Here is a 57,671-nt window from a genome sequence, read left to right as displayed (position 1 = left end):
GACTCAGAGACCGGTATGTGTGATTGTCCTTCAACAAGATAAGCTGCAAACCACAGGGTATCTCCCGAAAAATAAAATTCCCGGTCGGTGTGGAGATAGAGTTTTTGAAATCTCATGGTGTTTGGCTCTTTTATAAATGCTTCCACATTTTGGGAATGAATTGCAAAAACATTTTCCAACAAAATAAGCAGTAATATAATACGGTGTGTTGGCATAGTGGATTAGTTTAGTTGGCTGATTGTCAGCAAAAATTGTTCCAAAACATATGCCTTTGCAATCACTTTTGTTCTGAAATATGGTTTGGAGAAATCATTTCACTTCATTTTGTTTTCCATCAGAAATTCAAAAAAACGGTTCACACGTGTAACTTTCCCGTCTTTTGATTTTGGTTCGTCAATAAATCCGACCCAGAATTTTTTAGCAGAATAGCTCAGTTTATTAAATGCTCTCATCATTTTCGGGTCATCATCGAGGAGCCATTGCAAATATTCCGGAACCTTAATTTCCGGGGGAGCTTCATCTTTTTCAACAACAATATGAACGCTGTCTCCTTCGGTTTTTCCAATCGCATCGCGGATGTCTTTTTTCAGGTGCAGCCAATGGGTGCCGTTTCCGTGAGGAAGTAAACTCATCCGGTACATTTTTCCGTCGAATGCAGCTTTTACACGAATGGCTTTTCGTGTGCCAAATTCCTTTGCACTTTCATAAGGGAATTCGGCAAAAACACCCAGTTGCGGCCCTTTAAGCAGAACGGTTTCGTATTCGTATTTTTTAGTCATCGTTTTCCTGCTGAAGAAATTTGAGGTTGCGTTTCAAGCCTTTAAATCCGGTTCGTTTTACCGCCGAATTTTTAAATAGTTCGTTAAACAATGGTTTTTCGATATTAAGCCAATCTTTTTTTGACAATTCCATTAATTCAGGGCGAGGTTCAAAATTGGGCTCGTTGTGTGCCGTCGATTTTAAATTCCAGGGACAAACATCCTGGCAAATGTCGCAACCAAACACGCGGTTCTCAAATAGTCCTTTTAGATTTTTATCCAAATCTCCTTTTAATTCAATGGTTTGATAGGAAATACATTTTCGGGCATCAACTACATGGTTGGTAACAATTGCTTTTGTTGGGCAGGCATCAATGCAGCGTGTACAATTTCCACAGTGGTCGCGAACCAGTTTGGCTTCGTCGTAGGGAAGTTCAATATCAAGAATTAGTTCCCCGATAAAAAAGAAACTTCCGTGTGTTACCGAGATAAGATTGCTGTTTTTACCAATCCAGCCCAATCCGGCACATTTTGCCCAGGCACGTTCCAAGACAGGTGCCGAATCAACAAAGGGTCGTCCGTTGCAAGGTTCAATCTCATTCTGAATAAAAGAAAGCAGCTTTTTTAACTTGTCTTTCATTACAAAATGATAGTCGGTCCCGTAAGCATATTTTGAAAGTATCGGGGCATCGGAATTTTTTTGTTTTGTTTGAGGATAGTAATTCTGAAGAACTATAATTATTGTTTTGGCATTCTCTACTAACAACTCAGGATTCAGTCGTTTGTCGATATTTCTTGCCATGTAGCCCATTTCACCATGCATCTCTTTGTTAAGCCATTTATGAAAATACTCTTTCTCACCGACCAGCTCTTGGACCTGAAGTACAGCACATTCCAGAAAGCCTAAATCTTTCGCTTTGGATTTTAGTATATTTGATAAGTGTTTTTTTTCCTGCATGTTTTATAAAAATAGTAAACTAAACAAAATGAACCTAAATCGCCGTAACTTTTTAAAAAGCTCTTCGCTCGCAGTTGTCGGAACTGCTGTGTCAAATCCTTCATCTGCATTTCAGAGTAATGATAAAATGGATTATTCAGTGCTCGATAAGATGCTGACAAAGCAGGTTCTAAAAAAGGAACTATTCCCTGATCCCGTAATTATTGAAACATTGGAATTATTAAGATACGAAGATAATTTTATTTGCAGGGTAAGGTCAACCGGGGGTGCGGAAGGAATATCCGTTGGAAACAACATGCAGATGATTTCTTTGTATCCCATTTTTACTAAGCGGCTTCAGCCATTTTTCCCGGGGAAAGATGCCCGCGATTTGGAAAAAATTCTGGATGAGGTGTATGTTTATCAAAGCAACTATAAATTGCAAAGTCTGGCGCTTTGGGTTCCGCTGGCTACCATCGAATTTGCTATTTTGGATATGTTAGGGAGAATTGCCGGAAAACCGATGGGGGAACTAATCGGAGAAATTCATCAAATTGAAATTGCGGTATATCAGGCAAATAATTTCAGAGGAAAAACAGCAAAGGAGTCTATTGAGGGAATAAAAAGACAGGTGGGAGAAACACAGTCAAAAGCCGTGAAATTTAAAATTGGCGGAAGAATGAGTAATAATGCCGATTATCCCCCGGGAAGAACGGAAGAGTTGATTCCGCTTGTTCGTAAAACATTTGGAGAGAATATGACAATTTATGCAGATTCCAACGGATCTTATACGATTGAGGAAGCCATCAGGATAGGGAGAATTTTGCAAGAGTATAAAATTGATTTTTATGAAGAACCCGTTCCGTTTGATTGGTATGAAGAAACGCTTGAAGTAGCAAAAGCACTGACAGTACCTATTGCCGGTGGCGAACAGGAACCCAGCATGTATAATTTTAGGTGGCTGATTGCCCATGATGCGTTGCAGATTGTACAGCCCGATATTTTTTATTTTGGCGGAATGCTTCGTTCCATGAAAGTGGCGCGTATGGCTGACGCTTCAGGGAAAATTTGTGTTCCCCATATTTCAGGGTCCGGTTTGGGGTATTTGTACATGATGCATTTTGTTTCGGCGATTCCAAATGCCGGGCCGTTTCATGAATTTAAAGGATTTAACAGAGAAATTCCACTGGAGTGTAAAACTTCAGATTTAAAAAGCAATGAGGGTGTTGTAAAAGTTCCGTCAGGTCCGGGGCTGGGAGTTGAAGTTGATCCGGAATTTATTGGAAAGCACAAGTTGGTTAAAGGGTAAACCTCCTCCAAAACGACGTTTGTAACCGTCGTCAGAATTTGGTCTTTAAAAGAAACCCAACTCCAGCCTGGCTTCTTCACTCATCATCGATTTATCCCAGGGCGGATCAAAGGTAAGGTCAATGTTTACATTTTCAATTCCTTCCACTGCACGCGTTGCTGCCGTTACATCATCCATTAAAATATCAACAACAGGGCAGCCCGGTGCTGTAAGCGTCATTACAATATTCGCATTGTTTTTTTCGTCAACATCAACATTATATATCAATCCAAGGTCGTATATGTTTACCGGAATCTCCGGGTCGTATACTTCTTTCAGGTTGTTTATAATTAAGTCTATTCTTTTGTCCATTTTAATTCCTCCTTCCTCAATCTGCAATCTTGCTATAAGCAACACCATATAAACGAATTTGTTTTACCATGGCCAGCAATCCATTTGAGCGTGTTGGCGAGAGATGTTGTTTGAGCCCCAAATCATCGATGAAATGAAGATCATTTTCAATCAATTCTTTGGGAGTTCTTCCTGAAACAACACGTAAAAGCAATGCAACCAGCCCTTTTACAATAACTGCATCACTTTCTCCCCTGAAATAAATTTTTCCATCCTTCATCTCGGCAACCAACCAAACCCGTGATTGACATCCCTTTATTAAATTCTGGTCGTTTTTATCTTTTTGGTCCAAATTTTTCAAATCATTTCCCAATTCAATCAAATACGAGTATTTGTCCATCCAATCTTCGTAGATGGAGAATTCATCAATAATTTCCTGTTGTATTTCTTCTATCGACATGAATCTTAGCTTTTAACAAAAACTCAAAGTTCGCAAAATTTTACTTTTTAACAATGGCTATTCTTAGTCATATTAAGAATCTTTAAAATGAGGTGGATACTCTTAATATTGACTTAAAGTCTGTTATTAATTTTTTATAGTTTTATGTTCAAAACCAAAAGTTAAAATCTTTAGATATGAATAGTTTAAAAGGAACACAAACCGAAGAAAATTTATTGAAAGCATTTGCAGGTGAATCACAAGCACGGATGAGGTATGATTATTTTGCTAAAAAAGCGCGAAAAGAAGGCTTGGAACAAATTGCTGCAATTTTTGAAGAAACTGCAATAAACGAGCGCCAGCACGCTAAACGGTTTTTCGATTTTCTGGAAGGTGGAATGGTGGAAATCACAGCCTCGTATCCGGCCGGAAAAGTTGGGACTACCCTTGAAAATTTGAAGGCTGCTGCCGATGGTGAAAACGAAGAGTGGACCGATTTGTATCCTGAATTTGCCCGGATAGCCGAGGAGGAAGGTTTTAAAGAAATTGCCAATGCTTTTAAATTAATTTCCCGGGTGGAAAAAGAACACGAAGAACGGTATCGCACATTATATACAAATCTGGAAGAGGGGAAGGTATTTAAACGTGGTGAGAAGGTAATCTGGAAATGTCGCAAGTGTGGTTTTATACACGAAGGGACTGTCGCACCCAAAAAATGTCCGGCCTGTTTGCATGACCAGGCTTATTTTGAAATTGCAGCAAGTAATTACTAATTCAAAAATACTGTTTTTATAATCCGCAGAGAAGCGCTTTTCAATGTGACTCAAATCACTTTCAATTTTTTCTATTCTGCGTTTCTTTGTGGAAATTTTTTGTTATGAAACAGTTTCTATTGAGGTATAAGTGGAAAGTAGTGGGCCTTTTCCTGGGCGCATTGGCCGGATTTCTTTACTGGTATTATATTGGCTGTACTTCCGGAACCTGCCCGATTCAGTCGAACTGGCATACCAGTACACTTTATGGCGCATTGATCGGGTATGTTTTTCCAAACAGTTCTAAAAAAGGAAAAAAGGAATCTTCACCAAAACCAGAGAATTTATAACATCACAAGCACTTTTTTCAATGCCTCGATAAAAAGATCAACTTCTTCTTTTGTGTTGTACATTCCAAAGGAAATACGAATCGTTCCGGGAACTTTGTAGTGTTGCATAACCGGATCGGCACAATGATGACCCGTTCGAACGGCAATTCCCATTTTATCAAGTAACATTCCGATATCGTAGGGATGGGTATTGCCAACATTAAATGAAATGACACCCGATTTTTCCGGTGCCTCACCATAGATTTTTATTCCGGAGATCTCCTTTAATTTTGAAGCAGCATAAGTTAGGATATTCTTTTCCCATTTTCCAATATTTTGCAGCCCAATCTCAGTAATCAAATCGATTGCGGAACCAAACGCAACTACACTGGTAATATTTGGTGTTCCTGCCTCGAACTTGTAAGGTATTTCATTAAAGGTTGTTTTTTCAAATGAAACTTCCGAAATCATTTCGCCACCGCCTTGGTAGGGAGGCATTTCATCCAGCCATTTTCGTTTACCGTACAAAACACCAACGCCGTTTGGACCGTACATTTTATGTGCAGAAAAGGCATAAAAGTCAGCATCCAGTTTTTGAACGTCAACGGGAATATGTTGAACAGCTTGTGCCCCGTCGATAAAAACAGGAACATTTTTTTGATGAGCTATCTGAACTATCTTTTCTACAGGATTGATTGTTCCCAAAACATTGGAAACATGTGCCAATGCAATAATTTTTGTTTTGTGATTGATCAACTTTTCCAAAACATCCAACTGAAGTTCACCCGAATCGGTAAAAGGGAGTTTTATAACCGTTGCATTTTTTCTGCCTGCTACCAGTTGCCAGGGAACAATGTTTGAATGATGTTCCATTTCGGAAACGATAATTTCATCGCCTTCCTGAATATATTTCTCACCAAAAGAATGGGCAACCAGGTTTACGCTTTCAGTAGTTCCTTTGGTAAGAATAATTTCTTCCCGAACTCCTGCTTTAATAAATTTCTGGAGTTTAATACGAACTGCTTCAAATTCGACGGTTGCCTGGTCGGCCATGTAATGCGCTGCCCGGTGGATATTCCCGTAAAAATCGTTGTGAAGCCGCTCTTCCGTCATTAAGACCTGCACTGGTTTTTGAGCCGATGCGGCGTTGTCGAAATATACAAACGGTTTGTTGTAAACTTTTTGGTTCAGAACGGGAAAATAGCTTCTTATTTTTTGAATGTTGTAATCCATTTTAATCCTGTAAAGAAAACTAAAGGTAGATAATTTTGCGGCAAAAAAATATTCCCGCAAGTTCAAACAACTGAATCCTACGGGAATATCTGAAGAATTTTTATTTGGCTAACATTCGCAGTTGTACGCACATTCGTGGCAACGTGCTACTTCGCCTTTTAAACGTTTGTCAACCAGATCATCAATCCGCTCGCGAAGAGCTTCAATTTTTATCTCTTGCACTACTTCGTGTGCAAACGCATTCATCATCATTAACCGTGCTTTATCTTCGCCAATTCCCCGGGCTCTCAAATAAAACAAGGCCTCTTCGTCGATTTGACCAACTGTAGCACCATGGCTGCATTTTACATCATCAGCATCAATAATCAGCTGAGGTTTGGTTTGCATAGTAGCTGCATCGGTGAGTAACAAATTGTTGTTTCGTTGAAATGCGTTGGTTTTTTGTGCGTCGCGCATTACATGTATTCTTCCTGCAAATGCTCCGGTAGATTGGTCGTTGAGCACATTTTTATACAACTGGTTGCTCTGGCAATGAGGTTGGGCATGAATAACCTGAGTGAAATTATCAACATGCTGTTTTTTATCGATAAACGACATCCCATACATATTGGATTCAGCATTTTCGCCGTTGAGTATAAATTTCAGGTTATTTCTAATCAGTCCGCCATGTAATGACGAAGTATGTGTGGTGGCAGTAGAATCTCTTTCCTGTTGAATAAAAACAGAATTCAGTGATGTAGCTTTGTTGTGTTCATTTTGAAGTGTATAATAATCAAAATGAGCATTTTCTCCTACAAAAATCTCAGTAACAGAGTTACTTAGATAGGTATTCAAATCCAGTGTGTGGTTACACAACAAAAGTTGCAAACTTGCTCCTGATTCTACTACAATTAAATTACGCTGAGTGGCAAAAGTATCTTTATTCGATTGCAATAAATTAATAAGTTGCAACGGTTTTTCAATCGTTACATTTTTTGGGACGTACAAAAAATATCCGTCTTTTGCAAAGGCTGTATTTAAGGCTACCAAAGGATCTTCTTCTGTTTTGGCAATTTGTGCGTAGTACTTTTCAATCAGTTCCGGATTGGTATTGGCAATCTCTTCCAGGCTTCCAAGTATAACGCCTTCCGGTAATTCTGCCTCTTTATTTTTTTGGTAATACCACCCGTTGATTAACAACGTGAGGTGGGTATTCAGCTGAGGAACATCGCAACGAAACACTTCGTTTAAATCTGCTTCAACCTCTTCTCTTTGGTGAATAAATTTATATTCAGGCAAAAATTGCGGCTGCAGATTGGTGTATTTATAATTTTCATTTTTTCGTGTAGGAATGCCCTGCATTACAAAATCCTGAAAAGCTTTATTTCTTTGAGCATTTAAAACATGGGAAGAGCCTTCAAACAAAAGGTCTTTCACTTCGTTGTAATGCCCCGTATATTTGAGCGATAAATCCGCTTTTTCTACTAAAACACTCATATTAAACCGCCATTTCTTTTTTTATCCAGTCGTATCCTTTTTCTTCAAGCTCAAGTGCCAACTCTTTACCGGCTGATTTTACAATTTTACCCTGATAAAGAACGTGAACATAATCGGGAATAATATAATCGAGCAAACGCTGATAGTGTGTAACTACAATGGTTGCATTTTCAGGACTGCGTAAAGTATTTACGCCACGGGCAACGGTTTTTAGCGCATCAATATCAAGGCCTGAATCGGTTTCATCCAAAATGGCCAATTTGGGCTCCAGCAGTGCCATCTGAAAGATTTCATTTTTTTTCTTCTCCCCACCTGAGAATCCTTCATTTACCGAACGGTTGGTCAGTTTTGTATGCATATCCACCAACTCCATTTTTTCGCGCATATATTTCAGGAATTCACCGGCAGTAAGTTCTTCCTGTCCCCGGTATTTTCGTTGTTCGTTTATTGATGTTTTCAAAAAATTTACCATGGGTACTCCGGGAATTTCAACCGGGTACTGGAAACTCAAAAACAAACCTTCTCTGGCACGATCTTCAGGAGACATTTCAAGAAGGTCTTCTCCGGTATATGTTACTTCCCCGGAAGTAACTTCATATTCTTCTTTTCCTGCCAGCACATTTGCAAGCGTACTTTTGCCTGAGCCATTTGGCCCCATTATGGCGTGGATTTCACCCGGTTTTACTTTCAGATTGATCCCTTTAAGGATTTCCATTCCTTCAACGGAAACATATAAGTCTTTTATTATTAACATTTTATTATTGAGATTTTTAGGATGAACTTTTTCATCACCTATTTGACATCGATTATTTTTTTCTGAACTTTTTATCCAACACTTCCCTCTAAACTGATTTGCAGAAGCTTTTGTGCTTCAACTGCAAATTCCATTGGGAGTTTGTTTAACACTTCCTTGGCATAACCGTTTACAATCATGCCGATGGCTTTTTCTGTATCTATTCCACGCTGGTTGCAATAGAAAATCTGGTCTTCCCCAATTTTTGAGGTGGTTGCCTCGTGTTCAACAATTGAAGATTTGTTGCCAACCTCGATATAAGGAAATGTGTGTGCACCACAGGTATCGTTTAACAACAGCGAGTCACATTGAGAAAAGTTTCTTGAATTAATTGCTCCCGGCAAAACTTTTACGAGACCCCGGTAGGAGTTATCGCTTTTACCGGCCGATATACCTTTAGAAATAATGGTACTTTTTGTGTTTTTGCCAATGTGAATCATTTTGGAACCTGTATCGGCTTGTTGATGATTGTTGGTTACAGCCACTGAATTAAACTCACCAACAGAGTTATCACCCATTAAAATACAACTTGGGTATTTCCAGGTAATTGCAGAACCTGTTTCAACCTGAGTCCAGCTAATTTTAGAGGAAACACCTCGGCAAACACCACGTTTTGTTACAAAATTGTAAATTCCGCCTTTTCCGTTTTTATCTCCGGGATACCAATTCTGAACGGTAGAATATTTTACTTCAGCCCGATCAAGCGCGATAATTTCTACAACTGCAGCATGTAACTGGTTTTCATCCCGCATAGGTGCGGTACAACCTTCCAGGTAACTTACGTAGCTATCATCGTCAGCAACAATTAATGTACGTTCAAACTGACCTGTATTTGCCGCGTTTATTCTGAAATAAGTCGATAATTCCATCGGGCATTTTACGCCTTTTGGGATGTAGCAAAATGATCCATCGCTAAAAACGGCTGAGTTTAAGGCTGCGAAATAATTGTCGGCAACTGGCACCGCCTGTCCCAAATATTTCTGAACTAAATCCGGATGTTCCTGAACAGCTTCACTAAAAGAACAGAAAATAATTCCCTGTTCCGCCAATGTTTCTTTAAACGTTGTTTTGACCGACACGCTATCAATTACTGCGTCGACAGCGACACCGGCTAAATGTTTTTGTTCTTCCAACGGGATTCCCAGTTTGTTAAATGTTTCGATTAATTCCGGGTCCACTTCATCAAGGCTCTCATACTGAGGTTTTTTCTTTGGTGCAGCGTAATAACTGATCTCCTGAAAATCAATTGGCGGGACTTTCAGGTAAGCCCAGTTTGGCATTTTCATTTTTTGCCATTTGCGAAAAGCTTCCAGCCGAAATCCCAACATAAATTCAGGTTCATTTTTCTTTTTCCAAATGGTTCGGACAACGTCTTCATTCAGACCTTTGTCAATGATGTCTGTATCTATTTCAGTTATAAAGCCGTATTTGTATTCGCTTTGCGTAACCTCGTTTAATATTTTATCTTGTTCTACCATCCTTTTAAGTTTTCTTTTCTATATAACAACAGCTTAATTGGACTGTTTAAAAATTAATTGCAAAGATATAAAACTATAGGTAATTTTGTCCGAAGAAGTAAAATAAATAATACCTTTTTGTCTTTAATTCATGGAGCAGTAGGAATATTGAAGACAGTAGCTTATACAGGTATTTGTATTAATTATTTAGTATTGTTACATCAGATGAAAAACGAAAAGCAGACCCAGATTTCCGAAGTTGGAGAGTTCGGATTGATTGAAAGGCTAACAAAAAATATTCAGATTAAGAATGAAAGTACTTTAAAAGGTGTTGGCGATGACGCCGCGGTACTGAATTTTAATAAAAAACAGGTGGTTGTTTCGTCCGATTTACTTACTGAGGGGATTCATTTTAATTTGATGTATGTTCCGTTGAAGCATCTGGGATACAAGTCTGTAGTTATAAATCTTTCCGATATTTTTGCCATGAATGCTATTCCTTGTCAAATTGTGGTAAATATTGCTTTGTCGAACAAATTCTCGGTAGAAGCAGTGGAAGAGATTTATTCAGGAATTCATTTGGCCTGCGAAAAGTACGGGGTTGATTTAATTGGCGGGGATACAACAAGCTCGTTAACCGGATTAACGATTAGTGTAACTGCTATTGGAGAGGCAGAGAAAGAGGATTTGGTTTACCGTAGTGGGGCAGGTCCAAACGATTTACTTTGTGTTTCGGGCGATTTAGGAGGCGCTTATATGGGGTTGCAGCTGCTGGAAAGGGAAAATGAGGTTTTTAAAGTGAATGAAAATATGCAGCCTCAGTTGCAGGGTTACGATTATATTTTAGAAAGGCAGTTAAAACCGGAAGCTCGTGGCGATATTATTGCCGCATTCAAAAAAATTGGTATTCAACCTACCTCCATGATTGATATTTCGGATGGCCTCTCATCGGAAATAATGCATTTATGTAAAAATTCTAATACCGGTTGTAATCTGTATGAAGACAAAATTCCTATGGATTTTCAAACAAAAAAAATGGCTGAGGAATTAAGTATTAATCCTTTGGTTGCTGCGTTAAATGGGGGGGAGGATTATGAGTTGTTATTTACAATTTCGCTTGAAGATTATGAAAAGATTAAAAATGATCCGGATTTTACAGTAATTGGTCACATGACGAATGTTTCAGAGGGTACCAATTTAATAACAAATGCAGGTTCGGCTGTTCCGTTAGAGGCACAGGGATGGAATCATGGAAAATAAAAATGCCACTCCGGAGGAGCAGCATTCTTCAGAATATTTTGTTGAATTTAATCCGGATAATATCCCCGGATAATTCCGCGTTTTGAATCTTTTACAAACAGTAATATTTCATCACGTTCTGTAGACGCCGGCATTTCTGCTTCAATAATTTCAGCAGCTTGCGAAGTATTTAATCCTTTTTGGTAGATATACCGGTAAATGTCCTGTATTTCACGAATTTTTTCATTGTTATATTGACGCCGACGCAAGCCGATGGAGTTTATACCGACGTAAGACAGAGGTTCCCTGCCAGCTTTAATAAAAGGAGGAACATCTTTTCGAACCAACGAGCCTCCACCAATCATTACATGGGAGCCAATTCTGCAAAATTGATGAATACCAGTCATCCCGGAGATGATAGCCCAGTCGTCCACAATAACTTCTCCGGCCATGTTGGTATTGTTACCAAGGATAATATTATTTCCTAAAAAACAATCGTGTGCGATGTGTACATAAGCCATAATCAGGTTATTGTTTCCGAGTACTGTTTTACCTTTTGAGGCAGTTCCCCGGTTAATGGTAACCATTTCACGAATGGTATTATTGTCGCCGATTTCTACGGTTGTATATTCTCCTCTGAATTTCAAATCCTGAGGGATGGCACCGATTACAGCTCCCGGAAAAATGTTGCAGTTTTTTCCAATTCTTGTACCGGGGAGTATTGTAACGCTGGAGCCAATCCTGGTTCCTTCACCAATTTCCACATCATGGTCGATGGAAACAAATGGTTCAATTACAACATTATCTGCAACTTTTGCATCAGGGTGTACGTATGCTAACGGTTGTTTCATAATTTATTTTCTAAAAGTATTAGTTTTCTTTTTCTGTCTGTTTTATTAATTGGGCCATAAATTCACCTTCAGCCACAACTTTATTTCCTACGTAGGTTATTCCTTTCATATTTGCTATACCTCTTCGGATCGGCGAATTTAAAGTTAATTTAAAAATCAAAGTATCTCCGGGTACAACTTTTTTACGGAATTTAACATTGTCGATACGGATGAAATAGGTTGAGTGTTTTCCTTCTAACCTGCTTAAAACCAGTAGTCCTCCGGTTTGTGCCATTGCTTCAACCAGCAAAACTCCCGGCATAACCGGCTCATCAGGGAAGTGGCCTTGGAAAAAAGGTTCATTTACGGTAACACTTTTAACCCCTATCACTTCATCCTCGGTCACCGAAATTATTTTGTCTACCATCAAAAAGGGATAACGATGTGGCAGAAATTCTTTAATCTGGCTTACATCCATTAAAGGTGGCAGGTTGGGATCATAATCCGGAGCATTCTCAAGTGTTTGCTTGTATGCCTGTTTTAATTTCTTTGCAAAAATTGTGTTTGGCCTGTGTCCGGGTTTTGTAGCAATAATTCTACCTTTAATGTGTTTCCCGCATAGGGCCAGATCTCCAATTACGTCCAGCAATTTGTGTCTGGCGCATTCATTATCAAAATGTAAATCAAGGTTGTTCAAAATTCCCTGTGGTTTTACTTCTACTCTTTCGTGGCTGAAAAGATCAGCCAGACGGTCAAGTTCTTTCTGGCTTACTTCTTTATCGATGATAACAATTGCATTGTCCAGCTCTCCTCCTTTTATCAGGTTTTGGCTCATCAATATTTCAAGCTCGTGCAAAAAGACAAAAGTGCGACAAATGGCAATTTCTGTTTTAAAATCTGCAATGTTTTCCAGTGTTGCAAACTGGTTGTTTAAAACATTCGATTTAAAAGAAATCAGAATATTTAAGCGGTAACTGTCATCGGGCAATGCAACGATTGTTGAATCTGATTTTTCATCATAGATTTCAATTTTGTCTTTTATCTCAAAGTATTCCCTTTCTGCGTTTTGCTCAATAATTCCGGCTTTTTCAATTGCTTGGATAAAATATTTTGAACTTCCGTCAATTATTGGTGCCTCTTCGTTATCAACTTCAATAAGTACATTGTCAAGATCCATTCCTATTAAAGCAGCCAAAGCGTGTTCTATTGTGCCAATTCTTGCTCCGTCTTTTTCAAGCAGGGTCCCTCTGGATGTATCGATAACCAAATCTACATCCGCATCAATTACCGGTTGATTTTCAAGGTCGATTCTTTTAAATTTGAATCCGTGATTTTCAGGGGCAGGGAGGAAATTCATGGTGACATTTACACCGGTGTGTAAACCTACACCCTTTATTTCAAATGAATTTAATAGCGTTTTTTGTTTTACTGTCATGCCAAGTTCTCTTAATAGAAACTATTTATTTTCCTTCAGTGATTTCACCTCTCTTTTTAGTTGAATAACATCCTCCCTCAATTCAGGAAGCTTTTTAAATATTATGGCTGATTTAACGGCATCTTTTATGTTAAAAGCCGGTGTCATAAGTAAAGTTTCGTTGTCTTTTACATTTGAGGATAGGCCAGATTGGGCTCCAATCTGTACATTATTGCCGATGGTTAAATGACCGGCAAGTCCAACTTGTCCACCAAGTCTGCAGTTTTTTCCAATTTTTGTCGTTCCGGCCATTCCTGCCTGAGCGGCAATAACTGTATTTTCTCCGATTTCGCAATTGTGCGCAACCTGAACCAGATTATCCAGTTTTACACCTTTGCGGATAATCGTCGATTCCATGGTTCCGCAGTCTATTGTAGTGTTTGCACCTATTTCAACATTGTCCTCGAGGATAACATTACCCAGTTGAGGAATTTTATTGTACGTTCCATCGGGTTGAGGAGCAAATCCAAATCCATCAGAACCAATAACGCATCCGGCGTGCAGAATACATTGGTTTCCTATTTTACAATCGTCGTATATTTTTACACCGGCGTAGATAATACAATTGTCGCCAATGGTTACATTGTCGCCTATAAATGCCTGGGGATAAATTTTTACATTGTTACCTACTTTTGAATTCTTCCCTATGTAGGCAAAAGCACCAAGATAAATGTCATCTCCTACAGAAGAGGTTTCGTGAATAAAACTTGGATTCTCTATGCCTGTTTTTTGAGTGGATTTTGCTTGTTGAACTAATTCAAGCAGCGAAGCAAAAGCCTGATAAGCATCATCAACTTTAATAAGTGTTGCAGAAATCTCTTTTCGGGGTTCAAACGTTTTATTTACCAAAACAATCGAGGCTTTGGTTTCATATATATAATGTTCGTATTTCAGATTGGCAAGAAATGCAAGTGTCCCCGGCTTACCTTCCTCTATCTTTGATACATAGGAAACTTTGACATCTTCATTTCCAACAACTTCTCCGTTGAGAAATGCTGCAATGTCTGTAGCTTTAAATTCCATTCATTTTTTATTTTGGCGTTGCAAATATAGGTTTTAACTAATAAAAGTCCAATTCTTTGGGGTAACAGGCAAAATATTTCCTCACGGTTTTAGTAAGTGCAGTTAAATTAATATCGGAAGCTTTTCGTATATCTTTCACTTTTCCGTTCTTAAACAGGATAAGAATGTTTTCGCTGTCGCGGTTAAGTGCGTTATTGGTTATTTCTCCGGTGATCAAAAAATAGGGTGCTAAGTTTTTATCACCTGTTATGTTTTCCGAAATCCCTTCCAGCATTTTTTCTTTCCAGGATTTTGAAACAGGTTTTGTCTTCATTTTTGTTTTAAACAGTTTCCGGTTGGTAATACTTTGGGCCAGTGTTGAGAGTACTAAATCGGGGTGATATTGCCATTCTTTTACCGATGTTAAAATATCGTTATCATCAAGTAAAGTATACCATTGTAATATGTTTTTTCCTAAAACAGACTTGTTTTTAATAAAATCATCGCTTGAAAAGCTATTGTTCAAAAAGACATTGAGTGTTGGCGTAGCAAAGATTGATTCACCGGAAGTGGTCAGTTCTTTCGCTCTTTTCAGAACGTTTATTAAAAGAAATTCCGCAGAGACAACCGTTTTATGTAAATAAACCTGCCAGTACATTAAGCGGCGTGCAATCAGGAATTTTTCAATCGAATAGATGGCTTTTACATCTACTGCGAGTTGATCATCAACAACATTCAGCATCTTTATGATACGTTCTATTCCAACCTGGCCTTCTGTTACACCGGTAAAGAAACTGTCGCGGCTCAGGTAATCCAACCTGTCCATATCAAGCTGACTGGCCACCAATTGATGTAGAAATTTCTTTCTGTATTGATTTTTAAAAATTTCAATGGTCAAATCAAGTTTTCCGTTAAACTCCAGGTTTAGCTGTTCCATTAATAAAAGAGATATCTCTTCATGTGGAATTTCAACCAGTGTGTTTTCTAGAACATGCGAGAAAGGCGCATGTCCTATGTCGTGAAGCAAAATAGCAACAGTAACAGCCTCGGCTTCCTCAGGCGTTATTTTATGTCCTTTAAGTTGAAGTGCCGAAATGGCCTGTCTCATTAAGTGTACCGCACCTAAAGCATGTTCAAAACGGGTATGATTTGCTCCCGGGAAAACCAGAAATGAAAGCCCAAGTTGTTTTATCCTTCGCAAACGTTGAAAAAAAGGATGTTCTATCAGGTCGAAAACCAGCTCCGATTGAATGTTTATAAAACCAAAAACGGGGTCGTTGATGATTTTTTTCTTATTTATTTGAAAAGAGTTCACAAATCGTTTCTTCTTGAGTGATAAAAGTACAAAACTTTCGTAAATCAGGAAATGTATCTTTTTAATACACAAAAGTCTGGAAAATCAACTGATAATGAATTGGTCTGCTTCTGGGAAACGGCTTTTTATGGAATTATTATTTCTTTAAAATCAGTAATTTATATGTGTTGCTATTTTTTTATTAATCAATTATTTTACTATTTTTGCGATGATTTTGGAAAAACCTGCTTTAGGGGACCTCTGGTTCCCTATTTTGTTACTAATAATGAATGATTGATAAGGAAAAAGTAATAAAACTGGTTGAAGAAAAATTAGACGAGAAGATGTTTCTTGTTGATGTTTCGGTAAATAAGAGTAACGTTATTAACGTGTATGTTGACAGCTTTGATGGGGTGACCATTGAGAAATGTATTGAAATTAGCCGAAACGTGGAACACAATCTCGATCGCGATATTGAAGATTTTGAGCTGCAGGTTTCGTCCCCGGGCTTAACAGAGGGGTTTAAAGTGAGGCAGCAGTATGTTAAATATAAAAATCGCGAAATCGAGGTAGATTTAAAAACAGGTGAACATTTTGAAGGAGTGCTGAAAGAAGTTGATGATGATGAAATTATTCTGGAAACATCAAAACGCGAAAAAGTGGAAGGACATAAAAAGAAACAGTTAATTGTTCGGGAACATAATATTAAATATAACGAAATAAAAAGTGCGAAAGCAGTTATTACTTTTAAATAAACTGATGAAAGATGGAAAATATTAACCTGATTGATACTTTTGCCGAATTCAAAGAGTTGAAAAACATTGACCGGGTTACAATGATGAGTGTACTTGAAGATGTTTTTCGCAGTGTGCTGATCAGACAGTTTGGCACTGATGAAAACTTCGATGTAATTATTAACATTGACAAGGGTGATTTTGAAATTTGGCGAAACAGGGAAGTTGTTGCAGACGACGAACTAGAAGAACCGAATTTGCAGATAACATTAACTGAAGCACTAAAAATAGATGACGACTACGAAGTTGGCGAAGAAGTTACTGATGAGGTAAAACTTGCGGATTTTGGGCGTCGGGCCATCTTGAACTTACGTCAGAACCTGGCAAGTAAGATTCTCGAACTTGAAAAGGATCATATTTACGGTAAATACAAAAATAAAATTGGTGACATTGTTACCGGAGAAGTTTATCAGATTTGGAAAAAAGAAATCCTCATTCTTGACGATGAGGGAAATGAACTGATTCTTCCTAAAGGAGAACAAATTCCGTCTGACTATTTTAGAAAAGGAGACACCGTTCGCGCTATCGTATACAAAGTAGAGTTGCGAAACAATAATCCGTTGATTATATTGTCGCGAACAGCGCCGGTATTCCTTGAGCGTTTATTTGAACTGGAAATACCTGAAATCTTTGATGGTTTGATTACCATTAAGAAAATTGTAAGGGTTCCGGGAGAAAGAGCGAAAGTTGCCGTTGAGTCGTACGATGAAAGAATTGATCCCGTTGGCGCGTGTGTGGGAATGAAAGGTTCCCGTATTCATGGAATTGTCCGGGAATTGAGAAATGAAAATATTGACGTAATTAACTATTCTTCAAATGTTCAGCTTTTTATAAAAAGAGCACTGAACCCGGCAAAAATTAATTCAATCAAAATAATTGAAGATAATAAAAAAGCCGAGGTTTATTTAAGACCAGAAGAGGTTTCTCTGGCAATTGGGAAAGGTGGTTTGAACATCAGGCTCGCCAGCCAGTTAACTGGTTACGAAATAGATGTTTACCGCGAGATGGAAGAAGACGAGGAAGATGTAAACCTCGACGAATTTGCTGACGAAATTGAAGACTGGGTAATAGACGGATTAAAAGCCATTGGTTGTGATACCGCAAAGAATGTGCTGAGTATTCCGCGTAACGAACTGATTAAAAGAACCGATTTTGAAGAGGAAACTATAGATAATGTGCTGAGTATCCTGAAGTCGGAATTTGAATAAAATGCTAAAATTGAAGTATGGTTTAATCATTTTTGTTAAAATTGTACCGTTAAACTTTAGCATTTGGATTAAGAAAAATTAAATTTTTTTATGGTAGCTGGTAAGACAATAAGGCTTAGTAAACTTGCAAGAGAATTTAACGTTGGTATTCATACCATTGTAGAATTTTTGCATAAAAAAGGTTTTGATATTGATTCAAATCCGAATACTAAAGTTAATGAGGAGGCGGTTCAACTTCTTGAAAAAGAGTACAAAATTGATATTTCTTTGAAAAAAGAATCAGAGAAAATTAGTTTAAAGAGCCAACGCCCGAAAAAAGAAGTTATCACGATTGATGAAGAAGAGGAAGCTGAGGTTGGTGAATCATCATCACCTGAAAAAGCAGAAGAAAAGCCTAAAGAAAAAGAGATAAAGCCTGAAGTGACAAAAAAGGTGGAGGAAGAAAAGCCGGTTGAATCGGAAAAAACAAAACCAAAAGAAGAGGGCTTAAAAGTATTGGGGAAAATCGATTTGGATCAGGTTGGAAAGCCGAAAAAGGAGGAAAAGCCGGTTCCGGAAAAAGAAGTGCCAAAAACAGAAAAAGAAGAAGAAAAAATTATTGAGGAAAAGCCTGCCGCTGAGAAACCAGTTGCTGAGGAACCAGTCGCTGAGAAAGCTGCTCCTGAAAAACCGAAAGAAGAACCGGTGAAAAAAGAAGAATTTAGCCAGAAGGAAGAAGTTGTTGAAACTGAGGTTCCTAGAGTCGATGAGATTAAAGTAGTTGGGAAGATCGACCTGAAAAATATTAATCAGAAAACCCGACCCGCAAAAAAAACAAAAGAAGAAAAGGAAAAAGAGCGGAGAGAACGTCAGAAGCAAAAAGCTGCGAGAAAGGCAGAATATCAGGGTAAAGTTGAAAGAGAAGATAAGGGCACCAAAACCGGAAGTAGCGAAAATGTAGTAAAAGCTCAGGCAAACAAGCTGAACGGGCCTACTGTGGTCGGGAAAATTGATCTGCCGGATAGAAGAGATAAAAAACAACAAGGTTCATCAGATCAGGGAGGGAATAAAAAGCGTAGAAAAAGAATCCCAAAAGATGGTGGTCGGATCAATTTTGAAGATAAAAAAGGAGACAACAAGTCAAAACCTAATTTCCAGGTTAATAAACAACATGGGAAAAAGAGAAGACCTCTAAAAAAAGAGGTGAACGAAGAAGATGTTCAGAAGCAGATTAAAGATACTCTTGCACGTTTAACAGCAAAAGGAAAATCAAAAGGCTCAAAACACCGGAGAGATAAACGTGCTGCAGCAAGTGAAAAGATACAAGCTGACATTGAAAAACAAAACGAACAGAAAAAGGTATTAAAAGTTACTGAGTTTGTTTCAGTAAACGAGCTCGCCAACATGATGAGTGTTAGTGTTAACGAAGTTATTTCATCATGTATGAGTCTCGGACTTTTTGTTTCAATCAACCAGCGACTGGATGCAGAAACATTGTCGGTTGTAGCTGATGAATTTGGTTATACAGTCGAGTTTGTAAGTGTGGATATTCAGGAGGCAATTGATGACAAAAATGAAGAAAGTGACGAGAATCGGGTTTTTCGTTCGCCGATTGTAACAGTCATGGGACATGTTGACCACGGTAAAACTTCTTTGTTGGATTACATTCGAAGTACAAACGTTATTGCTGGTGAAGCCGGGGGAATTACGCAGCATATCGGAGCTTATCATGTGACTCTTGATGACGGAAAAGATATCACTTTCCTGGACACTCCGGGGCATGAGGCATTTACTGCGATGCGTGCCCGTGGTGCTCAGATTACCGATATTGCAATTATTATTGTTGCTGCCGACGACAATGTGATGCCGCAGACTATTGAAGCAATTAACCATGCTTCTGCGGCCGGTGTTCCGATTGTTTTTGCAATAAACAAAATTGATAAACCCGGTGCAAATCCCGAAAAAATAAAAGAAGAGCTGGCCAATATGAATTATTTGGTTGAAGAGTGGGGAGGAAAATACCAGTCACACGATATTTCAGCCAAACAAGGTATTGGAGTTGAGGAACTGTTGGAGAAGGTGTTGTTGGAAGCTGAAATGCTGGAGCTAAAAGCAAATCCGGATAAAAATGCAACGGGTACTATCATTGAATCATCGTTAGATCGTGGTAGAGGTTATGTTGCAACGCTGCTGGTGCAGTCAGGAACTTTAAATATTGGCGACATCGTTTTGGCAGGTCAGTATTTTGGACACGTTAAGGCGATGTTTAATGAACGTAACCAGAGGATTGACGAAGTTGGACCCGCACAACCGGCAATTATACTTGGCTTAAATGGTGCTCCGCAGGCAGGCGATAAATTTAATGTGATGGATTCTGAGCGCGAAGCCCGAAATATTGCCAATAAACGTGAACAGTTGGCACGGGAACAAGGACTTCGTACACAAAAGCATATTACACTCGACGAAATTGGCCGACGAATTGCAATTGGTAATTTCCAGGAATTGAACCTGATTGTAAAAGGTGATGTCGACGGTTCTATTGAAGCGTTATCCGACGCATTGATTAAGTTATCAACAGAAGAAATTCAGGTGAACATTAAGCACAAGGCCGTAGGGCAGATTTCCGAATCTGATATTTTGCTTGCTGCAGCTTCTGAAGCCATTGTAATCGGCTTCCAGGTTCGCCCTTCGTTAAATGCCCGGAAACTTGCAGAAAAAGAGCAGATTGACATTCGGTTGTACTCTATTATATACGATGCAATTAATGAAATTAAAGCTGCAATGGAAGGTATGCTTTCTCCTGACATCAAGGAAGAAGTTACCGGAACTGTTGAGGTTCTTGAAACCTTTAAAATTACAAAAGTTGGTACTGTTGCCGGTTGCATCGTTCGAGACGGGAAAGTGGCGAGAAACTCAAAAGTTCGGATCATTCGTGACGGTATTGTAATTTATACCGGCTTGCTTGGTTCTCTTAAGCGTTTCAAAGACGATGTAAAAGAAGTGAAAAACGGTTATGAATGTGGATTGAACATCGAAAACTTCAATGATATTAAAGTTGGAGATCACATCGAAGCCTATCACGAAGTGGAAGTAGCAAAGCATTTGTAGAATTTAATAAAATATAGTTAAGGCCGGATTTTCCGGCCTTTTTTGTTTTTACCCGCGAAAATGGTGTATTTACCGGGTTATTAACAATTCATGTTTTATTTTATAAACGAAAATTAGGATCGAACGCGTTTTGTATTTTGTACTTTTGAGTAAAACTTGATTGAATGAAACGAAATCTGATTTTATTTCTGATTTTTGTAGTGGCATTGGTCGCCGGTTTTATATACTTTACAAAGGACGAAGTGACTTTTATAAAAGAAACATCGGTATATAAAGCTGTACCCGTAACTACTCCCGGTTTTTTTGAATTTCGTTCATTGAAATCAATTCCTGTTGATAATCCGATAATTAAGGAAATGAAGGATTCAAATATTGGAAATTCGTTTCTGGGATTAATTACTCAAATGGATTCATTGGTGAAAGACAACAACGATGTTCAAAGTGGATTGCGAAATGAATCCTTTATTCTGGCGTTTAATTTTTCAGGCAAAACTGATTTGATTCCACTTTTTATAAAAAATGCAAATACAAATAACAAAAAAACAAGTGTAAAAAACTTAATCGAGTTACTTTATCCCGTCTCTCAATACAGATATGAAGAGAGTAACTACAGCGGTAATAAAATCACTGCCGTATCAAAAGAAAATTCATCTGTTCTGTTTTTTTGTTTTAGCGAAGGTATATTTCTGGCAAGTCCAAAAGCAACAATGGTTGAGCAGGCTATCCGGCAAATGAATACTTACACCATATTAAATGACCGTTTCTTTACTGAAGTTAACAAGACTGTAACCCTGCAATCCGATGTCTCATTATACATAAACCATGTTAATTTTCCGGAGTTGGTTGGTAACTGGATGAATAGAAAATCGACCCAAAGCGTTAATGAATTTGGTGAGACCGTTAGGTTGAATTATAAGAATCGCACCGAAAGTTTTGGAGATTTTGCTTCATGGACTGAACTGGATGTTGAGTTTGATGATGACAAAATTTTGTTCAATGGTGTTTCTGTTGCTGATGATTCCTTAAACCATTTTTTGTCTGTTTTCGACGGGCAGGATGCTGTGAATTCCAAAGCTGACGAAGTACTCCCGAAAAATACATCTTTTTTTGTAAGTTATTCATTTTCTGATAAAAACATTTTTTTCGAAAATCTCGAACGATACTTTTCTCATACTGACTCGTATTATAAACGCGAAGAACAAATAAAAAAGATTGAAACAGGACTGCGTACTGATTTTAAAGAGTCGCTGAAGGGAATTGTAAATGATGAAGTTATTGTTGCGGCAACAACGATTCCCGTTGATCCTTCCCATATGACAACTTTTTTTATCCTTCATACGGAAGGTCGAACGCTTGCTGTGGAACAGCTCACAAGTTGGCTGTCATCATATGCAGCAAGAAAAGGAGCAGAACTGAGTTCATTAAGCAAAATTTATTCGGTGGACAGAGAAACTAAATTTACCATTTATGAGTTTCCGTATCCTTCATTTCCGGGAATTTGGCTGGGGAAACCATTTGCTGCAGCAAAAGCAAATTTTGTTGCTTTTCATGATAACTACATGGTTTTTTCGAATTCAGAAAAAGGACTGGAGGAATACCTTCACAATATGGTTTTGGATGCAAGTTTAGACCACGAGGTACGGTATTTGAAATTCAAACAAAACATCGCAAATCGTTCCAATGTAAATACGTATATCGACGTCAACCGTGCTTATAGTTTCAGTAAGCAACTTTTTAACCCGGAGATAACCCGGGAGGTGGAGGAAAAGGAAGAGGCTTTGCGAAAAATACAGGCAGTTAACTGGCAAATCATCCACGACAAAGAGTTATTTTTTAATTCGATGGTTTTGGCTTTCAATCCTAAAGCACAGGAAGAAGCCCAAACGACCTGGCAAAGTAACATTGGAAACTCAATTCAATTTAAACCACAGATAGTTGTTAATCACGATAATCCTGCGAATCGAGAAGTGATTTTGCAGGACGAACAAAATAATCTTTACCAGATTACCAATGAAGGCCGCGTGCGGTGGACAATATCTGTTGCAGAGCCTGTTATTGGCGAGATTTTCCAGGTGGATTATTACAAAAACGGAAAACTTCAGTACCTGTTTAATACAAAAAATAGACTGTATTTAATTGACAGAAATGGAAATAACGTAGCGCATTTTCCTGTGGTGTTTAGCTCACCTGCCACTGCAGGTGTAAATGTTTTCGACTACGATAACAACCGGAACTATCGTTATTTTATTCCTCATGAAAATAAAAAGGTAGTTGCGTATGACTATACCGGGAAAGTTGTGAGTGGCTGGATTTTTAAACAAACTGACCATTTGGTGACAACCCCGATACAACACTTCAGGGTTGGAAGAAGGGACTTTATTGTTTTTAAAGACAAATCCAGAATCTATATATTGGACAGAAGAGGAAACAGCCGGGTAAACACTTCTGCGACTTTTGAAAATTCACGGAATCCGCTGATTTTAAATTTGGATGGAATACCTAAAATTGTTGCAACAGATGTAACAGGAAAGGTGTATTACATTTTCTTTGACGGAAAGTATTCTGAAAAGAAAATAGGCAAATTCGGAGCAGACCACTTTTTTACCTGCGACGATTTAAACGGAAACGGAGTTCCTGATTTTGTATTTATTGACGGAAATGAATTAAAAGTAATGGATGAAAACGGGAAAAAGCTTTACGCTGAAAAATTTGATAATTTAATTAAAGACCCTCCTAATATTTATATTTTTGGTCCGAAAATGAAAAAGGTCGGTGTTGTGGATGAATCGTCAAATCGTATTTATTTATATAATCCTGAGGGACATCTTCACGACGGTTTTCCTTTACAGGGGAGCAGTCAGTTTAGCATCGGAAAAATGTCTGAAGCTACAGGTAGTTTGAGTCTGCTGGTAGGAAGTGATGGAGGTAATCTCTTCAATTATACATTAAATTAGCATCTATTTTCCAAAAACATAGATTACTGAACTACAACGACCGGGTTTGAACGAACTGGCAAACCATGAGACAGTTCCGTGGATGATTCCCTTTACAAGTGCCAATGTCGACTTTTTATATTTTTCACTAAGAAGCGATACATAAAACGAGTCGAATGGCATGGAGTGAACTTCTGTAAGCTTGAAACCAAATCTTTCTCCAAAAGATTCCATTTGTTCCGGAGTAAAATGCCAGATGTGGCGGGGAACATCATAAGCAGCCCAATATTCACGATAATGTTCTGCATCATACGATGAGTTATTAGGCACTGCGATGATTAGTTTTCCTTCGGCTTTTAAAATTTTATGAAAGGTTTCCATATTTGCATCAAGCTGATGAATGTGTTCTAATACATGCCACAAAGTAACCACATCAAATTTATGCTCTTTGAAACCAAAAAGTTGTTCAGTAGGGAAAACATCAAGATTAAATTCTGATTTTACAAACTGCCTTGCTTCTGTATTTTTTTCTGTTCCTGTTGTTTGCCACCCGTGTTGTTTCATTTCATTGAGGAAAAAACCAGTGCCGGTACCAATGTCCAGAATGCTTCCCTTTTGTTCCGGAGAAGTTTTTTCAACCAGCTTTCTTTTTTGCCTCAACATATATTTTCGTACTCGGTGATATACCGAGTTTACCAGTCCTTTAGAAGTGTTGGAGTGTGAAATATATTCGTCCGACTGATAATACGAGCCAATATTTTCCTCGTCTTCGATGTCCTCTGTGATTTTGAATCCGCAGGATTTGCATATTTTTATTTGAAACTCTTCTCCGCTGACAAAATGATCATTACATTTTAAAAAGGGTGAAAAAGTTTCGCTGCCACACACGGGACACTGAAGAACATTGAATTTTGCCATTTCTGAAAATTTGCCGCAAGATAACAAAACTTACCTGTGCAAATATTGCATAAGTTCATTTTATAGCGAATTTTGCTTGTACCTGGTATGAAAGATTAATGTTTTTTACCTGATTGATGCTTTCCTGCTGGGTTGTTTGTACCGTCCGTAACATGGCCCTTGCAAACACAGGGCGATTGATTCCTTCACCCATCTCTACAATAGAAACAACACTGCCAAGTTCTTCCCCCATACTTTCAACCAAATAGAGTGCTTTTTCTTTGGCTGCCTGTAGCGCATTTATCTTTACCTTTTTTTGGTAATCTTCAATATTTGAGTGAGTTAGTTCGCCAATATTCATATATTTAATGCCTTTCGCATCCATTATTTTGGCTAGTTCGTTTATTTTTGAAAAGTCGGAAATGGTGATAATAAACTGTTTGCGGTATAAAAACTCTTTTCCACGAAAACGCCAGTAATTTCCTAAATTGCTTACCACGATTTCATCTTTTCCGATTCCAACTTCCCGAAGTGTTTTTATTAAATTGTCTTCTATTGTAGCCAAAGGTACTTTGGTTCGATACTCTTCAAATCTGGTTTTTTTCTCCATTTCCTCTTCAGTGTACTCGCCGGGCAGCTTTTCTTCTTTAAACTCTTCTTCCCAGTACTCTTCAATTTCAATGACAAATTTAATTTCATCGGGTTCGATTTCCATTTCGGCACTTCCATTAACCTGTATGGTTCGTCCACTTCCGTTTTGCGCATCGACAGTAAGTGCTCCGATAACAAAAAAGAAAACTAAAAGATACGATAGTCTCATTTTTAAATTCATTTAAGTGTAAGGTATTTGACACTATAAACAAAAAACCACGAAAACAGTTGTTCCCGTGGTTCAAAAAAATATTGAAAAAAAGTTAAATTATCAGCATTGCATCTCCATAAGTACCAAATCGGTAGTCTTCTTTTATAGCGGTTTTGTATGCTTCCATTACAAAATCGTAACCACCAAATGCAGCAACCATCATCAAAAGTGTTGAATATGGCAGATGAAAGTTGGTAATCATACGGTTGGCTACCCTGAAATCATATGGAGGAAAAATAAATTTATTTGTCCAGCCTTCAAACGGTTTCAGAAAACCTTGTGTTGAAACTGAACTTTCCAGGGTACGCATAACAGTTGTCCCTACTGCACAAACATTTTTCTTTTCTGTTTTTGCATTGTTTACAACGTCACATGCTTCATCGCGAATCCAAATTTGCTCTGAGTCCATTTTATGTTTGGTCAGATCCTCAACATCTACACTTCTAAAATTTCCTAATCCAACATGAAGTGTAATGTAAGTAAAATCAATACCTTTGATTTCCAGTCGTTTTAATAATTCGCGGCTAAAATGTAACCCTGCGGTTGGCGCAGCAACGGCTCCTTCGTGTTTTGCAAATATGGTCTGATAACGATCTTTGTCTTCCGGTTGTACCGGACGACTTATAAATTTTGGAAGCGGTGTTTCTCCCAATCCGTATAATGTATTTTTAAATTCGTCATATGGGCCGTCGAATAAAAACCGTAATGTTCTTCCTCTTGATGTTGTATTGTCAATCACCTCGGCAACCAACAAATCGTCTTCGCCAAAGTATAATTTATTACCAATTCGGATTTTTCTGGCAGGGTCAACCAAAACATCCCATAAGCGTTGTTCCCGGTTTAACTCACGTAAAAGAAAGACTTCGATTTCTGCACCTGTTTTTTCTTTGTTGCCGTACAAACGGGCCGGAAAAACTTTGGTGTCGTTAAATATCATTACATCTTTATCATCGAAATAGTCAAGCAGGTCTTTAAATAACTTATGCTCAATGGTTTTGTTTGCCCTGTCTAATACCATCAATCTGGATTCGTCCCTGTTGTCGGCCGGGTGTAGGGCAATTCTTTTTTCGTTTAAATCGTACTTGAACTTCGATAATTTCATAAACCAATATTTTAATTTTTATATTTCGATTTTATTTTTCAGGCTGTACTATTTTGTATCGCAGTTGGTTTTTTGGTTCAGGCCTCGTTTTACGGAGGAAAAATCAATTAGTTACAAATAAATGTAAATTTTCCAAAAAAAAGTCAACTTTTACAGCATCTTCAATTCTATAATTTCCAATTTTTGTCCTTCGTAAATTTGTCAAATAAGCTCCACAGTTTAGTTCTTCTCCAATATCTCGCGCCAAAGCCCGTATGTACGTTCCCTTGCTGCAAACTACTTTTATTTTTAAAAACGGGAGCTCAACTGATTCAATATCAATTTTTTCAATAACAATTTTTTTGGCTTGAAGTTTTAACTCTTCTCCATTTCTTGCATATTCGAATGCTCTTTTTCCTTTAACTTTTACAGCCGAAAAAACCGGAGGGACTTGCTCTGTTTCTCCTTCAAATTTTTTTAAAGTTTCAAATATTAATTTTTCATTAACATGGGAATAATCAAAAGTTTTATCCTCCTCTGTTTCCATGTCAAATGAGGGTGTAGTAGCTCCTATTTTAAACGTTGCGAAGTATTCTTTTTTCCCGAGCTGTAGTTCTTCAATTTTTTTTGTAGCTTTTCCCGTGCATAATATCATGAGGCCAGTGGCTAGGGGATCCAGGGTGCCTGCATGACCTACTTTCATCTTTTTGATTCCCATTTTCCGGCACAGTGAATTTCGTACCCTTTGAACCAAATCAAACGATGTCCAGTTGAGGTCTTTGTCAAACGACAAAATCTCTCCTCCCAAAAAATCGTACGCCCTTTTGAGGTTGTTCATTGTCAATGATCTAATCTACAGCTACTTATGGAATTTTTGCAAAAATCAGGCTGCAAAGATAGCAATTAGGCCAATAATTAAACAGTAAATTGCGAAATAAATTAGTTTTCCTTTTTTGATAATTCTTATCATCCACGCGCATGCCAGAAGGCCGGAGGCAAATGCAGCAAGAAAACCAACAAGCAAAGGAATTGTGCCTATGGTTTCACCAGAAGTAAAATCACCGCCAACGATATCGAGAAAAGCAGCGCCTAAAATAGGAATTAACACCATTAAAAAAGAAAATCGGGCAACTTCGTCTCTTTTGGTTTTTAACAACAAGCCGGTAGCAATAGTTGCTCCACTTCTTGAGATACCGGGCATAACCGCCAGTGCCTGCGCTATTCCTATAATAAGCGACTTTCCAAAGGTTATTTTCTTTTCTCCTTTCTTAGCAAAATGAGCGAAACTTAGTAAAAGTGCAGTAACCAGTAACATACTTCCCACCAAAAGAAGATTGCCGGTAAATAACTTTTCAACCTGGTCTTTAAATAGCAGACCAAGAATCATTACCGGTACAGCCGATAGCAGAAGTTTTGATACAAATATGGTTGATTCATTCCACTGAAAAGCAAACAGGCCTTTAAAAAGCGAGACAATATCTTTTCTGAAAACTACCAGTGTACTTAAAACTGTAGCTACATGGACAGTAATATCAAAAAGTAAATTGTTTTCCGATTGAACCCCAAGTATCACATGTCCAATCTCTAAATGTCCGCTTGAGCTAACCGGAAGAAATTCAGTAAGACCCTGTAAAAGTCCGAGAATTAGTGCCTGGATTTCATTCATAAATATCGAATTATTTATCTTCTTTGGGTTTTTTCATGATGGCGTATATTTCGAAAACGAAGCCAATCAGTAATATAACGGGAGCAATTGTTAAGCGCCTGAAACTAAAGATGTCGGGATTAAAAACATTTGGATCATCACTTCCTCCTCCTGCCATTAAGATAAATCCGATAACAATAATGGCAAAACCAATGGCCATTAGTTTGTAATTTTCTTTGCCAAGGGCAAATCCTGCTGATTTTATTTCTTTTTCTTTTTTAGCCATATTTTTTTGATTGACGGGTTAAAGATAATGATTAAAATAATTCATCAAATTTCAATCTCAGGTATTTGTTTACTGCTAACATTGTTGAAAAGTATGAAATGAGCATTCCTAACAAAATAACCATTGCAAAAACGACTACTGCGACACTGATATCGTTTTGAGAAATGATGCCTGTAAGTTCTTTTTTGTAAATATAAAAAGTTCCTAAAACGACTATATTCGCCAGAAAGGCCCCGTAAACTCCCCAGTACAGACTTTGCTGCAAAAAGGGTTTTCTGATAAACGAGTGGCTGGCCCCAACCATTTGCATCGTATTAATTGTAAATCGTTGTGAATAGATAGAAATGCGAATGGTATTGTTTATCAGCGCCACAAAAATGAATATCAGTAATGCACTTATTATTAGGAGAACCAAACTTATTTTGCTCACATTTTTGTTAATTACAGAAACAAGGTTTTTTTGATAGTATACTTCTTTTACTTCCGAATACTCCTGAAAATTTTTTTCTATCAGCATCAAACTGTCGGGATGTGTGTAAGGTGCGTAAAGTTTAACATCTATTGAGGCAAACAGGGGATTGTATCCCAGGAAGCCGGTGAAATCTTCGCCCAACTGCTCTGTCAACTCCTGTGCTGCTTCTTCTTTGTCGATGTAGCGGGTCGATTTTACATAGTCGGTAGCATTCAAAGCTTTTTGAAACCGAATAATATCAACTTCATTTAAATTATCCTGCAAAACAACTGTAAAACCAATTTTTTCCCTTACATATTCCGACAATCTTCCGGCGTTAATCAAAATTAACCCAAGTGTTCCAAGCATTATCAGAACCAGCGAGATACTAACCATTGAAGTGAGCCAGGAACTAAAAATCCGTTTTTTTAATTTTTTGGGCTTTTGATTTGCCATTTTAGAGTTTAAACTATTTTAACCGCTGAAGCAAAAGTATAAAATAAAAAAAGAATAAGTCAAGCGGAACTTAAATCCTAACCCTTATTTTTAGGAATTGGCAGGAGAAATGCAATTATTGTGTAAACTGAATATAAAACCCTGAAAATTTGGACATTATTTTTTTGGAAATACGAAAAAAGAAAATACTTTTGCAGTCCCGATTATTATCCTTATTAATAGGATGTATAAATAGTTGATTTACTTGGAGTAACGAATTTTGGTTAAGTATTCCGTATTAACCGGAAAAACGGCTTTAGGAATTTCAAAAGTGTTAAACAACAAAAATTTGAACAAGTGGATACACTTAGTTATAAAACAGTTTCGGCAAATAAAGCTACCGTTAATAAAGAATGGGTAGTGGTTGATGCTGAAAATATGGTTTTAGGACGTTTGGCCAGCAAAGTGGCTAAAATGTTGAGAGGGAAATACAAAGCGGATTTTACTCCTCATGTTGATTGTGGTGACAACGTAATTGTTATCAATGCTGAAAAAGTTCAGCTTTCAGGAAAGAAAATGACAGATAAAGTTTATATCCGTCACTCGGGTTATCCTGGAGGACAACGTTCTCAAACTCCGAAAGATATTTTAGCAAAATATCCGGAAAGATTAGTTGAAAAAGCTGTAAAAGGAATGCTCCCTAAAAACAAATTGGGACGGAAGCTTTATGGCAACTTGCATGTAGTAATTGGTGCAGAGCATAAATATGAAGCTCAGCAGCCAAAAGTTGTTGATTTAAATACGATTAAATAAGCAAAATGGAAGTAGTAAACACAATAGGACGTAGAAAATCAGCAGTAGCACGGATTTACCTGAGCGAAGGAAAAGGTAACATTACTGTTAATAAAAGGGAATTAAATGAATATTTCCCAACTACAACTTTACAATACATTGTTAAACAGCCTTTGAATTTATTGGATGTTGCTGAAAAATATGACATTAAAGTAAATTTGAACGGCGGTGGCCCGAAAGGACAAGCTGAAGCTTTACGTTTGGCGATTTCAAGAGCATTGATTGAAATTGATCCGGAAGCCAGAAAAGAACTGAAACCGGAAGGATTCTTAACAAGAGATCCGCGCGAAGTGGAACGTAAAAAGCCAGGGCAGCCAAAAGCAAGAAAACGTTTCCAGTTCTCAAAACGTTAATATATTTATTTTATCAAAAAAATATGGGTCTAAAACGGTTGAGATTCCTGGATTACGGGACTACTCAACGGTTGCTTTTAGGAACATAAAAAAAGTAAACAGATGCCAAGAACAAATTTTCAGGAATTATTGGATGCAGGTGTACATTTTGGTCACCTGAAAAGAAAGTGGAATCCAAACATGGAGCCTTATATTTTCATGGAAAAAAATGGAATCCACATTATCGATCTTCAAAAAACAATAGTAAAAATCGACGATTCAGCAAAAGCAATCAAACAAATTGCTAAATCAGGTCGGAAGATTTTATTTGTAGCCACTAAAAAACAGGCAAAAGATTTGGTTGCCGATTTAGTGAAAAGTGTGGGAATGCCTTACGTTACAGAACGTTGGCCTGGAGGTATGCTTACCAACTTTCCAACCATCAGGAAAGCAGTGAAAAAAATGATCTCCATCGACAAAATGATGAAAGATTCAAGTTGGGATAACTTGTCGAAGAGAGAAAAACTGCAGATTACAAGACAACGTGCCAAATTGGAAAAAATACTGGGTAGTATCTCCGATCTTACCCGTTTGCCAGCGGCATTGTTTATTGTTGATGTGTTGAAAGAAAAAATTGCAGTTCGCGAAGCTCAACGTTTGGGAATTCCTGTTTTTGCAATTGTAGATACCAACTCGAATCCGGAAGGAATTGATTTTGTAATTCCTGCGAACGACGACGCTTCCCAGTCGATTAAACTGATTGTAGGTGCAATGACCGATGCAATTCGTGAAGGGCTGAACGAAAGAAAAGCTGAGAAAGAAAAAGAAGACGTTGACTCTCCTTCATCAAAAAAAGCTAAGAAAAAAGCAAAAAACGAAGACATTGATGATGAAGAAGATGTTGATGCCGACGAGGAAAATGATGAGTCTGACAAAGATTAATTAAGAACAGGTTATTAATTCTATAAAACCATTTAAAAACGAAATTTTATTATGTCATTTACAACAGCCGACGTAGTTAAATTGCGTAAAGCAACCGGTGCAGGGATGATGGATTGTAAAAATGCCCTGAAAGACGCCGAAGGTAATTTTGACAGAGCCCTTGAAATTATCCGCGAAAAAGGAAAATTAGTTGCCAATAAACGTGCTGACAGAGAAGCATCTGAAGGTGTTGTTTTGGCTAAAGTTAATGAAGATGGTAAATTTGGCGCATTGGTTGTGCTAAACTGCGAAACCGACTTTGTTGCTAAAAATGATGATTTTGTAGCTTTTGCCGACAGCATTTTAAATGTGGCTTTGGTAAATAAGGCTGAAAATCTTGATGCTCTTAGTGCAATGGAACTTGACGGAAGAACAATTGAAGCCCAGGTAACAGAACAAACTGGTGTTATCGGCGAAAAAATTGAACTTTCATACTACAATAAGATAGAAGCTGAGACGGTAGTTTCATATATCCATCCGGGAAATAAGCTGGCTACTTTGGTTGGTTTTAATAAAGGTGAAGTAGAAATTCAGGTTGCGAAGGATGTAGCGATGCAAGTTGCAGCAATGGCTCCGGTGGCTGTTGATAAAGACTCTATTCCACAAAAAGAAATTGATAAAGAGCTGGAAATTGCTAAAGAAAAATACCGTCAGGAAGGTAAGCCTGAAGCAATGTTGGATAAAATTGCACAGGGTTCTTTAAATAAATGGTACAAAGAAGTTACTTTGTTGAACCAGACTTACGTAAAAGACGGAAAAATTTCTATCAAAGATTTCCTGAAACAAAACGACAGCGAGCTTACTGTTACGGCATTTGAACGTTACACGTTGAATGTATAATTAGAAGCTGAAGAAGAGATATACAAAGGCTGCTCAATTTTTGGGCGGCCTTTTTTATATTGTTCCAAAACCACCACCGCCCGGTGTTTTAATTATAAATTTGTCACCGGCTTCCAGATTGATATTTTGAATGGAATCCAATTGAATTACTTCCCCGTTTTTACGAACTACTTTCTGGCTACCCGATTTTCCAGGCTCTCCTCCATTGATTCCAAACGGACCTGATTTTCTGCGCTGAGAAAGGACAGAAAGATTTACCGGTTCAAGGAAAGTGATTTCACGGGCGACTCCGTCTCCACCGCACCATTTTCCTGCTCCACCCGAGTTCTCTCGAATTGCAAACTGCTCCAAACGAACAGGATAGCGGTGTTCCAGAATTTCTGGATCGGTAATGCGGGTGTTGGTCATATGGTGATGAACAGCGCTGGCACCGTTAAAATCTTCGCCAGCACCACAGCCTCCGGAAATGGTTTCGTAGTATCCAAAGTTTTTATTGCCAAACAGCGTGTTGTTCATGGTTCCCTGGCTCGCGGCAACAATACCAAAAGCCTTGAGCAATGTATCAGTCAAGCGCATACTTATTTCCACGTTTCCGCCAACCACTGCCGGGCAATTTTTGGGGTCGTCATCAAAATCAGGATTGAGCAACCCTTCCGGTAAAATAAATGAAACCGGTTCCAACAATCCGTCATTTAGCGGAATTGGCTCGTTGAGCAACAATCGCAGCACATAAATGCTTACACTATTCACAATAGCGCGCGTTGCGTTCATATTTCCCGGATGCACAGGTGAGCTTCCTGTAAAATCAAAGCTACATTTTCCATCTTTTAGCGTGATATTTACTTTCAGCGGCGAGTCGTCATCCAGAAATTCAGTAGCTGAATAAATGCCGTTTTTGAAAGTTTTTAGAGTGGCTTGCATTTTTTTGAAAGCGTGGTTTCGCAGCAAATCCAGGTATTTCTGTACGGTTTCCTTGCCATGCGTTTGAATTAGCGAAAGTAAAGCATTTGAGCCATTCCTATTGGCGGCCAGTGCTGCATTTAAATCGGCGAGGTTTTCTTCAACGGAACGTGTCGGATAAGTACTTTCAAGTAATATCTTTCGCATTCCTTCCCAATTAACTTTGCCACTTTTAACCAGGTAAAATGGTGAAATAACCACTCCTTCTTCTTCCAGATTTTTTGCACTGGGTGGCATCGAACCAGGACTAATTCCTCCTATTTCACTGTGGTGGGCGCGGTTCACAACAAAACCAACGCGTTCCTCTCTATAAAACACAGGCGTTACTACGGTGACATCGGGGAGGTGGGAACCGCCATATTTTGGATGGTTGGTAACAATTGTGTCGCCTTCTTCAAAAGAAAAATGCCTGAGTAAAGTTTGTACACAAATACCCAGTCCGCCCAGGTGAACCGGGATATGTGGAGCGTTGGCAACCAATCGCCCTTTAGCATCAAGCAGGGCACACGAAAAATCCAGTCGTTCTTTTATGTTTACCGAGAGCGAAGTTCGCTGTAGCAGTGCGCCCATGTTTTCAGCAATCGCCATAAAACGGTTGGTAAACAGCTCCAACTCGGTTTCAACGGTTTGTATTTTTGCTGCCGTTGTTTTGGTTTTGAAGTTCTTTAAAATGGCTGTTCCGTTATTTTGTAATTGCAGGTTCCAGCCTTGTTTTACAAAGGTGGTTGAGAAATTATCTGCAAAAATTGCAGGACCGGAAAAAGTCGCGCCTGTTTTTAAAATATCGCGTGAAAATCCCGGAGTTTGGTTTGGTGAAAAAAATGATGGTTCAGGGCTGTAATGTTCCGCTGAGTTTTGTACTCTTTTTTCATTTTCTGTTTGAACAGAGGCAACTACACGCAGCGCTTCTACTTCTATTTCGCGATTGGAAACTGAATGTCCGTATATTTTTTTATACTGTTCCGTAAAATCGGCAACCAGTTTATCCGACTGCGAAAAAGGAATCTCCAGACTTGAATTCTGACCTTTAAAACGAAGAAATACCATTCGTTGTCTCACTTCAATTTCTTCTTTGTTGAAGCCTTCGTTTTTTAGCTGTTTGATTGCGTTAATTTCAATTTTACAAAAATATTTAGTGATGTTATTTTGAACCTCTTTTAGATTTTTCAGGATTTGTTTTTCAGCAAAGCGTTCTACGGCTGCATTTCCAATTCCGTAAGCACTCAGCAAACCTGCATCTTTAGGAAGGAGAACAGTTTTTATTCCGAGAATTTCAGCGATGTCGCAGGCATGCAAACCACCGGCACCACCAAAAGCTACCAAGGCAAAATCTTTGGGATTATAGCCTTTTGAAATGGAGATCTTTCGAATGGCTCCGGCCATAATTTCGTTGGCAATATCAATAAATCCATTCAGTATTTCTTCCGGTTTTCTTTCCACTCCGGTTTTTTCCTGAACCTGGATAATTAATTCATTTAGTTTTTTTTCTGCAGCTTTCCGAAAAACAGGAATACCAAACTGGCGTGTGTCCAAACGGTGTAAAAGTAGATTAACATCAGTAACTGTAAGCGGACCTCCAGCCCCGTAACATGCCGGTCCGGGATAAGCGCTGGCACTTTCGGGGCCAACAAACAGTTTGTATCCATTGAATCCACAGATAGAGCCTCCGCCCGCTGCAACCGTTTCAATGGCTATAGCCGGACTATTAATTTTTGCATCGCCTACTTCCTGTTCAAAACGATAATCAAACTCGCCGTCAATACGCGACACATCGGTGCTGGTGCCGCCCATATCGAAAGTAATGAGTTTCTGAAAACCGCTTTCATCTCCAATCTTTTTTGCGCCAACAACACCGCCTGCCGGGCCGCTCAATAAACTGTCTTTGGGGAAAAAATTCCCGGCAGAAACCAGCCCGCCGGCGCTGGTCATAATTTGAAACAACTGGTCGCCAATTTTTTCAGAAATACGATTTACATAATTGTGAATAATCGGAGAGAGGTAGGCATTTACAACCGTTGTTTCCGCTCGGTTCAGAATCTTTATCAGCGGTGAAAGTTCTGTGGAAGTAGAAACAAACTTGAAACCTTCCTCTTTCAAAGTTTTAGCCAGCAGCATTTCGTGCACCGGATTGATGTAAGAATTCATTAAAGTAATAGCAACCGCTTCGATCTCATTTTTGAAAGGCTGAAGTTGCTTTTTAATGCATTCAATATCAATCTCTTTTAAAACGTTGCCTTTTGCATCAATACGTTCATCTATTTCAATAATGTGCCTTGCAATTTGTTTTCGTTTTTGAACATTCAGTGCAAATATATCGGGGCGCGCCTGTGTTCCAATTTCCAGTAAATCTTTGAATCCATTGGTTACAACAAACAAAGTTTTTGCTCCTTTACTTTCCAGCAGTGCGTTGGTTCCTTTAGTCGACCCCAGTTTTAGTGAAAGGTCGGGAAACGTTTCGTTTAACCCGGTCTGTGTAATCAGGCGGGCGCCCAAAACCGGAGCCTCTTCGTTTGATGTAATTTCAAAGTTTTTTCCTTCAATTTCTTCTGTGTTTGAAATTGCCTGATTCAGCTGGAGAATTTTGTTTTTTAAATCGTAAGATTCAATTTTTATATTTTTGTATTCTGTTCCGAGTAAACGAAATGAAAAGCCGCTTAAAATATCCCGTTTCAGGTTCCACGATTCCGTAATTTTAAACTCAGAAGCGGAAATTCTTCTTTTAATGGTTCCCCGCAAACTGCTACTGCTTAAAACTTTTTGCCGGTACTCTTTTCCTTGATTGTCTATTCCAATACAATCGGTAAATGTTCCTCCTGTATCCACAAAAAGCTGAAAATATGTTGTGCTCATAAAATTTTATTAATCATTATTCCTGCGGCGGGCTTTTATCCATATATAAATGGAAATAACTGCAGAAGTCACTCCGATGAATATAAGATACTTGTTCCCTGAAATGCTTCCTGACGTAATTGCCGAATAAACCGCTTTCACCGCGCTGTTTAACCCAATAATCAAGGTTATGAAAATTACTAAAATCATCAAAATATTTAGCCAGAGCGAATTTGAATTTTCCTTCCCTGTTATTCCCGAATTATTGATGACGATAAACAAAAATATACTTATAAAAGGCAGCAGGAATCCGTTGAGTGCCTGCGCCAGAATGATAGCCGGAATTGGTTTTACATTTCCTGCAGCAAAGGCAACTCCTGCAAATAAAACAACGATCCATCCGATTTTAAAATTGAGTGATTTGGCTTCCCATTTTTCCGGATTTTTGCTTCCAAACAAACTTCTCAGTGTTATTGCAGCTGCTAGAGGTGCTGTGATTGTTGAGGTAAATCCGGCAGCAAAAAGACCAAAACCCAATAAATATTTTCCGCCGATTCCCATTCGCTTTTGCAGTGCCAGCGAGAGTTCCTCAAAAGAAAATTTTCCGGCAACCGAAGTACCCACAATTAAAACAGCCATCGAGAAAAGTCCACCCAATAAAACCGCAACGGCCAGTCCAAAACGCATTTCTTTGATGCTTTGTTTTTGCGTTGAAATTCCCGACCCCAGGAACAGATTGTAGGGAACAATGGTCGTTCCAATTAGTCCGAGCATCAGGACTCCTGCTTCCGGTTTCGACGGAATTCGGGGAACAAAGGCTCCTTTTACAATTTCGTTTAAAGATGGTTGAATCAGAAAAGCCGTTATAAGAAATCCAACTCCCATAATTACCACTAAAAATCCCATGATGGTGGAAATTATTTTGAGTGAGGGAATGCTCAGAATTATGGCTGCTACAGCTCCGATTGTCAGCACCAGAACGTAGGAGGGCAAATTAGAGATCAATTGAAAACCGGCAACGGCGCCAAGTAAATTTCCCATTTCGTAAGCGGCGGCTCCCAATACAATGGCTCCCAAAACCAGCGACAAAACCAGCCATTTTGATTTGCTGGCGTTGAACTGTTCCACAATCGCTTGCCCAAGGTTTCTCCCTGAAACCATTGTCAGCCGCGCGGCGGCTTCCTGTAACAACAAACAGGACAGCGTGGAAAAAAGCAAAGTCCAAAGTAATTCATTGCCAAATGCAGCGCCTGATTTGGCAGCCGTTGTGATGGTTCCCGGTCCAATAAAAGCCGCCGATACAACCGACCAAAAAAGGATGTTGAGAATACGTTTTTTTGTTGACATAATTTGATTTGAGCTTCCAAAATACAAATATCCAACGACAAATAAATTTTCAGAGAAGGAAAAGCATTAGATTCTCAGAAATTGTAAAAAGATTAACCTTAATTACTTTGAAACGTTTCCAATCCAATTTTTTATTATTTCCAAAACTTCCGGCGAAATAGTTTCTTCAATCTCGCCATATTCGGCAACGGCGCCGGTTTTACACTGTTGAAAAAGGTGGTTCAGCTGTTCCAGTTTTATGGTCTTGAAGTTTGTGTTTCCTCCTTCTTTAAGCGCTTCTTTTATGGCATTCAGGTTAATATTAGCCAGAACCTGCAAGTCTTTTGCTCCGTTTAGCGCGAGTACCGGGCACTTTACTTTTTTTAATGTTGGCGCCGGATCGTAAGAGAGGAAAAAGCGAAACCAGGCATTGTTTACTTCCGCAACCTGTGCATCAATTGCGACTTTTTGTTCTGCATTTAACATTGGGTACATTCCGTTGGAATAGGCACGCTGTAGCCGATCAATTTGTTTGGCGGAGTCTTTTTCTGTCTGAATAATATTAAAAATGGCTTGCTGTAATTTGCTATTTTTATCAATCGCATTTTGGTCCATCCCCATTGCGGCCAGCAACAAATCGTTTTGTTTATATAGAATTTGTTCGCCCGTAATTCCTGGTCCTGCCAGAAGAACAATAAACGCAACATCTCTCGTTTGGCTGGCAACAAGAGGCGCAATCAACCCACCTTCGCTGTGTCCGATGAGACCAATTTTCTCCGGATTAATTCTATCTTTTGACTTTAGAAAATCAATTCCGGCAATAACGTCGCCGGCAAAATCTTCACTGGTTGCCTCTGATAAATGGCCTTCAGAACCACCCACTCCACGGTCGTCAACACGTAAAACCGCAATTCCGTTACGACTGAGAAAGTCGGCAATGACCCAAAAGGGCTTGTGTTGAAAAATGGTTTCATCGCGGTCCTGAGCACCGGAGCCTGAAATTAAAATGACTGCCGGGCAATTGTTGGTATCCTCAGGAATCGTTAGCGTTCCGGCCAGTAGAAAACCGGATTTCGGATTGGAATACTCCACTTCTTCCGACAAATAGGGAAACGGGCCTTGCGGTGTTTGTGGTCTTTTTAGTTTGGTAATGGTTTTTGTTTTCTTTAATGTAAGCGGAAATTTTGCTCCCCGCTGTTCCCATGTTCCTTCAAGGGTAGAGTCGTTTTTTAATTGACCTTCATAAACTCCCTGAATCATTTTTACAGTGAGTATTATTTTTTCTTTTTCCAGCGAAACTTTACTAACAGGCAAGTCTTCTGCCCCCTGCAATGGCACATCCATTTTGCAGGAAAGGCTGTCGTCTTCTGCGCTTATTCTGAAAATAACTCCCAGCTTTGCGGTTGGAAGTTCAATATTTCCGCTCCAGTTTCCAAGGACTCTTTGTTGGTTTGTTTCCTGCGCGAAGCTTATTGTTTGGAGGAAAAAAAACAGAACAAAGGCGGATAGAAATCGTTGCTGTCTCATCGTATCGGTTTTTACGTAAAGCTAATCAATTTTGCATGGAAAAGCCTCACAGAAATGCCTCTGTCCCGTTTTTCTTTCGTAATTTGGACAGCATTGAAAAACATATGCAAGAACTCAAAAAACAACTCGAAATTCTGTTGGTATATTATTTCCGGGAACAGTTGCCAACTTTCCCCAAAGGGAATCTGGATGCGGCGGAATCGCCGGATTTTATACTCTCGCTGAAAAAGAATCGTCAGAAAATTGGGATTGAACTGACCCGTTTAAATCCCGGAAATGCAAGTATACCTGATAAAAGACAAACAGAAGTGAACAAGGAGCGGGAACATTTTATCGAATTGGCTCAGCATATTTTCGAACGTGAAAATCCGCATCGTTTGTTTGTGAAATTTTTGTTTTCGGATGAAGTTTTGATAACAAGTGAACGCCAAATGATGGCGTCGCTGCAAACAGCAAAACTCATTCGGCAGGCCTTAAAAAATAAAAAGCCAGGCAGTTTTTTTCAGATTTCTTTATACGACGGCGAATTGCCTCAAGGCATTCAAAATATTTTAATTATTGGGCACCCGGCGCTGACGGTGTCCATTTGGGAACGCTCCAATAATCTGGGTATTTCCAACGATGTGGTAGACGATATCAAAAAAGCCATTCATAAAAAAGACGAAAAACTAAAATTGTATCAAAAACAAAGGCTCAATTATTACTGGCTGCTGATTACCACCGACCGCCTGCGAGGCGTGAAGAATTTTAACCTCCCCAATAAAATCATGAACCATCATTTTCAATCGCTTTTCCAGCACGTGTTTTTGTTTGATTTGATAAAGGCGGAGGTGTTTGAGTTGGTGTGAAAGGCGATGGGCTTCTGGCTGACGGTCATTCATTTTTGGTCACTGGCCATTAGTAACTTAATAACTTTTTAGCGGTCTTCGTTGAGATACAGCATTTTTTCGTTTAACTCTTAACGTTCTGCCGTCCTATCCCTGCTCTTCACCCACCACCAAAAACATCAAGACGTTTTTAATATCAAGCGGTTTTTAAAAAGGAGTGAGATAATTTTTAGGCCTGATCTTTTACCAGTTCCAGAAATGTATCTTTGTAAAATTCGTTTATTTGAATTAATTTTTCATGATTTCCAACTGCGGAAACAGTTTTATCTTCAATGACATAAATTCTGTCGGTATGCCGGGCAAGTTGAGGACGATGGGTGACAAATATAATTGTCATATCAGTTTTTATGCGTTGAAGCAGTTCGATAACAAAATGTTCCGTCCGTCGCCCCATGGCAGCCGTTGCTTCGTCTAATAACAGAAGCTGGGGATAGCTGTACAATGCCCGGGCAAGCGCTATTAATTGTCATTGTCCTCCCGACAGGTTGGTACTGTTTTCATTAACAATAGTTGCATATTCTTGTTGAAATTCCATAATAAAGGAATGAAAACCATATTCCTGACAGAATTGAACTACTTTTTCTGCATCCGGATTTTCTTCCAAACAAATGTTCTCCAGAATGGTCCCGTTAAATAATTGCACGTGTTGGGAAACAGAAGCAACCTTTTCTCTCCATTGATACAGGGAAGTGTTATCCCAATTTTCGTTATTAATTTTTATTTTCCCGGATTCAAATGAATGAAACCGTTGAAGAATGGAAAGCAAGGTACTTTTCCCACAACCAATTTCACCAAAAAGTGTAATAATTTCTCCTTTTTTTACATTGAAATTGATATTTTTCAGGAGAAGGCTTTTCCCCGGAAATCGGAAGTTTAGATTTTCGACACGTAACTCGTTTAATGAAGTTGAGGAATTGTCGGAGCTGAACTTTTCATTTTTATTTTGGGATTCAGTTTCGGGCTTTGCCGATGCAAATTCATACATTCTGTCAAATGCAATTTTTGCTTCCTGAAACTGAATATTTGCCATGGCAATATTTACCACTGATGTCCCCAGGCTGCCGATCAGGGTGATGATGGCCATCATCTGTCCCAACATGATTTGGTCGTTTAAAACGAGATACGCAGACCATGAAATTATTCCGGTAAGCAGCATTGCGCTGGCGGCTGAAATCCAAAGGTTGATTTTTGCTCCCAGTAAACCCAATTCAAACACTTTTTGCATAAAAAATTCGTAAACTGTATTTACCACTTTGGCAAACAGGTTTTCGCGGTGAAAAGTTTTTATGGTTTTTACCCCGGTAATGGCATCGATGTATTTGCTTTCGGTGGCGGCATACGATTGCATTACATTCCGTTGTGCGACAATTACCCTACGGTTGTAACGCCAGGCCAGCAACCCGAAAATTGCGATAGAAAATAAGCTGATAAAACCGGTTGAAACGGAATAGAAAAAGATATAACCGGCGGAAATCAATACCACCAGCACATCGATAACTATTTGACTGCTCAACTGGACAACCACCCGTTGAATACGTTGGGCATCGTTCATGCGGGCTACCATATCGCCGGTTGAGGTACTGTCGAAAAAAGGTTTAGGCAGGTAAAGCAGTTTGCCAAAAAAGTTTGAAATCAATCGGGTATTCATTTCCTTGCTTTGACGCACGAGGAAGATGCCACGGACATAACTGATAAATGATCTTGCCAACAAAATAATACCAAAAATAATTACTCCAAATACAAGGGTGCGGATATTTTTTTCAGGTAAAATCTGGTCGATTAGCTTTTGCGAAAAAATTGCCGTAGCTAAACTCAGCGCCGAAATTACGATCCCAAGAAAAGCAGCGATTCCCAATACCGGGTAATCATCTTTAATCAGTTGTAAAAACCATTTCCGTTTGCTTTGAGACTCATTTTTTTTGGTTACGAAATTTTTACCGGGCACGAGTTTTAACAAAGCTTTGCTTTTCCATACGGCTGCCAGTTCTTCTTCGGCGTATTGTGTTATCCCCCAGCCGGGATCGCCGATGATAAATTTACCATTTTTAAAACCATAACAAACCACAAAGTGCTCCAGCTTTTCATCTTTTAAAATATGCAGTATTACCGGCTCTTTTAATTCTTTCAGGTTTTTAGTTTCCGCTTCATATCCGGCCACATCAAAACCCAGATTTTACGCCGCCTGGTACAAGCCCAAAAGGCTTGTACCGTTTAGGGTGGTGCCGCTTTGCTCCTGCAGTTTTTCCTGTGTGGTTTCACCCCCGTAATACTTTACAATGGATGCCAGGCATGCCAGGCCACAATAAAACTGGCTGTGCTGTTTTACAAAGGTTTGTTTTATGTGGTGAATGTTGAGATCAGAAGGCATAAAGTTGAATTTTAAAAAACAACCAAGGGCTCATACACCTTGAGGGTCTGTTCGAAAATAATATAATTCAATATCCTTTTTCCTGCAAGAACGTATTGATTTTGCCACCTAACTGCATCCCCCAGGTTTGAGCCATTTGCATGGTTTCTTTTGAAATTTTACCTGTAGCGTCAGTCATTTGTTGTCCTAATGGGGACTCGTAAAAAGCAATTAGTTCTTTAATGTCGTCGTGGGTAAAGTGTTTTTTATACACCGGAATAAGTTGTTTGGTCAATTCCTCAATTTCCGTATCGAAAACTTCGGTGCGCACCTGTTTCCAAACTTCGTCGGGCGCTTCGGTTTTCATCATTTTGAACTGGGCAACCATTTGGTCGAATGCCATATCGTAAGCTGCCGAACTTCCGTTAATGGCTAAAAGTTTTTCAATGTCGTTTTCAAAATCGTCAGTTTGGGCCATAGTCAGCAAGCTTGCCAGCAAAAAGCCAAGAACATAAAAAAAACGCGTCATAATAAATGAGTTTAAAGATTAATAATTAAGATTTAAAGTATGTTTTGTTTTAGTGCTTTGTAAATGTGTTGTTTGTAGCATTAATAATTGCTTCGGATTTGGTTTCTCCAAGGAAATGCGTGATGAGTTTTCTGTTGGTTGCATAAATATAAACCGAGGGTATTATGGCTTTTCCAAAAACTTTTTGAAACCGGTTTTTTGTATCAAGTAAAACCTCACAGTTATCCAGTTCCCATAAATGGTAATCCGAGCAAAAGTTCTCCACCCGTTGCAACGAATCGTCGGGTGTAACCATTACCAACTGGCAATGATTAAAGGCGTCTGCATTTTGCCCGATTTCCTGCGCTTCATACCGGCAGTGTTCACATTCCGGGTGGAAATATACGATTATCAAGGGTAAAGTTTGATCAAAGTCGTGAAGGTTGACCGGACTCCCCGATATAGAATTGAATGAAATATCAGGTAAAACTTGAACGTTTTTTTCGGCTTCTTTTTTTTCGTTATAGCCTTCTATAACCTGATAGGTTAAGAATCCGCCTATAACAGATATAATTGCAATTATAATGCCTTTGTAATACTTTCTCATAGGCTAATTCAGGTTTAAGGTTATAAACATTACCAACACCACCCAAAGTAATAAACCGCTGCCATAGGAAGTCGTTACCAGTTGCAGCGATTTACCAAATTTTACAGGCCGTTCTCCGTTGGTTTCGTTAATTACACCCACTAAAAGCCAGGCCAGTATGAGGAAATAACCAAGTTCAAAAATGTTTATTAAACTTAGCGGGTAAAGAAACAGCGGGTCAACCGTGTTTTTATTCAGCAACTCCATTATTGAGAAGGGTTGAAATTGTAAGTCGTCTAAAGTGTTGACCTGTTTAAAAAAAATAAGGATGATGAGTTTGACGAGTCCGGCTAGTATGTAGATAAAATCAGACAACAAAGCAACTTTTATAATCTTGCAGAATTCTATTTTCAGTTCTGTGAAGAATATTCCAATATAAAGGAAAATACTAGTATAAAACGCTCTCAAAAGAACAAAAAAGGTAAAATAATATAGCTGACCCCTTGCAATCTTTTATGGATATTTAACATGTCATCAATTCGTTCAAATGCAAGCCTTTCTCCAAACAACTGATAATATAAATCAGTCGTTAAGAAAATGGAATTAATAGCGTATGTAATCAAAATAGATAATACTGACAATATAATATACGTTTTCCACCCATTAGATTGTATAAGATATTCATTCATTTGTAATAATAAATGTTAAGAATAACGTGAAACTCAAAAAGCAAAATTGATTTAGATACTTTTCATATGGTCACAACAACCCTATTTCTATTTAATTAAGTCATTTTCTATCCAATTCATGACCATACTTTTGAAATTTTCGGCTTTAACGTGATAATAATTAGTCCAGTATATTACGTAGCCCCAGTTGAAAATTGCAACTAATGTTATAATATTAAGCATCGTATTGAAATCAAAACCTGTGTAATAAAGTATAATGAATAGAAGAGCACAGGTGATTACTACAAAAATGAATTGTAGAATCATTACTTTTTTTAAACTTACCTCCAACATCCCTGAAAGTAAATTCCAACCCCGTAACTTATCTGTGATTTTTATTTTTTCGTTATCTAAAAATAAAATTATGATTTCTTGGTTCAAGCCAAGATTTATCACTACACTTTTTCCACTTTCCTTATAATTAATCTTATACCGATTAAGTTTTGTAATTACTTTTTCTTTCATGATTTTTTCCATCGTTATTTATGTACATAAAATAAAACATTTATTAGTTTAGCACTGAACTACAATTTTGGAAACAATATTTACGATTTGAGACAAACAATAATTTAGGTATTACAGCAATGAGATACATGCTGTAATACCTATTTATTCAATCAAAACATCCGTAGACAACTGCTCCTGCCCAAGCACCGGTAGCAATGCCGATTCCCATGCCTCCTGTGAGTCCTACAGATAATAAGCCTGTAAGCCAAACACCTCCCAGAAATCTACATGAATTATTGTGTCCTCCTCCTTTTATTGATTCCATTTGGAATAAGTTTATTTTTTTCATTTTATTAAATTATTATGTTATTCTGCAATAAATATCAAACACGTCACCCCATATAGAAATTGCTGAAGGCATTGTAGTTCTGGTCAGTAACCAAATTGGTATCGAATAGAAACAAGATAGTCTCCCTGTAGTTTTTTCCATCTTTTCAAAACTCAATTCTTTTATAATTTTAGAATTTAAGTGTTAATACTTCAGCAAACCCCGACTTTTTACAATTGCCAGTTTGTAAAAGTGTGTCCCGGATGGTAGTTTTTTTACTAAAACCTGTTAATTTCGCAATGGGCTTTACAAAGCCTGAATTGCCTCCCCGGGCCGGGAACAAAGTAACTGTGGAACTGCCCCGGGGAGGCTTACCCCAACGAATTTGTTTTTTCCTGTGAGAGTTAAGGTTTTCACTTTTTGTTTTTTTGCGTCCTGTTTTCGGGGTACGAAGACAGAGGGTTTTTTATTGATATTATAAATATAAAATAGAAAAATTAGAAAGTCAAAAATCGCCAAAGATTTTATTTGTTGATTATATATTTCAATTTGAATAATGTTTTGATTTATAGTAGATTATTAATTTTCTTAAAAATCGAATGTTTAGAAATATGCGATTTTAGGGGTTACCTTTTTCTCTGTGATGCAATATGCTTATAGTCAAATAAATAAATATTGCCTTTATGCTGTTACACAATTAAATATATATTATATTACAGCCAAAGCTTGCCAAATACGTAGTAATACCAATTCTGTTTCAAAATGAGTTTTAATCGAAATTTTGAGATTAAAATAGTTAATGCCGATATACCAATGAAAAGGCTTGAGGAGTATAGTGAACTTAAGGCTCATTTTATTAGATAATAGGTATTACCCTGATTTTTGGTGATTTAGACCTTTTTCGGGCTTTTTCTTAAAAATGACAAACCCTATCGATTTTATTGTCAATAGATTTTGTTACTTATGAACATCCCTTGGAAGCTAAGGTTAAAGATGAAATAAATAAGGGGAGGAGAAAGAACAGAGACACCAACCTGAAGATGATGTCTCTGCAATAATTACTAGTTTACAAGCGCGGCAATTCCGGCTCCAATAAGGCTGGAGTTAGGAACTTCCACGATTTCGTAATATCTTTTGTTTTCGCCTGAAAGAAATCCCTGCAAAAATGCTTCAAACAGAATCCTGAAGTTATTCATTTTATAAAAGGTTGTTCCTTCTATGGTCATTAAAACTGGTTTTTCCGGAGTTTTGGCTTTTCCGGTTTTCAGAATAACAGCGGCTAGGCTGGCAGCAGTAAGTTTGGCTGAACGCTGAATCATGGCATTGATGATTTCAGCAGCGGCTGCAGCATCTTCTTCAGTTACAAAAACGTCTGTCAACGGATTTGTTTTGAGTTCAATTCCGCAGACATATTTATTTACCTCTTCCGATGTAAACTCGCCTACATTTTTCAGTTTTACTTTTGTTTCGGCGCTAAATACATCTTCGTTGGCTGCTGTTTTAAGCGCTGTTGTACACAGTCCTCCAAAATAACCACCCGAGATCATTTTTTCAAAAGAATATCTTCCCGGGTTTTTGGTTGTATTGTCAAAGGCGATGTCAATATCGGTACGAAGCATTTTATCAAAATTACCGGATTCAATATTGATAATCTGACTTTCATTTTGATTTAGGTTTGGTGTTTTGGTAATGTTTGCATTTTTTTCGATGTAACAAACATTTGTTCCGGTACCCAGAATAAATCCAAGATAAGTATCAAATTCCTGCCCCGCAGTTGCAGCCTGCCCCGCCAACAGTGTCGATACAGTGTCGTTCATCAGGACGATTTGTTTGTTGGGTGTTCCCATAGCCTGAAGCAGGTTTTCGCCAACCATTTGTCCGATAACCTCGGGGGCTTTTACCTCTTTACTCCATTCCAGTAGCTTTCCATCTTTATTTGGATAAATTTCTACAGCATAGGAAAAGCAAAAACCTATTTTATCTGATACTTCTTTATATTGTGTGAGGTATGCGGCCAATGTAGCAAAAAATTCTTTGTTTGATAATTCTTCATCAACGGCAGGCATTTTTCTTTGCTGAAGGTTTTCAGTCACCAAATTCATTTTATCGTCGAATGACATTTTTACCGCCCTGAAATTTGTTCCTCCCGCATCGATGGCAACTACCGGTTCATTGGGTTTGATACTTCCTTCGGCCCCGATATAGGTGGGAATCATCATCAGGGAACTTTTTTCGCCTTCGAGGCCACCTTTCATATCTGCAATAAAATTGTCGGTTATTGACTTCATATCTAAAAATGAAGCCGACAGTTTGTGTGCTTTTAAGAATTGCTCTATTTTGCTCATAGTTTGTAATTTATTTGATTATAAAATATTTTCGATTTTGAAAACCCATGCATATTCGCTTGGATTATTTAAGGGTGTAATATCGGGTAAAGAGATAATAAGTTTATTTCCTGATTTTTTTGTTTTTATATTTCCTTCGACTCCCAGCATTATTACATTCCCTGTTTTGTTGATTCCTTCTATTGTAAGGGTTTTTTCTGGGAATTTTGTACAAATAACATACAAATCATTTTCTTTTTGTGTAAAGTAAATATTTTCTCCGGTATTTTTTTCGGCGCCATCCCATTTTTGTGTTCCGTAAATGGCTTCTCCGTTTATGTCGAGCCATTTTCCGATATCCAGTAGTCTCTGTTGCTGAATTACCGGTATTCTTCCGTCAGCTGTTGGCCCGATATCAAGTAAAAGGTTTCCTCCTCCTGCTACTTTTTCAACCAGTAGATCAATCAATGCATCTGAAGTCATGTAATTATCCAGATCTTCCACCTGGTTATAACCAAAAGAAGTTCCTATTCCACGGCACTCTTCCCAGGGACGAGTGGTTTCGCCCACTCCTTCCTGGTCATGAACCAAATCGTACTCCGTTGTATAAAATCCGCCGTGAACTCCCCGGGTTTCTTTTCCCCAGCGATCGTTTACACAAACGGTTTCTTTAACCGGAGACTCGTTATATAACCAGGCAAGAAAATCGGTGCTTTTCCATTTTTCGCTTGGGTAGTCCCACTCTCCGTCGGTCCAAAATACATCGGGTTCGTAACGGTTAACCAAATCTTTCATTTGTGGAAACATGTGGTCGTCTACATATTTTTCAAAATTACTTTTGTAAAGCGGGTTGTACCATTCGTAAAGCGAGTAATAAAAACCCATGTGAAGACCGGCATTTTTAACTGCTTTTGTTAACTCTCCGCACAAATCGCGGTGCGGGCCAACATCAACACTGTTCCAGTTCCAGCTTTGTTCGCTGGGCCACAGAGTGAAACCTTCGTGATGCTTTGAAGTCAGAACGATATATTTTGCCCCCGATTTTTTAAAAACATCTGCCCATTGTTCCGGATTAAAATGTTTCGCATTAAAATTGGCGGCAAAATCCTGGTATTTAAAATCTTCACCGAAAGTTTTATTGTGGTAGTCGCGGAAGAGTTTACCCGCTTTGCTATCTTCATTACTACGCCACCAGTACCATTCAGCATATTTGGCGTAAACACCTATGTCCGCATCAGCTGGAGCCCAGGCAGGCACTGAATAAACTCCCCAGTGAATAAAAATGCCAAACTTTACATCTTCAAACCACTGCGGAACAGGTCGGCTATCAATTGATTGCCAGTTGTTTTCGTATTTTTGGGCTGATGATATTAAACTAATTGTAATGGTAATTGCAATTAAAACTATTTTTCTCATTTTATTGGTTTAGGTATATAAACTATACTGTTATTTCTGTTTCAGAAAATGTTCCTACAATATTATAAAATTTTTGATTGTTTGAGGAAAAAAAGGTGTCTGTAATCTTCAATTTGGCCGTCATATACATCTTTTAAGAAACACCTAAACATCTTTTGTTGCTTATTGTTAGTAAATATAAGAGAGCCCTTCTGGTTTAACCCCTTCTAGAGGAAGTTTTTAAGTGTAAAAGCTGTCTAATTTAAAATATAATAATTATGAGAAATTTTACTCCAATCAAATTTGTTTTATTATTTGTAGGTATTACTTTTTTTTTACAATCACAATCTCAGATTTCACTAACTGCTGCTGATTTTGAAAGTATGTTGGAAACAGGAACAGAAATGACGACCTATTTGGATACAAGTTCGACACAAATCAATATTGGTTCTGAGGGACAAAACACATGGGACTTTACGGGACTGACTGTGTCTATTGAGTACGAAAGTGAAAATCAACAAAAGGCTAATTCTCCTTATGATTCCGAATTTCCGGATGCTGAATATGTTTCCTTCCACGAAGGTAATTTTGATACTGTGTTTGTGAGTACCTGGTCTTATATCTCAATTACAGGCGATTTGATTTCCTATGGCGCGGCTTCTGTGGCAAATATCTCCAGCGGAGATGTTGAGACGGTAATTAAGTATGAGCCTGCGTGGGTAGAATACCAGTTTCCTGTTACCTATCAGGATGAAAAAACATATTCGGGAACACAATCTTTAAAAACTTCTTTTGCTATTCCCGGTGGTGGTGATGTAACGAACACAATAGAGCAGGATGTTAGTGTTGCACAAAAGGTAGATGGTTATGGTGTGATGACGCTCCCGGGCGGAAAACAAGTTAATGCACTCCGGATAGTAGAAGTTACAACTTTTTCAAGTAATGGAATTGAAACAAGTTCAACTGTGATTAAATTTATATCAAAAACCGGTGAGATTGTTTTTGTTACCCCTGTAAATAATAACGAAACCAGTGGAACAATTGCTATTTCCAGTGCAAGCTGGACCGAAGGAACAGGAGGTGGAAACGTTGTTGAAACGCCTGATGCTCCTTCCGATTTGTCAGCAACGGCAGGGACTGAAGATGTTGATTTGATGTGGACCGATAATTCGGACAACGAAACCGGTTTTTATATTGAGCGTTCTGATGATGGAGGTGATTTTATGCTAATCGACAGCACCGGGGCTAATGTTGCTACTTACACTGATACTTCTGTTGTGGTGAATGTTGAATATACCTACCGAATAAGTGCCTATACTTCTGAAACCACGTCGGATTACAGCGCAATAATGAGTGTTACCATAACCGCGACCAATGCGTTTGTTGTTGATAACTCCGAAAACGTTTTTTCTCTCGGACAAAATTATCCCAATCCGGTTTCGTTAAATACGATAATTCCATTCCAACTGCCTCAAAACAGTCAGGTAAGTATTTCTTTACTAAGTGTTGAAGGAAAGTTGCTAAAAGTATTGTTGAACAAAGAAATGGCAAAAGGAGAGCATAAATTTAATTTTAATGCAGAAGGATTAGAAAATGGAATTTATTTTTACCGGTTAAGGTCCGATTATTTTGTTGAATCGAAAAGTATGCTAATTAAAAAGTAATTCTTTATATGGTTTTCGTCTAAGAGAGGGCTGTCTCAAAAAAGTTTCCAAAGGCCGTCTTTCCGAACTTATTTCAGAATCCAAATAATCAGATATCTAATGCCATGAGGATTTTGGATCAAGTTAGTTCTGGATGGCATCAAAACAGACTTTTGAGACAGTCTCTTTTTTTGCTGTAACAAAACTATTTTGCGTTAAACTCGCGGATTGCATCCAGCATGGCGACAATATTTTCTGCCGGGACATTTGCCTGGGTGTTGTGTACCGTATTAAAAATAAAACCTCCGTTTTTGTTTAAAATTTCGCAATTTTGAAGTACGTGTTTACGCACTTCTTCTGGTTTTCCAAAGGGTAGTATTTTTTGTGTGTCAAGGCCGCCTCCCCAAAAAATAATATTGTTACCATATTTTTCCTTCAGTTTTTTAGGATCCATTCCGGCTGCATTTATCTGAACCGGGTTAATGATATCAAAACCTGCCCGGATAAAACTATTCATAAAGGTTTCAACAGCACCACATGAATGTTTAAATGTTTTCCAGTCAGTATTTTCATGAATCCAGTCGTTCATTTTTTTGTAATAGGGGAGCCACATTTCATCAAATTGTTGCGGTGAACAGAAGGTAGAAGTTTGGGTTCCAAAATCGGTTCCGCAAATAAAAACTGCATTTACTTTGTTGCCCACAACCGCAAAAATACGGCGGAGGTTTTCAATTGCGATTTCAACCTGTTTTTCAAAAATATTTTTTATATAATCGGGCCGTGTAATGGTGCTCATATACCATTCTGCAACGTCACGAATTCCTTTTGGGTTTTTAAGTTGAATTCCGGGTATCAGGGCAATATCACCAAGAGCAGTTCCCCCAAAGTTGGCAATTACTGCTTTGCCTGAGAAATAAGCTTTGTCCACTTCAACGCGCCAGTGTTCCAGTTCGTCATCTGTTATTAATCCAAATTCTTCCAGATTATTTTCTACATTTAACTCCTCTTCAACAATTGGTTGTTGGCGGATAATAGCATCAAAAAAGAATCCCGATTTTGGCATCTTTGCTGAGGCAGGAACAGAGATATCGCCTTCCGGATGCATGAGTGTATTTTCATTTTCATCGGTTGTTACATTAAAATTCACCGGAACCATAACGCGCTGTCCCCACGGCGTTTTCCATTCTTTGTAAGGTGCATGGTTATAAAAGCCAAACATGCTGTTTTTACCCCAGGCTCCAACTACATCAATGCCGATGGAATCGATAAGTTCCCAACCAACTTCACCGAGCATTTGAAACGGTTCAATTACCCGGATAGGTTTTCGCTGAAGACCAAAATGCCTTCGTAAACGAGAAATGGTTTGCACATGAATACCGGTTACCCCTGACGATCCCAGATCAATTACGATTCTGTCGGGTTGCTGATGATTTACAGCTTTTAAAAATTGTTGCCTTGAATCCATATCATGTTTAGTTTTATTTAAATTAGTTTACACTTCCAAAGCCAATTTATATCAAATTTCGTTTCGTTGGATGACAAATTTAAAATAGAATTATTCCAAATAATTTTTCCGGGATAAGATTAAAATTATCTGTTAGAATATTTTGTTTTAATTGGTTGAAATTCTATGGTAAAGAGGTAATTAGTCAGGTATTTCTGTCAATAAGGCATGATGAGGAATGAAGAGAAATCCTTGTATTACAAAAAAATCTCTTCATTCTGTAATATGGAAATAATCTTTTAAAGACTTTTTAAATAGTCAACTACCTTGGTGTGGCCATTATTTTGAGCGAACATCAGCGCATCTTCTCCGTCAACATCCTTTAGGTTTGGGTTTGCACCATACTCTAAAAGAATTTTAATGTTTTCAAGTTGTCCTTCGGCTGCTGAAAACATAAAAGCCGTGAAATGTTCCACTTTGTCCTGAATATTAGGTTCTGCATCTTTCTCGAGGAGAATCTTTACCGTTTCAGGGAAAGGCCCTGAAGCAGCAAACATCAATGCTGAACGCCCGTTTATATCTGTTAAGTTAACATCTGCATTGTATTTTAAAAGCTCTTCAACAATCTGCTTGTAGCCATTGAAAGATGCGTACATGAGCGCTGTGCGGCCATCTCCGTCCTTTTCATTAACATCAGCACCTTTTTCAAGAAATTCTTTTACTTTTTCCAGGTCACCGTTGCTTGCAGAAGGCAATATTGTAAGTGTTGATTCAGTTTGCTTTTGCGTTATTTGTTGTTGTTTTTCTGAAGGCGAGGGTTGGCTGTTTTTTTCTTTTTTCTCTCCGGAACAAGCAAATAGAAAGACAGTTATCAGAATCAAAAAAGTATTTATTGATAAAATATTTGCAGAATTTTTGTTTTTAGTCATTTTCAGATTAGAGTTGATGTTTTAATATTTTAGCCAAAACTAATCAAATTAATTTTCTTTCTAGCCTATGAAGGGCTTTGGTTCAAATTTGTTTTTTGAAGCTATCGTTTCCAGTATTCAATTCCTGGATTCGCTTTTACTTTCTCCTTATATTCTTCTATAAAATGCTGGTTTGAAGTATCACTGTCATTATATTTTTCTCTCAATTTTTCCAACTGATCGTGAAGTTCTTTCTTTATGTTATTGTAAGCGGCGTCATCATAAACATTTTTCATTTCCATCGGGTCCTTTTCCAAATCGTACAGTTCCCAGTCATCAATATCATAATAGAAGTGAATAAGTTTATACTTGTCGGTGGTAATTCCGTAATGACGCATTACATTGTGTTCTGACGGATGTTCGTAATAATGATAATAGTGTGCTTTTCTCCAATCAGCAGGTGTTTTTCCCTTTAAAATGGGCAGTATGCTTCGTCCCTGCATTTCCTGAGGGGCATCAGCTCCGGCAATATCTATAAAGGTCTCTCCAAAATCGAGGTTGGACACAAGGTCGTTGTTTATGGTTCCGGGGTCTACAACGCCTGGCCAGCGAATTAATAATGGCGTTCTGAGTGATTCTTTGTACATCCAGCGTTTGTCAAACCATCCGTGTTCACCCAGGTAAAAACCCTGGTCGGAACTGTAAACTACTATTGTATTTTTATCCAGACCGGTTTCCTTTAAATAGTCCAGTAGTTTACCGACACTTTTATCAACGGCTGATATACATGCCAGATAATCTCTCATGTAGCGCTGGTATTTAAAGCGCACCAAATCTTTACCTGTTGGATTTGTTTTTTTGAATTCTTCATAAATAGGCCCGTACATTGCATTCCAATGTTTTAGCTGTTCTTCGTTTAAGCCCCGGCGTGGCTGGTTTGTCATTTTCAGGTCCCGCTTAAGGGTCATGGTATGAGCAATGGTCATATTGTTTTGGGCTGCAGCCTCCCGGTCTCCTGAATAGTCGTCAAAAAGCGTTGCCGGTTCGGGGAAAGTTACATCCTCGTACATCCCCAGTTCGTTGGGGCCGGGGTCCCATGCCCGGTGCGGGGCTTTGTGCCACATCATCACCATAAAAGGCTCTGTTGAATCTTTTACACCGCTGAGCCATCGGATGGTTTTGTCTGTAATAATCTCAGTGGTATAACCTTCCATATTGTACTGGCCATCCTGGTTGATAAATGTGGGATTGTAATAACTTCCCTGTCCGGGAAGAATATCAAAATAATCGAAACCTGTAGGTGTGCCTCCCAAATGGAGTTTACCAATTACTGCAGTTTTGTAACCTGCTTTTTGAAGAACCTTGGCATAGGATTGTTGGCTAAAATCAAACCTGGATCCCATCGTGTTATCAATAAAACCGTTCTCATGGCTATACTTTCCGGAGAGGATTGTGGCACGCGAAGGTCCGCAAATGGAGTTGGTAACCAGGCAGTGGTTAAAACGCATACCTGCTTCGGCCAAACGATCGATGTTAGGTGTTGGTGCAATTTCAGCCAAATCTCCACCATAAGCGCTTATGGCCTGGTAGGCATGATCATCGGCCATGATAAAAATAATGTTGGGTCTTTGTTTCTGCTTCTCGTCAGAGTCTGAGTCACAGCCTGACTGTACAGTAACAGAAAACAGTATCAACAGAAATCTCAAGGTTAATTTTGTTGGTTTCATTTTATTGAGTTAGTGTTTTTGTCGATTTCTCTTTGGCCTTATCAAATCTTTTTCTCATTGTTTCCAGGTCGTTTTTTGCAGAGGCATTATTTACCAGATTTTTATGTTCTTCCGGGTCTGACATGTGATTGTACAATTCTTCATTATCTGCTCCAACTTCAGCTCCCCAACGCGTGTATCTGTAGTCGCCAAAAACTAAAGTTCCTGATTCGCCTCGGTCGGTTACCGTAAATGCTTCAGTTTTTTTATCCGCTTGCTCGCCATTTTTTATGACGTCAGCAAGGCTTTGCCCCTGCAAAATATCAGGGGCTTCTTTTGTGTATCCGCAGAGATCAACCAATGTTGGATAAAGATCAATAAGTTCAACAATGGATTGAAACTCCCCCCTGTAATTATCCTCTGTTTCCGGAACTGAAATAATCAATGGCACCCTGACGGTCCCTTCCCATAAACTGGTTTTGGACCAGCAATCGTGTTCGCCTAAGTTGTAACCATGATCGGAAAGGAAAATAACGATGGTGTTTTTGCGTAAATCCAGTTGGTCAAGCGTGTTCAAAAGCCGCCCTACCTGTTGATCCATAAACCGAACACTGGCCATGTATGAACTTATGGTTTTCTTTTTCTGAACTTCATTCATACCCCAGATTTTTTCGTTTTGTCTCCGAAGTGCCTGTTCCGGTACATCATCGCTAACCACAACCGGTGGCAGAACCGACTCTTCGTCGGGATAATGGGCAAAACAACTCTCAGTTGAAATAAGCGGAACGTGAGGTCTTACAAATCCAACGGAAAGGAAAAAAGGAGCATCCGGTTTTATCTTTTTTTTGTTTGTTGCGCCTTCTGCCGGCTTTTTCGCACGACTTTCGAGGATGGCAATAGCCTGGTTGGCGGCGATATAGTCGGTTTGGTAAAAACGTAGTGAATCGGGTAAAATCATTCGTGCAAAGTTGCCTCCGTAATGGAGGCTTTTGGGTGAAAGCAACTCCAGTTTACCTGGGCTCAGGGTTTCCGGTCCCATCACGTTAAAAGCGTAATCCCATGAGGTGGGATCGTCGCCTCCCGGTTCTCCGCGTTCAATTCCACCGGGTACTCCCATATGAAATATTTTTGATACGCGTGCCGTGAAATACCCCTGTTCCCGGAAAAATCCGGCCATTGAAGGATGGTCTTTTAAAGCCGGGTTTATTTTTTTGTAGCTACCAGGTTTGTCGTCATTTACCAAAACGCCGTTGCTTGCCGGGTATAAACCACTCATAATCGATGCTCTTGACGGTCCGCAAAGAGGGTATTGGCAATAGGCTCTGGTAAACATAACGCCTTCACTTGCCAGTCGGTCAAGGTTTGGGGTATGTTTGTTAACATCCATATATGGACCTATTCGTGTGTTCAGATCATCGGAGAATATAAGCAAAATATTGGGTTGGGCATTTGAAAAATTTGGCAGTATAAACCAACACAAAAGAAACAAGTACCTGCTCTGGGAATTTATTTTTGATATGGAAGTACTAAGTAAATTCATTTTATTTTATCATTGTGCCTGAACATCGAGGTAAGCTTTCAGATATTTTTGATCGTTAGCATCACTGTCTCCGTAATTTTCTCTGGCAGTGTTGAGTTTTTCATGCATCATTTCCCGAACGTCGGCATACGCCGGATCGTCGTATACATTTTTCATTTCCATCGGATCTTCTTCCAAATCGTATAATTCCCATTCATCAATATCATAATAAAAGTGGATGAGTTTATACCTGTCGGTAGCCACGCCGTAGTGTCTTTTTACCATGTGAATAGACGGGTATTCATAATAGGTGTAATAAGCAAAATCGCGGAATTGTTCTGTTTTGCCACCTACCAGGCCGCGGAAAGACTCTCCCTGCATTTCAGTGGGAGTTTCCAATCCTGCATAATCAAGAAATGTGGGAGCAAAGTCGAGGTTTTGAACCAACTTGTCAATTTTTGTTCCCGGCTTAATTTCTTTGGGATATCGTATGAGCAACGGTGTTCTGAAAGACTCTTTGTACATAAAACGTTTATCAAACCAGCCGTGCTCTCCGAGGTAAAATCCCTGGTCGGAAGTGTAAACAACAATGGTATTGTCAGCCAGTCCTGCTTCATCCAGATAATCGAGCAATTCTCCAACTCCTTCGTCAACCGATGCAATACAAGCTAAATAATCCTGCATATAACGCTCGTATCTCCAGTGCATTAGTTCTTTATTGTCTGATTTTATTGATGGATAGATTCTTTTGAATTCTTCATTTATAGGTTGATAAACAGCGTCCCAGGCAGCTTTTTGGGTTTCATCCATTCTGCCTGTGTTGTTATTAAAAGCATTTACTCCCCAGTTTGAGGTTTCTTCTATCCCAAGCTCGTCCATTACCTCAGGATAAAGTTTTGAATCGCCTGCCCAATTCTGATGTTTCAAAATATTCATTTCAGCTTCTTTTGCTGCTGTTCCTCTTCCTTCAAAATCATCAAAAAGAGTGGCTGGTTCTTCAAACTCCATTTTGGTGTATTGTTTATAGTATTTTTCGGCGGGCATCCATTCACGATGAGGGGCCTTTTGATGGTACAGCAGACAAAATGGTTTATTCGGATCACGTTTGTTTTTTAACCAGTTGAGGGCTGTTTCTGTAATAATCTCTGTAACGTACCCTTTTTTTTGCACTTTTTCGCCTTCAATGAGGAAATCAGGATTGTAGTAATTTCCTTGTCCCGGAAGTACCATCGAAAAATCAAACCCCTGCGGAATTCCATCCAGATGGATTTTCCCAATCATCGCTGTCTGGTAACCATTGGCCTGAAGTATTTTGGGGAAATTGGGTTGATCCCAGTTAAAGGCTTGTACGTTATCTACTTTACCATTTTTAAAACTGTGTTTTCCGGTGAGTAAAACAGCCCGGCTTGGTGCACAAAGCGAATTGGTGACACATGCCCGGGTAAAAATAGCCCCCCCCTCGGCGATCCGATCTATATTCGGCGTTTGATTAATACCAAAACCATATGCACTAATTGCCTGGTAGCCGTGATCGTCGCTCATTATATAGATGATATTGGGTTTTTGCTCCTCTTTTTGAAGAGTAGAAGTACAAGCAAAAATTCCTGTTATAACTGCGATAATGAAAAGTGATTTTAATAGATTTCGCTTCATTTTATGATTTTTCATTTTTGTTGTGGATGATTTGACCGTTTTTTAGATTATATTTTTTTCTCCCGGGTGATTTTTTAATTAAAAGTTTTAAGAATACACTTAAGCTTTGTGCAATATACAGTGTGAAAACTCACTCCACTTACCGTTACTGACGTGCCTCTCTTGCTTGTCTTCTTTGTTCCATTACATCGAGATATTCCTTGAGATATTTTTGATCCATCTCCTCACTGTCGCCATAATATTTACGCAATTCTGTTAGTTTTTCGTGCA

52 protein-coding genes and 1 pseudogene (2 of these 53 cut by a window edge) are annotated in these 57,671 nt (G+C 38.6%); 14 read left to right on the top strand and 39 right to left on the bottom strand.

The genetic code is table 11. From position 1 onward, the window contains the following. The 3 genes from K5G00_RS08400 to queG form a co-directional block, all read right to left on the bottom strand. A protein-coding gene (locus tag K5G00_RS08400) for a carboxypeptidase-like regulatory domain-containing protein (protein ID WP_238765690.1) crosses the window boundary here: on the bottom strand, positions 1-215 show its 5' end (the start). The gene continues 3,481 nt to the left of window position 1, outside the view; the window shows 215 of its 3,696 coding nt (coding positions 1-215); its start codon is at positions 213-215; its stop codon lies beyond the left edge, outside the window. 99 nt (positions 216-314) lie between these two features. Continuing rightward, a complete protein-coding gene (locus K5G00_RS08395) occupies positions 315-779 on the bottom strand; it encodes a DUF1905 domain-containing protein (RefSeq protein WP_238765689.1) in 465 nt (154 codons plus the stop codon). Continuing rightward, positions 772-1,716 carry a tRNA epoxyqueuosine(34) reductase QueG gene (gene queG / locus K5G00_RS08390; protein WP_238765688.1) on the bottom strand — a complete coding sequence of 315 codons (945 nt, stop codon included), beginning with the start codon at positions 1,714-1,716 and terminating at the stop codon, positions 772-774. The genes K5G00_RS08395 and queG overlap by 8 nt, the downstream gene beginning before the upstream one ends. Before the next feature lie 28 nt (positions 1,717-1,744). Between queG and K5G00_RS08385 the strand changes: the two genes are divergently transcribed. Then, positions 1,745-3,004 (top strand): mandelate racemase/muconate lactonizing enzyme family protein, encoded by a 1,260-nt coding sequence (locus K5G00_RS08385; protein ID WP_238765687.1) that lies wholly within the window; start codon positions 1,745-1,747, stop codon positions 3,002-3,004. 45 nt (positions 3,005-3,049) lie between these two features. On the opposite strand, the gene K5G00_RS08380 is transcribed toward K5G00_RS08385, so the two are convergent. Both K5G00_RS08380 and K5G00_RS08375 read right to left on the bottom strand, forming a co-directional pair. Continuing rightward, positions 3,050-3,355, bottom strand: a complete 306-nt coding sequence (locus tag K5G00_RS08380) for a metal-sulfur cluster assembly factor (protein WP_238765686.1) — start codon at positions 3,353-3,355, stop codon at positions 3,050-3,052. Between the two features lie 16 nt (positions 3,356-3,371). After that, positions 3,372-3,794, bottom strand: a complete 423-nt coding sequence (locus K5G00_RS08375; protein ID WP_238765685.1) for a SufE family protein — start codon at positions 3,792-3,794, stop codon at positions 3,372-3,374. 176 nt (positions 3,795-3,970) lie between these two features. Between K5G00_RS08375 and rbr the strand changes: the two genes are divergently transcribed. Both rbr and K5G00_RS08365 read left to right on the top strand, forming a co-directional pair. Next, positions 3,971-4,546, top strand: a complete 576-nt coding sequence (gene rbr / locus K5G00_RS08370) for a rubrerythrin (protein ID WP_238765684.1) — start codon at positions 3,971-3,973, stop codon at positions 4,544-4,546. Positions 4,547-4,650: 104 nt separating this feature from the next. Next, the gene (locus K5G00_RS08365) at positions 4,651-4,875 is read left to right on the top strand and encodes a DUF6132 family protein (RefSeq protein WP_238765683.1); all 225 of its coding nucleotides are present in this window, start codon (positions 4,651-4,653) and stop codon (positions 4,873-4,875) included. Here the strand turns inward: K5G00_RS08365 and K5G00_RS08360 are convergent. The 4 genes from K5G00_RS08360 to sufB all read right to left on the bottom strand — a co-directional run bounded on the left by K5G00_RS08360 (position 4,870) and on the right by sufB (position 9,834). Then, complete coding sequence (locus K5G00_RS08360; RefSeq protein ID WP_238765682.1) at positions 4,870-6,087, bottom strand: aminotransferase class V-fold PLP-dependent enzyme; 1,218 nt, start codon at positions 6,085-6,087, stop codon at positions 4,870-4,872. The genes K5G00_RS08365 and K5G00_RS08360 overlap by 6 nt on opposite strands. 108 nt (positions 6,088-6,195) lie before the next feature. Next, complete coding sequence (gene sufD, locus K5G00_RS08355; RefSeq protein WP_238765681.1) at positions 6,196-7,563, bottom strand: Fe-S cluster assembly protein SufD; 1,368 nt, start codon at positions 7,561-7,563, stop codon at positions 6,196-6,198. 1 nt (position 7,564) lies between these two features. Next, on the bottom strand, positions 7,565-8,317 hold the full coding sequence (sufC, locus tag K5G00_RS08350) for a Fe-S cluster assembly ATPase SufC (RefSeq protein ID WP_238765680.1): 753 nt from the start codon (positions 8,315-8,317) through the stop codon (positions 7,565-7,567). Between the two features lie 71 nt (positions 8,318-8,388). Further along, positions 8,389-9,834, bottom strand: a complete 1,446-nt coding sequence (sufB, locus tag K5G00_RS08345) for a Fe-S cluster assembly protein SufB (protein ID WP_238765679.1) — start codon at positions 9,832-9,834, stop codon at positions 8,389-8,391. Positions 9,835-10,038: 204 nt separating this feature from the next. Here sufB and thiL point away from each other — a divergent pair, with 204 nt between their 5' ends. Then, positions 10,039-11,073: a thiamine-phosphate kinase gene (thiL, locus tag K5G00_RS08340; protein ID WP_238765678.1), complete on the top strand. Its 1,035-nt coding sequence runs from the start codon at positions 10,039-10,041 to the stop codon at positions 11,071-11,073. A 47-nt stretch (positions 11,074-11,120) separates the two neighbouring features. Here the strand turns inward: thiL and lpxA are convergent, their stop codons facing one another. From lpxA to K5G00_RS08320, 4 genes are read right to left on the bottom strand one after another with little or no spacing between them, the layout of a single operon-like run. Further along, positions 11,121-11,903: an acyl-ACP--UDP-N-acetylglucosamine O-acyltransferase gene (gene lpxA / locus K5G00_RS08335; RefSeq protein ID WP_158864799.1), complete on the bottom strand. Its 783-nt coding sequence runs from the start codon at positions 11,901-11,903 to the stop codon at positions 11,121-11,123. A 19-nt stretch (positions 11,904-11,922) separates the two neighbouring features. Next, on the bottom strand, positions 11,923-13,317 hold the full coding sequence (locus tag K5G00_RS08330; protein WP_238765677.1) for a bifunctional UDP-3-O-[3-hydroxymyristoyl] N-acetylglucosamine deacetylase/3-hydroxyacyl-ACP dehydratase: 1,395 nt from the start codon (positions 13,315-13,317) through the stop codon (positions 11,923-11,925). A gap of 21 nt (positions 13,318-13,338) precedes the next feature. Beyond that, entirely contained in the window at positions 13,339-14,379 is a 1,041-nt protein-coding gene (gene lpxD, locus K5G00_RS08325) for a UDP-3-O-(3-hydroxymyristoyl)glucosamine N-acyltransferase (protein ID WP_238765676.1), read from the bottom strand. Positions 14,380-14,416: 37 nt separating this feature from the next. Beyond that, on the bottom strand, positions 14,417-15,673 hold the full coding sequence (locus K5G00_RS08320) for an HD domain-containing protein (RefSeq protein ID WP_238765675.1): 1,257 nt from the start codon (positions 15,671-15,673) through the stop codon (positions 14,417-14,419). Positions 15,674-15,942: 269 nt separating this feature from the next. On the opposite strand from K5G00_RS08320, the gene rimP reads away from it, so the two are divergent. The 4 genes from rimP (at position 15,943) to K5G00_RS08300 (ending at position 23,695) form a co-directional block, all read left to right on the top strand. After that, positions 15,943-16,407, top strand: a complete 465-nt coding sequence (gene rimP / locus K5G00_RS08315) for a ribosome assembly cofactor RimP (protein WP_238765674.1) — start codon at positions 15,943-15,945, stop codon at positions 16,405-16,407. An 11-nt stretch (positions 16,408-16,418) separates the two neighbouring features. Then, positions 16,419-17,654 (top strand): transcription termination factor NusA, encoded by a 1,236-nt coding sequence (gene nusA / locus K5G00_RS08310; protein ID WP_238765673.1) that lies wholly within the window; start codon positions 16,419-16,421, stop codon positions 17,652-17,654. A gap of 90 nt (positions 17,655-17,744) precedes the next feature. Then, positions 17,745-20,741, top strand: a complete 2,997-nt coding sequence (gene infB / locus K5G00_RS08305; protein ID WP_238765672.1) for a translation initiation factor IF-2 — start codon at positions 17,745-17,747, stop codon at positions 20,739-20,741. 164 nt (positions 20,742-20,905) lie between these two features. Then, positions 20,906-23,695, top strand: coding sequence for a hypothetical protein (locus K5G00_RS08300; protein WP_238765671.1), 2,790 nt, complete (start codon positions 20,906-20,908; stop codon positions 23,693-23,695). Positions 23,696-23,698: 3 nt separating this feature from the next. Here the strand turns inward: K5G00_RS08300 and K5G00_RS08295 are convergent, their stop codons facing one another. The 7 genes from K5G00_RS08295 to K5G00_RS08265 all read right to left on the bottom strand — a co-directional run bounded on the left by K5G00_RS08295 (position 23,699) and on the right by K5G00_RS08265 (position 29,352). Continuing rightward, positions 23,699-24,592, bottom strand: coding sequence for a class I SAM-dependent methyltransferase (locus K5G00_RS08295; RefSeq protein WP_238765670.1), 894 nt, complete (start codon positions 24,590-24,592; stop codon positions 23,699-23,701). A gap of 55 nt (positions 24,593-24,647) precedes the next feature. Further along, entirely contained in the window at positions 24,648-25,391 is a 744-nt protein-coding gene (locus tag K5G00_RS08290) for an SIMPL domain-containing protein (RefSeq protein WP_238765669.1), read from the bottom strand. Between the two features lie 94 nt (positions 25,392-25,485). Further along, positions 25,486-26,535 (bottom strand): tRNA preQ1(34) S-adenosylmethionine ribosyltransferase-isomerase QueA, encoded by a 1,050-nt coding sequence (gene queA, locus K5G00_RS08285; protein ID WP_238765668.1) that lies wholly within the window; start codon positions 26,533-26,535, stop codon positions 25,486-25,488. A 103-nt stretch (positions 26,536-26,638) separates the two neighbouring features. Next, the gene (gene truB / locus K5G00_RS08280) at positions 26,639-27,352 is read right to left on the bottom strand and encodes a tRNA pseudouridine(55) synthase TruB (RefSeq protein ID WP_262921308.1); all 714 of its coding nucleotides are present in this window, start codon (positions 27,350-27,352) and stop codon (positions 26,639-26,641) included. A 45-nt stretch (positions 27,353-27,397) separates the two neighbouring features. Further along, entirely contained in the window at positions 27,398-28,180 is a 783-nt protein-coding gene (locus K5G00_RS08275) for an undecaprenyl-diphosphate phosphatase (RefSeq protein WP_238765667.1), read from the bottom strand. Between the two features lie 10 nt (positions 28,181-28,190). After that, positions 28,191-28,445 carry a DUF3098 domain-containing protein gene (locus K5G00_RS08270; RefSeq protein ID WP_158864777.1) on the bottom strand — a complete coding sequence of 85 codons (255 nt, stop codon included), beginning with the start codon at positions 28,443-28,445 and terminating at the stop codon, positions 28,191-28,193. A 31-nt stretch (positions 28,446-28,476) separates the two neighbouring features. Beyond that, complete coding sequence (locus K5G00_RS08265; RefSeq protein ID WP_238765666.1) at positions 28,477-29,352, bottom strand: cell division protein FtsX; 876 nt, start codon at positions 29,350-29,352, stop codon at positions 28,477-28,479. A 336-nt stretch (positions 29,353-29,688) separates the two neighbouring features. On the opposite strand from K5G00_RS08265, the gene rplM reads away from it, so the two are divergent. The 4 genes from rplM (at position 29,689) to tsf (ending at position 32,336) form a co-directional block, all read left to right on the top strand. Beyond that, on the top strand, positions 29,689-30,144 hold the full coding sequence (rplM, locus tag K5G00_RS08260) for a 50S ribosomal protein L13 (RefSeq protein WP_238765665.1): 456 nt from the start codon (positions 29,689-29,691) through the stop codon (positions 30,142-30,144). 5 nt (positions 30,145-30,149) lie between these two features. Beyond that, entirely contained in the window at positions 30,150-30,536 is a 387-nt protein-coding gene (gene rpsI, locus K5G00_RS08255) for a 30S ribosomal protein S9 (RefSeq protein WP_158864771.1), read from the top strand. A 102-nt stretch (positions 30,537-30,638) separates the two neighbouring features. After that, the gene (rpsB, locus tag K5G00_RS08250; RefSeq protein ID WP_238765664.1) at positions 30,639-31,457 is read left to right on the top strand and encodes a 30S ribosomal protein S2; all 819 of its coding nucleotides are present in this window, start codon (positions 30,639-30,641) and stop codon (positions 31,455-31,457) included. Positions 31,458-31,508: 51 nt separating this feature from the next. Further along, positions 31,509-32,336 (top strand): translation elongation factor Ts, encoded by an 828-nt coding sequence (tsf, locus tag K5G00_RS08245; protein WP_238765663.1) that lies wholly within the window; start codon positions 31,509-31,511, stop codon positions 32,334-32,336. 54 nt (positions 32,337-32,390) lie between these two features. On the opposite strand, the gene K5G00_RS08240 is transcribed toward tsf, so the two are convergent. From K5G00_RS08240 to K5G00_RS08230, 3 genes are all read right to left on the bottom strand, one after another. Beyond that, positions 32,391-36,146: a hydantoinase B/oxoprolinase family protein gene (locus K5G00_RS08240; protein ID WP_238765662.1), complete on the bottom strand. Its 3,756-nt coding sequence runs from the start codon at positions 36,144-36,146 to the stop codon at positions 32,391-32,393. A 9-nt stretch (positions 36,147-36,155) separates the two neighbouring features. Beyond that, complete coding sequence (locus K5G00_RS08235) at positions 36,156-37,472, bottom strand: Nramp family divalent metal transporter (protein ID WP_238765661.1); 1,317 nt, start codon at positions 37,470-37,472, stop codon at positions 36,156-36,158. Positions 37,473-37,574: 102 nt separating this feature from the next. After that, on the bottom strand, positions 37,575-38,978 hold the full coding sequence (locus K5G00_RS08230; protein WP_238765660.1) for an alpha/beta hydrolase family protein: 1,404 nt from the start codon (positions 38,976-38,978) through the stop codon (positions 37,575-37,577). Between the two features lie 35 nt (positions 38,979-39,013). Between K5G00_RS08230 and K5G00_RS08225 the strand changes: the two genes are divergently transcribed. After that, complete coding sequence (locus tag K5G00_RS08225; protein WP_238765659.1) at positions 39,014-39,826, top strand: hypothetical protein; 813 nt, start codon at positions 39,014-39,016, stop codon at positions 39,824-39,826. Between the two features lie 208 nt (positions 39,827-40,034). Here the strand turns inward: K5G00_RS08225 and K5G00_RS08220 are convergent, their stop codons facing one another. The 10 genes and pseudogenes from K5G00_RS08220 to K5G00_RS08175 all read right to left on the bottom strand — a co-directional run bounded on the left by K5G00_RS08220 (position 40,035) and on the right by K5G00_RS08175 (position 48,549). Then, the gene (locus K5G00_RS08220; RefSeq protein WP_238765658.1) at positions 40,035-40,259 is read right to left on the bottom strand and encodes a hypothetical protein; all 225 of its coding nucleotides are present in this window, start codon (positions 40,257-40,259) and stop codon (positions 40,035-40,037) included. 72 nt (positions 40,260-40,331) lie between these two features. Further along, positions 40,332-40,850, bottom strand: coding sequence for an ATP-binding cassette domain-containing protein (locus K5G00_RS08215; RefSeq protein ID WP_238765797.1), 519 nt, complete (start codon positions 40,848-40,850; stop codon positions 40,332-40,334). A 75-nt stretch (positions 40,851-40,925) separates the two neighbouring features. Continuing rightward, positions 40,926-42,233: pseudogene (locus tag K5G00_RS08210) on the bottom strand (cysteine peptidase family C39 domain-containing protein); the annotation flags it as partial. Between the two features lie 67 nt (positions 42,234-42,300). Beyond that, a complete protein-coding gene (locus tag K5G00_RS08205; protein WP_238765657.1) occupies positions 42,301-42,741 on the bottom strand; it encodes a DUF2059 domain-containing protein in 441 nt (146 codons plus the stop codon). A gap of 49 nt (positions 42,742-42,790) precedes the next feature. After that, positions 42,791-43,327 carry a TlpA family protein disulfide reductase gene (locus tag K5G00_RS08200; RefSeq protein WP_238765656.1) on the bottom strand — a complete coding sequence of 179 codons (537 nt, stop codon included), beginning with the start codon at positions 43,325-43,327 and terminating at the stop codon, positions 42,791-42,793. A gap of 3 nt (positions 43,328-43,330) precedes the next feature. Continuing rightward, complete coding sequence (locus K5G00_RS08195) at positions 43,331-43,573, bottom strand: hypothetical protein (protein WP_238765655.1); 243 nt, start codon at positions 43,571-43,573, stop codon at positions 43,331-43,333. 509 nt (positions 43,574-44,082) lie between these two features. After that, the gene (locus K5G00_RS08190) at positions 44,083-44,499 is read right to left on the bottom strand and encodes a hypothetical protein (RefSeq protein WP_158864745.1); all 417 of its coding nucleotides are present in this window, start codon (positions 44,497-44,499) and stop codon (positions 44,083-44,085) included. Positions 44,500-44,647: 148 nt separating this feature from the next. Beyond that, entirely contained in the window at positions 44,648-44,806 is a 159-nt protein-coding gene (locus tag K5G00_RS08185) for a hypothetical protein (RefSeq protein ID WP_158864743.1), read from the bottom strand. Between the two features lie 1,064 nt (positions 44,807-45,870). After that, a complete protein-coding gene (locus tag K5G00_RS08180; protein WP_238765654.1) occupies positions 45,871-47,154 on the bottom strand; it encodes a hexokinase family protein in 1,284 nt (427 codons plus the stop codon). An 18-nt stretch (positions 47,155-47,172) separates the two neighbouring features. After that, positions 47,173-48,549, bottom strand: coding sequence for an alpha-L-fucosidase (locus tag K5G00_RS08175; protein WP_238765653.1), 1,377 nt, complete (start codon positions 48,547-48,549; stop codon positions 47,173-47,175). A gap of 257 nt (positions 48,550-48,806) precedes the next feature. Here K5G00_RS08175 and K5G00_RS08170 point away from each other — a divergent pair, with 257 nt between their 5' ends. Beyond that, positions 48,807-50,192, top strand: coding sequence for a T9SS type A sorting domain-containing protein (locus K5G00_RS08170; RefSeq protein WP_238765652.1), 1,386 nt, complete (start codon positions 48,807-48,809; stop codon positions 50,190-50,192). A gap of 184 nt (positions 50,193-50,376) precedes the next feature. Here the strand turns inward: K5G00_RS08170 and K5G00_RS08165 are convergent, their stop codons facing one another. The 6 genes from K5G00_RS08165 to K5G00_RS08140 form a co-directional block, all read right to left on the bottom strand. Continuing rightward, a complete protein-coding gene (locus K5G00_RS08165; protein ID WP_238765651.1) occupies positions 50,377-51,636 on the bottom strand; it encodes a uroporphyrinogen decarboxylase family protein in 1,260 nt (419 codons plus the stop codon). A 278-nt stretch (positions 51,637-51,914) separates the two neighbouring features. Next, positions 51,915-52,544, bottom strand: coding sequence for an ankyrin repeat domain-containing protein (locus K5G00_RS08160; RefSeq protein WP_238765650.1), 630 nt, complete (start codon positions 52,542-52,544; stop codon positions 51,915-51,917). 101 nt (positions 52,545-52,645) lie between these two features. Then, positions 52,646-54,250, bottom strand: coding sequence for a sulfatase family protein (locus K5G00_RS08155; RefSeq protein ID WP_238765649.1), 1,605 nt, complete (start codon positions 54,248-54,250; stop codon positions 52,646-52,648). A 1-nt stretch (position 54,251) separates the two neighbouring features. After that, the gene (locus K5G00_RS08150; protein ID WP_238765648.1) at positions 54,252-55,769 is read right to left on the bottom strand and encodes a sulfatase; all 1,518 of its coding nucleotides are present in this window, start codon (positions 55,767-55,769) and stop codon (positions 54,252-54,254) included. A 9-nt stretch (positions 55,770-55,778) separates the two neighbouring features. Then, entirely contained in the window at positions 55,779-57,401 is a 1,623-nt protein-coding gene (locus tag K5G00_RS08145) for a sulfatase family protein (RefSeq protein WP_238765647.1), read from the bottom strand. A gap of 145 nt (positions 57,402-57,546) precedes the next feature. Next, positions 57,547-57,671, bottom strand: the final stretch of a protein-coding gene (locus tag K5G00_RS08140; RefSeq protein ID WP_238765646.1) for a sulfatase family protein. It continues 1,495 nt past the right edge of the window; the window shows 125 of its 1,620 coding nt (coding positions 1,496-1,620); its start codon lies beyond the right edge, outside the window; it ends in the stop codon at positions 57,547-57,549.

The sequence above is a fragment of the Maribellus maritimus genome, from assembly GCF_022267315.1.
GTDB lineage: Bacteria > Bacteroidota > Bacteroidia > Bacteroidales > Prolixibacteraceae > Draconibacterium > Draconibacterium maritimum.
This window is presented reverse-complemented; position numbering and strand designations above follow the sequence as displayed.

Bases quoted from the DNA above. Each gene is read 5' to 3' on its own strand.
- K5G00_RS08300 (WP_238765671.1), top strand. From the start codon at position 20,906: ATGAAACGAAATCTGATTTTATTTCTGATTTTTGTAGTGGCATTGGTC.
- K5G00_RS08240 (WP_238765662.1), bottom strand. From the start codon at position 36,146: ATGAGCACAACATATTTTCAGCTTTTTGTGGATACAGGAGGAACATTT.
- K5G00_RS08200 (WP_238765656.1), bottom strand. From the start codon at position 43,327: ATGAGAAAGTATTACAAAGGCATTATAATTGCAATTATATCTGTTATA.
- K5G00_RS08290 (WP_238765669.1), bottom strand. From the start codon at position 25,391: ATGAGACTATCGTATCTTTTAGTTTTCTTTTTTGTTATCGGAGCACTT.
- K5G00_RS08195 (WP_238765655.1), bottom strand. From the start codon at position 43,573: ATGGAGTTGCTGAATAAAAACACGGTTGACCCGCTGTTTCTTTACCCG.
- K5G00_RS08265 (WP_238765666.1), bottom strand. From the start codon at position 29,352: ATGGCAAATCAAAAGCCCAAAAAATTAAAAAAACGGATTTTTAGTTCC.
- queA (WP_238765668.1), bottom strand. From the start codon at position 26,535: ATGAAATTATCGAAGTTCAAGTACGATTTAAACGAAAAAAGAATTGCC.
- sufD (WP_238765681.1), bottom strand. From the start codon at position 7,563: ATGAGTGTTTTAGTAGAAAAAGCGGATTTATCGCTCAAATATACGGGG.
- K5G00_RS08205 (WP_238765657.1), bottom strand. From the start codon at position 42,741: ATGACGCGTTTTTTTTATGTTCTTGGCTTTTTGCTGGCAAGCTTGCTG.
- K5G00_RS08365 (WP_238765683.1), top strand. From the start codon at position 4,651: ATGAAACAGTTTCTATTGAGGTATAAGTGGAAAGTAGTGGGCCTTTTC.
- K5G00_RS08330 (WP_238765677.1), bottom strand. From the start codon at position 13,317: ATGACAGTAAAACAAAAAACGCTATTAAATTCATTTGAAATAAAGGGT.
- K5G00_RS08295 (WP_238765670.1), bottom strand. From the start codon at position 24,592: ATGGCAAAATTCAATGTTCTTCAGTGTCCCGTGTGTGGCAGCGAAACT.
- lpxD (WP_238765676.1), bottom strand. From the start codon at position 14,379: ATGGAATTTAAAGCTACAGACATTGCAGCATTTCTCAACGGAGAAGTT.
- K5G00_RS08380 (WP_238765686.1), bottom strand. From the start codon at position 3,355: ATGGACAAAAGAATAGACTTAATTATAAACAACCTGAAAGAAGTATAC.
- K5G00_RS08235 (WP_238765661.1), bottom strand. From the start codon at position 37,472: ATGTCAACAAAAAAACGTATTCTCAACATCCTTTTTTGGTCGGTTGTA.
- K5G00_RS08275 (WP_238765667.1), bottom strand. From the start codon at position 28,180: ATGAATGAAATCCAGGCACTAATTCTCGGACTTTTACAGGGTCTTACT.
- K5G00_RS08180 (WP_238765654.1), bottom strand. From the start codon at position 47,154: ATGAGCAAAATAGAGCAATTCTTAAAAGCACACAAACTGTCGGCTTCA.
- K5G00_RS08385 (WP_238765687.1), top strand. From the start codon at position 1,745: ATGAACCTAAATCGCCGTAACTTTTTAAAAAGCTCTTCGCTCGCAGTT.
- rpsB (WP_238765664.1), top strand. From the start codon at position 30,639: ATGCCAAGAACAAATTTTCAGGAATTATTGGATGCAGGTGTACATTTT.
- sufC (WP_238765680.1), bottom strand. From the start codon at position 8,317: ATGTTAATAATAAAAGACTTATATGTTTCCGTTGAAGGAATGGAAATC.
- K5G00_RS08150 (WP_238765648.1), bottom strand. From the start codon at position 55,769: ATGAATTTACTTAGTACTTCCATATCAAAAATAAATTCCCAGAGCAGG.
- K5G00_RS08220 (WP_238765658.1), bottom strand. From the start codon at position 40,259: ATGGGGCGACGGACGGAACATTTTGTTATCGAACTGCTTCAACGCATA.
- rbr (WP_238765684.1), top strand. From the start codon at position 3,971: ATGAATAGTTTAAAAGGAACACAAACCGAAGAAAATTTATTGAAAGCA.
- K5G00_RS08160 (WP_238765650.1), bottom strand. From the start codon at position 52,544: ATGACTAAAAACAAAAATTCTGCAAATATTTTATCAATAAATACTTTT.
- rpsI (WP_158864771.1), top strand. From the start codon at position 30,150: ATGGAAGTAGTAAACACAATAGGACGTAGAAAATCAGCAGTAGCACGG.
- nusA (WP_238765673.1), top strand. From the start codon at position 16,419: ATGGAAAATATTAACCTGATTGATACTTTTGCCGAATTCAAAGAGTTG.
- K5G00_RS08145 (WP_238765647.1), bottom strand. From the start codon at position 57,401: ATGAAGCGAAATCTATTAAAATCACTTTTCATTATCGCAGTTATAACA.
- K5G00_RS08175 (WP_238765653.1), bottom strand. From the start codon at position 48,549: ATGAGAAAAATAGTTTTAATTGCAATTACCATTACAATTAGTTTAATA.
- K5G00_RS08225 (WP_238765659.1), top strand. From the start codon at position 39,014: ATGGAAAAGCCTCACAGAAATGCCTCTGTCCCGTTTTTCTTTCGTAAT.
- tsf (WP_238765663.1), top strand. From the start codon at position 31,509: ATGTCATTTACAACAGCCGACGTAGTTAAATTGCGTAAAGCAACCGGT.
- truB (WP_262921308.1), bottom strand. From the start codon at position 27,352: ATGAACAACCTCAAAAGGGCGTACGATTTTTTGGGAGGAGAGATTTTG.
- K5G00_RS08165 (WP_238765651.1), bottom strand. From the start codon at position 51,636: ATGGATTCAAGGCAACAATTTTTAAAAGCTGTAAATCATCAGCAACCC.
- K5G00_RS08360 (WP_238765682.1), bottom strand. From the start codon at position 6,087: ATGGATTACAACATTCAAAAAATAAGAAGCTATTTTCCCGTTCTGAAC.
- thiL (WP_238765678.1), top strand. From the start codon at position 10,039: ATGAAAAACGAAAAGCAGACCCAGATTTCCGAAGTTGGAGAGTTCGGA.
- K5G00_RS08270 (WP_158864777.1), bottom strand. From the start codon at position 28,445: ATGGCTAAAAAAGAAAAAGAAATAAAATCAGCAGGATTTGCCCTTGGC.
- lpxA (WP_158864799.1), bottom strand. From the start codon at position 11,903: ATGAAACAACCGTTAGCATACGTACACCCTGATGCAAAAGTTGCAGAT.
- queG (WP_238765688.1), bottom strand. From the start codon at position 1,716: ATGCAGGAAAAAAAACACTTATCAAATATACTAAAATCCAAAGCGAAA.
- K5G00_RS08170 (WP_238765652.1), top strand. From the start codon at position 48,807: ATGAGAAATTTTACTCCAATCAAATTTGTTTTATTATTTGTAGGTATT.
- K5G00_RS08190 (WP_158864745.1), bottom strand. From the start codon at position 44,499: ATGAAAGAAAAAGTAATTACAAAACTTAATCGGTATAAGATTAATTAT.
- K5G00_RS08215 (WP_238765797.1), bottom strand. From the start codon at position 40,850: ATGTATGAATTTGCATCGGCAAAGCCCGAAACTGAATCCCAAAATAAA.
- K5G00_RS08395 (WP_238765689.1), bottom strand. From the start codon at position 779: ATGACTAAAAAATACGAATACGAAACCGTTCTGCTTAAAGGGCCGCAA.
- K5G00_RS08155 (WP_238765649.1), bottom strand. From the start codon at position 54,250: ATGAAACCAACAAAATTAACCTTGAGATTTCTGTTGATACTGTTTTCT.
- infB (WP_238765672.1), top strand. From the start codon at position 17,745: ATGGTAGCTGGTAAGACAATAAGGCTTAGTAAACTTGCAAGAGAATTT.
- rimP (WP_238765674.1), top strand. From the start codon at position 15,943: ATGATTGATAAGGAAAAAGTAATAAAACTGGTTGAAGAAAAATTAGAC.
- K5G00_RS08230 (WP_238765660.1), bottom strand. From the start codon at position 38,978: ATGAGACAGCAACGATTTCTATCCGCCTTTGTTCTGTTTTTTTTCCTC.
- K5G00_RS08375 (WP_238765685.1), bottom strand. From the start codon at position 3,794: ATGTCGATAGAAGAAATACAACAGGAAATTATTGATGAATTCTCCATC.
- K5G00_RS08185 (WP_158864743.1), bottom strand. From the start codon at position 44,806: ATGGAATCAATAAAAGGAGGAGGACACAATAATTCATGTAGATTTCTG.
- sufB (WP_238765679.1), bottom strand. From the start codon at position 9,834: ATGGTAGAACAAGATAAAATATTAAACGAGGTTACGCAAAGCGAATAC.